Below are 57,149 nucleotides of genomic sequence, written 5' to 3'. Positions count from 1 at the left end.
TAAAGCAACGACCCAAAATCCCCAAAACGAAGTGAAAACCTCGTCGGAATCACCGACGCCGGTTAAAAGCTTAAATAAAAAGTTGCTGTTCAATCATATCAACACGGACCTAAAATCTGCCCTCGATACCTGGGAAGTCCTTACCGAGCAAGTGACAACGAAAGTATCACGCGAGGAAGAGCAACTTCACGAAGTTAAAAAGCTTCTTCAAGATCTAAAAAAGAAACTCTCTGAATTCAGTGAATAAAAAATGACGCACCATCTGGGCGTCATTTTTTATTTAGATTCCTTCTTACTGCCACCTAAACACTGAGGCGAAACAAAGCCTGCTGTGGCCCCCATCGAATCCCACTCAGAAGGAGTCAAAGCCCTTTGAGTTAAAGCATGAAGACCACTTTTTAACTCCTCGGCAGCTGCCGAGTGAACCAACCTTTGCCTATCAACCCTACTTAAACCTTCAAATTTTGCCGAAACAATAAGCACCTTGAAGTGAGTTTCACTTCGTGGTCCCGAATGCATATGGCTTTCGTCTTCGATCACTAGATGAATCGGATCTAAATGATCATTTAAAAGATTTTGAAGCCTTTCGAATCGAGAGTTCATTTTTTTATAATTCCCCGCTTTTTAAGTTCGTGCTCGGCGTACATGATTCCCATCTTAGCCATCGCGAAAACACCTTTTTCCTCGAGCTTCTTTTCAACCTCTTTAGCTGTTTTTAAGCCCTTTGCAACCGCGAACTGAGCCAAAGGGTGCCCAACAGGAAGGCCCTGAAAATCTCCGTCCTTCTTCCACTGATCTACCACTTCGTCGGCTACTTCCATCACCTTGGGGGCCTTTAGGCGAATCAACTCGCTTCCGTAAAACTCTAAATGTGTTTTTTCAGGAGCCGCCTCTTCCTGAACAGGCTCTTCGTAGTTTGAAGAGTCATAAGGGTCAAACTGAGCTGACTGCGAAGCCGATTCTGAAGATGCATTTATAGTTGATTCCGAGTTTGATTCGACCACAGATTCAATGACAGATTCCGTCGCGTCCTCTTGCGGAACCTCGGGTTCTGGAGTCACGTGCTCGGGATCACGTCCCGGCCGACGCTTGGAAGTTGATGCATTTTTATTTTTTTTATAATCCTGAACCTTAGGCATTTATTTCCTCCTGAGGCAACCAGGCCTCTCCTAATAACTCGCGGGCCACAAAGTCATAGTCGGCCTTCACTGGCGACTTACCCGAAAACAAAGTTCTATCGCTGCGAACGGTATTTTTAACTTCAGCAGAATTGCGCACATATCCCTTCATTAAAAAACCTTCAAAGGAATCAATGCACTTTTGCAACAACTCGTGACTTGATTTTTCACGACCATCAAATTTAGTAAATAAAACACGAGGTTCAAATTCTAGATCAAAATCAGCCTTTATCGATTGAAGTTCGTCCAAGTTTTTAACCAATCCAATGTAGGAAAATTTATCTGGATTCACAGGCAATACGATTTCATCCGAGGCCACCGTCGTCGCCGTGTTAATGGCACTTAAAGCCGGAGCCGTATCGATGATCACCAAATCATAACGATGTCGAATCTTGTCTAACGGCGCTTTTACTGCCTGAGCCCAATTGCGACTGCCATTTAGTAACACTCTATCTAAAACCGAGTTGTTTAAGCTTGCGGGAATTAAATCGACATGCGGTTCAATAAATCGCACACATTCTTCAATGCTTTTCTTCTTTTCAACAATATCCACCCAAACAGGCAAAGATTCATCCTCGACCCCAAGAGCATAACTCAGATTTGCTTGTTGATCTAAATCGATAAACAAAACACGAGCCCCGTACATAGCCGCTCGAAGTCCCATGTTCAAAGCAGAGGTTGTCTTCGCGACGCCGCCCTTCAACATCTGAAAAGAGATTACCTTCTGCGGATACTTAAACCCCTTGCTTAATAAAAACTGCCGCGCTTCTTCGGGGGTGACCAAAGAATTTTCTAAATGCTGTGCCCCCATTGCTTTTAGCTGCTTGCGGACAACCGCCGGGGTCTCTGCAACCAGGGAAGCAAGATCACTCAAACTGACACAAAAATCTTGAACACTTTTCTGGGCCATTGGGACTCCTTTAGATATTTTTAGCCTAACATGCTTCTGGCGCTTGTAAACTAGTAGCCTCGAACGTCAAATAGCATTAAAATAAAAGCCTTATGAAGAGTCCTATCCTGTTTGAAAATGAGTCTTTTTTAATCGTCAATAAGCGCGAAGGCCTTAGCGTCCACAACCCCTTGCCCGGCGAGCCTTGCCTTTTGGACGAACTGCCCACGGGCTGTCACCTTGTACATCGCTTAGATAAAGAAACCTCGGGGGTCATTTTAGTTGCTAAAAATAGCTCGATCGCTTCGGAACTCATGGGCATTCTTGAAAACAAGAAGGTTCAAAAAGTCTATTCTGCCGTTTTAAGAGGCAAAATCCCCCCCTCTGACGGCTGGCAACAATGGAAATGGCCACTAACAGACAAAGGTGAAGGGCGCAAAAATCCCCAAGGAATGGCTAAAGATCGCAAAGAGGCTCTTACAATGTGGCAATGCAAGGCCAGCACGGACTATTTGGCTTTGGTCGACGCACAAATCATAACCGGCCGTCAGCACCAAATTCGCAAGCACTCTGCGCTGGCTGGGCATCCTATTGTTGGAGACCCCAGATACAACGATCAAAAGTACAACGCAAAAATGGCTCAAATCTATAAAACGGAGCGCATGTTTCTGCACGCTCGGCTATTAAACTTTGAGTGGAAACAACAAAATTGGAGCTTCACAGCCGATTTACCGGCCGAGTTTTTACAAGCTGTTCCAATGGAACAAAAATTTGTTTAATTGGTGATTTGTAAATTAAAATATGTTTTATAGGGGCATGCTTAAATTTCTACTTTTAGCTGCTGCATTTTTAATTACCAATGCAACCGAAGCAAGAGTTTTGGTCCGAGTTGGCGCCTATGACTTTCCCCCCTATTATAATTCGGAAGCCCGCAATATTCAGGATGCAAGTCTGCTGACCCTTTCTATGTACAGGCTAAATAGGCTTCAAGACCGTTATCTTTTTACCATCGTCCCCACCACGGCACCTCGGCGGGTTACGATGTTTAATGATTCCAAATTTGATATGATGCTGTTCGAAGATCCAAATTGGGGCTGGCAAAGAACCGATTTTCATTTTATTGCGCTTCCGATACAAGATGGAGAACTCATCGTTTTTCCAAAAAATAAAAATGAACAATCACTCAAAGCAATAGAGCAAAAAAAGCTTTTAATCGCTGGAGTGCAAGGCTTCCATTACCAGTTAGGAACCAACAAGAAAAGCAGCTTTCCTTTCGAGAAAAATCACGTTGCAGTGTATGGACCCGAATCCGTTTTACGCATGGTTGCAAGCTCCAGAGTCAGCATGGGGTTAATTCCTAAATCGTACTTTTTTATGCAAAAACAAAGGTCAGATATTTCAATCGAAAAAATATACGTTCAAGATAAACTTGATACCGAATACGATATGGGAATTATCGTAAACAAAAAAGCTCCCATCCCCCTCGGGGAAATGCAGCGCCTGGCAAGGATGCTTATTGAAGATCCTCAATTCAGCAAAACTTTAGAAAGTCTTAACATCATAAAAAAAGGCCATCAGTAATCTGATGGCCTTTTTGATTTTAAATTTTTCGCTCAAACTAGTTATTAAGACGAACGCGGAAACCACCAAAAGTCACCGTGTCAGAGAACTGATAGCCATTAGAAGCTTTTACAGTCTTTTTAGTTCTGATGATCAATTGTAGGTCTTGAGTCTTTTGTTTACTCTTCACGATCTTAAGTGATTGAACTTCTGAATTTGCCTGACCTAGGTAGTCTAATTTCGTCTGAAGTACAACATTGTAAGCATCATCAAGAAGAAGCATTTCAAAGTTTGAGTAACTTACCTCAACATCGATACCATTCAACGAGTACTTCTCTGAAGAAGGATTTGTATCCAACTCCCAAGCACCGTTATCACCACAACGAACCAAAGCAAGCTTTAATACTGGTTCTGCTTGATCAGCAGAGGAAAGATCCTGCTCTAAAGAGATACTAAGGATCTTCGAACCAGCAATACGTTGAGATGTCGTCTCTTTGGTTGCCGAACATGTTGCCACTGACCCATCTAAAATTTTAAATATTTGCACATCAGCCTGAGCCGTCGCAGTCAAAGCCAAACCTAAAACCAATGAACCTAAAGCTAATTTCATACTATCCCTCACTTAAAAAGATGGCCTTTTGTATGCTAATTTATTGTTTATCGCAAGTTCAGTCTCTGCGACCGGGTACGAATTATAGACCAGTCCATCATTTGGACACGCAGCTGCCCTTGCAAATACAAGTCGGTTTGATTGCTATAATAAGGGCTGAATATCACACCCGAATTCCCTGCCGGCAAAACTCCCCATGATTCCAATGGGTTCCCAAAATCCACCACTCTACGGGTAGAGGGGCCAGCGACAACATCAAAGCGCCCCTTACAGAACTTATGGCGTAAAGCATTAGGCACCATAAAAGAGCCCCCAACTTTATAGGGCCCCAAATTAAATAGTTTATCCAAAGGCTTAACCTTACCTAAGGGGTTTTCCAGAGTCCATTGATGCAGATTTCCCCACTGCCATTTACTAGGACCGCCATAGGTGTTTCGCATAAAACGAAGAGTATATTCAAACGCATTCTGCAAAATCTCTCCACGACGACCAGCCCACCATTCTGACTTCTCATCATCCAAAATCTTGTTCACAAAAATCCAGTAAGAATTGGTATCACAAAACTGCTCTAACTGTTTTTCAGACATCTTTTGAAGCAATACTTCCCGAGCGATGGCATCTAACCATTCAAAATAAAAACCAAGTCCGTTGTTTTGTGCACTGGCATCACCATTCCATGCCGAAAGAGTCTTTAAGACCTCCGGATCATTCACTTCGACTTCCTGAAGTAGGTTTTGCATTTTTTGCCGAGCGCCTTCTAACTCTTCGGTCATAAATAGTTTTTTATGTTCTTCAAGGTTCATCTTAGAAATCACGGACAACCTTTTGAATAGAGTTTCGTAACGCTCGCTTGAATCCCAATACCCCTTCACTTTTTTGTCATCAAAAGCCACCGGTGGTCGTTGATTCGCACTAAGGATAAATCCGTTTTTAGGGTTCACAATCCCTGGGTTCTGATCTTTAGGAAGATAGCCCGTATAAGGAGACTGTCCTGCACTTAACTCTATTGCTTGCCAATGATTACCGCTATGAAGCGGGAAGCGTCCAAAAATCTTCCAAGCAATATTCCCCTCTTTGTCAGCCCATGAAATATTCAAACCTGGTGCATTGCCCTTTGCCAAAGCTTTATGAAAATCTTCCAACTTCGAGACATGGTTCAGATCATAAAAACTTTCAACGACAAAATTATCATCCGAGAAAAAAGCCCAATGCAGAATAAAATTACGATCCGCCTTCAACACCTGATTCAAAACTGGCCCCCATTCGGTCACATGCACCGGGAAAGCTACAGTACTGGAGCCTTTTACTTTGATCTCTTCGTTAATTGTTGTGAAGGACTCAATATCTTTTTGTAAAACAAGATCCAAATCGTCGGCATTTGACATCGTCAAAGCCCAAGCCTTTTCTTGATTGTGCCCAATCAATGCAAAAGGAATCACCGGCACGAAATGCCCATACAACTCGAAGCCCGGTGACTTCAAATGCGCTTCATACCAAACCCCCGGATGAGAAAAACCAATATGAGGATCATTTGCCAGCATTGCTTTTCCCGAAGCCGATTTTTCAGGGGCAATCACCCAGCTTTGGCTTCCTTCCATATTTGGCAATAACCCCAAAGGATCGATGTCCTTTAATAGCGGCAAACGAAGCTGCGCCTGCATCGCTGGCGCAATCAAGGGACGATCATCGACCAGCTGACTGATCATCGCCGGGGACAACTTTCCCGAAATATCGGAAGCAATAGCATCTATGTAAAAAGCTTTGGTAAAGGAAAAGGCCATAGCTCCGCTAAATGCAAAAATATCGGCCAGTTCCATTTGTTCAGGTTGGGCTTTTAATAAAACCATTTCGATAGGACGAGGGCATTTTGCAAAACACTCGTTTACACCCGACAACCAGGCTTCCGCATCTGAAAGCAAATCTGGATTTAAAAGCGTCCGGTTCTTTGCCAGCCAAGCATCGGCCCAACGGCGAAAACCAATATTTCTTAAAGTTTTGTCAGTCTCGATCGTTGCCGTCCCAAACCATTCAGACAGCCGGCCAGAGGCCACACGCTTTTGCAGCTGCATTTGAAAAAAGCGATCTTGCGCAACCACATAACCATACGCGCGATAAAGATCTTTGCGATTTTGTGCCTCGATATGAGGAACTCCGTAGGTATCAAAATCCACGGTGACAGGCGCTGTTAGTCCACCTATTTGAAATTCACCCGAATACTGGGGTTTAAAGTGAAAATAAATATAAGCAATTGCAGAAATCGCTAACATTAAAGCAGAAACTAAAAAGACCGAAAGTTTTTTCATGAACCATTACCTAGGCCCCTTTGCAGGGGGGAGTTTCGAGTCCAATCCAGCTAAAAAGCTGGCGACTAAGTTATCCCGATCTTCGCCCACAACGGGACGAGATCCGAGGGGATATTCCTTATACAATTCTTTCGGTATCTCAAGCAGAAAACGACTTGGAACGACTGGTCGCACGACACCATTTTTTTTACGATACTGACATCGAGACATTACAAGCTTTTGTTTGGCCCGAGTCACGCCAACATAAAACAAGCGCCGCTCTTCATCGATATCCGATCCCAGGTTTTTATGAGGCAACAGGTCCTCTTCAAGTCCCGCCAAAATGACCACCGGAAACTCGAGACCTTTCGAAGCATGCAGAGTCATTAACTGAATACGATTTTGATCTTCCTCTTCATCGTTCAAATCATCTCGAAGCATCATGGCATCCACGAAGGATTTAAGAACTTCTCGGCTGTAAGCTCTTTTACCCATATAGGTGTCCAGAATTCTTCCCATGATCTCGACAACCATCCACTTCTTTTCAGCACTTGCGCCATCGGCTGCCGTCGAATAGACATAGTCCTTATAACCTAGGCCTTCAAAGACTTCGACCATCTTCTGACCGGGCCCGGAACCAACTCTAAAATCCAAAATCAAATCCGGAAGCTGCTCTAAAAACTTATTTAAATTATCCAGAGCTTCGCCGGCGGCATCATGCAAACCAGCTTCTCTCCAAATACGGCAGGCATCTAAAAAAGAATAACGTTTTTCTTTAGCAAAATCCGATAGCTTTTCGACAGAGGTGTCCCCGATACCACGATTTGGGACATTAATAATCCTGCGCATCGAAACTTCGTTCGGATTCAGGGCCTGCTTCAAATAAGCCATCAAATCTTTAACTTCCCGACGATCGAAAATCGAAGTGCCCCCCGTGATCGAGTACGGAATATTAGCGCGTCTTAACGAGCCCTCAATCAACCCCCCTTGGGTGTTCGATCGATATAAAACTGCAAAATCTTTGTATTTATAACCTTGTCTTAAGAAATGATTAACTTCAGTAACAACAAAGTCGCACTCATCTTCCTCGCGCTCTAAGACGAACATCTCGGGCACTTCGCCCGTCGTTTGTGCCGCTTCTGCCCGCAGAATTTTACCGTGGCGATTTTTATTTTTAGAAATAGCCGCATTTGCAATCGCCAGAATCTCGCTACTGGAACGATAATTTCGCTCGAGCTTGATAACTTCACAGTTTTTAAAGTCTTTAGGGAAATTTAAAATATTTTTTACTTCAGCACCTCGCCAGCCGTAAATCGACTGGTCGTCATCACCGACCACGGTGACATTTAAATGTCCCCGCACAAGTAGATGAATCAGTCCCATCTGAACTTTGTTGGTGTCTTGAAACTCATCCACCATGACCTGAGTAAACATCCCTTGGACTTTTTCTAAGATATCAGGGTTTTCTTTTAACAACTGGATGGGCTTGATCAGCAATCCCTCAAAGTCTACGACCCCTAGCACATCTAAGCGCTTGGTGAACTTAGGAAGCAGGTACTCTGCCATCTCATGATATTCATCTTGCGCCTCGTGCTTTAAGGCGTCTCCGGTTCGCAAGTCATTTATCATGTTAAGTAGTTTATCGACATCAAACTTATCTTTTGTGGAGTTTCTCACATCCTTTAAAAGATCCTTGATAATACCGTTGCAATCACTTTGATCGACAATTCCGAAATTAGGCGACAGACCTACGTGGCGATGAAACCGTCGCAATATTTGCAGCCCAAAAGAGTGAAAGGTCCCCGCCCAGAGACCTTTTCCTTGCGCACCTAGCTTGGCAGCGACTCGATGTTTGAGCTCTCGAGCCGCTTTATTTGTAAACGTGAGAACACATATTTCCTCAGCTTTTGCGACCCTTTCGGAAATAAGCCGCCCCGTCCGTGCTACTAGCACAGTGGTTTTACCACTACCAGCCCCTGCCAAAATTAGCATAGGGCCGTAATTATGCAAAACGGCTTTCGCTTGCTCGGGGTTAAGCCCCTTTAGCCACTGAGACATTTAAAAAAGTTCAGTTCAATATTAAGGACGATTATGAATCAAAGTGCGAACTTCATCCGAAAACACAACTTCGATTTTATCAGCAACAGCATCACGAACAAAGCCCAAACCAAATTTTGGGTGATTGATCTTAACACTTTTTGGAATCTTCGTTTTCATTGTGTAAGGAATTGTCTCGCAATCATTTTCCATCAACATCGTGTACTCGTTGTTGTGGCTTGAACGACGAGCATTTGCTGAAGCCGTTCTTTTTGCTGCCGCCGCCCCAGTTAAAGCTTTACCTGAAGCAGACTTCGCAGAGCCTTCTTTAGGCAAAGAGTAAGTCTTTTTACTTTTACAAATCTCGCACTCGATCTTCGCCGAAGTCGAAGTCGTGTGTGCAAGAACCACATGGTAGCGATCTGCATCGCACTTTTTGCAGAATGTAAAGATTGATTTTGCTACCGGTGGAAGCGTATGCATCGTCATATAATTTCCTTATGCTCTTTTTTGTTGGTACACGTTTAAAGACTCATCTAAATTTTTTTCCGAGATTTCACTGGCACTCAGATACCAAGGGCCTTCCCCGGACTCGATCTTCTTTTGAAACTCGAACATTGAGTTTTCATTTTTAGGATCAATTTGAAAACCTGCCGGCCCATATTTTTCAAGAAAAGCTAAATCCGGCTCACGAGAGAAAAACTTCTCCCAAACATCAGTGTTCACCTCGCAGCGGTAAGTCACTGTTTTGGCATGAGAGTGAACTGGCGCATAAGCACCGATTATTTCTAAGTGTCCAAAGTGCGAGTGCAGCTTTAAGGCCGCGCCTCCCCACTGAGTCATCCCTGTACACTGATCCACATTGGCATACCAAAGACCAAAGGCCTTCGATAAAAAGCCCAACCCGTAATACTGGTTTTCTTTTGATAACAAGGAATTTACTGAACACAAATTATGGGCAACCCACTCACCCTTGTGCATTGTCGGAATAATAATAAACAAAGATAAGGGGACCCACTCGAGTTCATCGATGGACTTCACAGGTTTTAAAACTGATGAGTTGTGAATCGGAGAAAGACTTGCAGGAAACTTTGCAGGATCTAGAGCCTCGCGAACCTCGGGCGGAAGACTTTGAGGCCTTGCTGCAAAACCCGCAACAAATCCAGGCAATACCGCACAGTCATAAAAAACCCATCGCGGCATCGCCATATTCGAAGGACCAAACGCTCGCTCTTCAATGGAGTAAATACGATCCGCAAACGCAAGTTCTTTAACATCGAGTGGATTTTTAAAAATTGGATCTTGTTGAAACCAATCACAATGGTGACGGCTTCCGGGTAATGAGATTTCGTTTTCAGGGCGAACAAAGACGTAAGGGCGAATATCAGGATTCTGAAGCCATCCGGCCTTGTCGAAAACAATGCTCATCTTCACCCACTTGCTTAGGAAAATTGGACTAAAAACACGAGAGCCCCAGTATAATCACACTTGCAGGGCTTTGTCACTCTTCGTGGGGCTTTATCGACGGAAAACTTGACCCACATGGGCCTGATCGGTGGGATAGATCACCAGCTCTTGAATATTTACGTGCGCCGGCCTTTGGATGCACCACGCAATTGTTTCAGCAACATCCTGAGCAGTCAGAGGGTTCATACCAGCGTAAACTTGATCAGCCTTTTGCTGATCCCCCAATCGAACCAAGGAAAACTCGGTGTTAACCATTCCGGGCTCGATATTGGTGACTCGAATCCCCGTCCCCAAGAGATCCATTCGAAGCCCCTCCGACAGAGCACGAACAGCGAACTTCGTCGCGCAGTAGACCGCCCCTCCTGGATAAGTCCAACGACCAGCCACGCTTCCTAGGTTCACGATGTGTCCCGTTTTTTTAGCGACCATATGACTTAACACGCCGCGAGTCATAGCCAGAAGGCCTTTGATATTCGTATCGATCATTAAATCCCAATCCTGGATCTTCGAATCTTGAACCTTATCGACGCCAGCAGCCAGTCCTGCATTATTAATAAGCACTTCCACTTTCGATAAAAGATCGGTCTCGCGCTTAAAAAACTCGTCAACGTCGTTTTTATTAGTCACATCCAAGGACACTGCAACAAACTCCTGAGGCGCGTATTTTTGACCGAGCTCTAAAGCCATGGCCTCAAGACGCTCTTTGCGCCGAGCCGTTAGAAGCAAAGAATATCCAGCTTCGGCCAAGACCGTCGCCGTCGCGGCTCCAATTCCTGAACTAGCCCCAGTAATTAATGCCCATTTTTGCTTCATAAAGACTCCTTCGCAAAAACACATCCTAACGCCAGTCCTCGAAGCTCGCAAATTCGAAATAGACAAGTTTGTAGGCCTTCAGTATAACGCACTCCATTGAATTCAATCTTAATCTAAGGGAGCCTCCAATGTGGTTGATGAAGTCCGAACCTGATGTCTTTTCGATTGATCAGCTAAAGTCTGATAAAACGACTTGGTGGACTGGAGTTCGAAATTATCAAGCGCGGAACTTTATGATGAATGAAATGAAGGTCGGCGATTTGGTTTTGTTTTATCACTCGAATGCCGAACCACCCGGAGTCGCTGGCATTGCTCGTGTTTCCAAACCCGCAGCTCCTGATACTTTACAGTTTGATAAAAAATCAGAATACTACGATCCCAAAGCCACTCGTGAAAAACCGATCTGGTTTTGTGTCGAAGTAGAGTATGTCGAAAAATTTAAAACCTATATCCCCCTGCAAACTCTGCGCGAAACAGAGTCCTTGGCCGATCTTTTAGTTTTAAAAAAAGGACAGAGACTGTCTATTCAGCCCGTAGACCCAAAACACTTCGCTATCATTAAAAAAATGGGAGCCAAGTAAATCTAATGAAACTTTTTTTGGCCCCGATGGAGGGAGTCACAGACTGGGTGCTTCGCGATCTTACCACTCAAATTGGTGGTATCGATCAGTGCGTGACCGAGTTCTTGCGAGTCACTGATAAACTTCACCCCGAAATTATTTTTTTTCGCAATTGTCCTGAACTGCGTACAGATTCAAAAACACGAGCCGGAACCCCCGTCTTCATTCAGCTTCTTGGTGGTCACGCCGAACCACTCGCCCTGAATGCGGAACGCGCAGTTAAACTTGGAGCCGCAGGTATCGACTTAAATTTCGGCTGCCCCGCAAAAACTGTAAACCGTCACGAAGGTGGCGCAGTCTTACTTAAAAACTGCGATCGCATTTTTGACATAGTAAAAACAGTACGCCAGGCGGTACCCGCACACATTCCCGTCACTGCTAAAATTCGTCTGGGTTTTGACAATCCTCAGTCTTGCATTGAAAACGCCAAAGCTATTGAAGAAGCTGGCGCAACCTGGCTGACTGTTCATTGCCGCACTAAAACTGATGGTTACAAGCCTCCGGCTTATTGGGAGTGGATGCCTAAAATACGCGAAGTCGTAAAACTGCCCTTGATTGCCAACGGCGAAATTTGGAGCGTGAAAGATTTTGTTCGCTGCCAAGAAGTCACGGGCTGCGACCAGTTCATGATGGGCCGAGGAATCATGTCGAATCCATATTTGTTTAAACAAATTAAGTCTCATCTGCACACACAGGACCACGGACAAAGCATCCCTGCCACCTGGAGAGAAAACCGCAAACTGGTTCCCGGCTTTTTCTTAGCGTCCACTGATTTTGTAAACGAATACTTCGCTGTCGCGCGAACCAAGCAATGGCTTAAAATGCTTTCGCTAAAAGATGCCGAAGCCAAAGTCGTTTTTGATGAGCTAAAGATTTTAACTAAACCCCATGACTTTCAAGCCGCGCTTGAACGCACATGCCAGTAATAAGGAGAAACCATGAGTATCGCCAAAGAGTTCAAAGAATTTGCGGTCAAAGGAAATGTCGTTGATCTTGCCGTGGGCCTGATTATCGGTGCGGAGTTCGGAAAAATCGTAAACTCCTTAGTTCAAGATGTGATCATGCCCCCGATCGGCTTATTAATTGGTGGTGTTGACTTTAAAAATTTATTTATCACGTTAAAAGAAGGAAGCACTGTCGGCAGCCCTTATGCCACGCTGGCTGATGCTCAAAAAGCTGGAGCAATCACAATCAATATAGGAAGCTTTTTATCGACCGTGATTTCATTCACTATTGTTGCCTTTGCGGTATTTATGATAGTTCGAGCCTTTAACAAACTACGCAATCAAACTCCGGCTTCGTAGTTAAAAAACAAAAGCCCCTGGCGGGGCTTTGAATTTTTAAACCAGGTCCCCGATATAGCGGGGCCCTAAAAATTTGTCAGACTTTCTAAAGACAATCAGATTTCCTTCGATTGAAATCAAATCCAAACCCCAACGGGCCGCAATCCACTTCATCGTTTTTTCTGAGTAAAATGCCACATGCGTATGGTCTCGACGATACGACCAAGTATCAAAATCTGTTTTAGTCGCCGCTAAATCCGTCATGATTACCAAATGCGACAGCGGCCGCAATAGCTCCACTAATTTTTCCCACGCTTGAGCCGGATTATGAAAATGCTCTACAACTTCGGTACAAGTAATATAATCATAACGATAGCCCAAGAGTTCTTCTTGGGGTTTAAAAAAAGGATCATAGGACTCTAAATAGAACCCCTCTTCTTTCAGCATTTTTTGCAACACCGAAACTTCCGAAGGACCAGAACCAAAATCAAGACCGGTCAGTTCACATCTTAACTGAGGAGCATAGGCTGAATTTAAAAATTTTCGAACAGGATTTAAAAACTGACGATAACCATCGGTTTCTTGATTTTGATGGAACTCGTAACGGGCCTTTTCTTGATTCGGCATGGGATGATCTTTTGAATCCATAAAAATCAAATCACAAACCTGGCAATGCCCATACTGATAAATTGGTTTGCTATGTACTTCTAGGTCAGTCACATCTTGAGCAGAACAAAGGGGGCACTCTAATGACTTATTGTTCAAATTCATATCTTGTTCCATGTCAAATAATAGCCCCTGCGCTTCTTGGTAGTCTAGGGGCAGATCACTATGGTACTCTGATTAACGTAAAAGTAAATTTTTTGCTGCTTAAAAAAGGATTAATTAAATGAAAACTGTTACGATTTATACTAAGGATCCCTGTCCATTCTGCGTTCGCGCTATCAATTTTATGAATGAAAAAGGGATTCAATTTCAAGAAGTCGATTTAACGGATAAACCCGAAGAAATCGACCGCATAAAAAATGAAACCGGCTGGAGAACTGTTCCGATTATTATTGTCGGCGACCAACTGATCGGCGGATACACCGACATGAAGGCTCTTGATGAAGAGGGCAAACTTATGCCCCTGATCACTGGCAACTAAAGCAAGGCTGAACCCGAGCCTGCTGAAACCTCTTTAATAAGCTGTCCAGTCGATCCCCAATCAAAATAGTAATATTTGACAGGATCGATTTGGATGCCTCGGTGAGTATAGGTCTTTTTAGCCACCATCACCGCCCAAACGTTTTCTTCACCGTCTTTGCGCTCTACAAGCGCCTGAGTTAAAAACTGGGCACCGTTTTCTCGGGTATCATCTTCAAATTTCCGAATGACCTTTCTGGCCGCAAGCTGAACCTTGTCCGAGACAACCACTTTTGTACTTAACGGAGAAAATGCCTCGGTCAACTCTAGGGCCTGATAGACTTCAGGGCCTAGGCGCTCGTGGAAGCCAAACTGACGATTTAAAAAATCTGTTTTTCCGGAATTATCCATGGCTAAAAATTGAGATTTTTTAAGGTCTGCCAAGGGACCAAACAAAGACTCGCAACGAGCACCGACCGCTCCCAAGGCGGCCGACGACCACAGAGCACCAACAACCAAAAAAGTTCTGAAATTAAACATAGACACCTCGGGCCCGTAACAAAGCCATTTTTATGCCAGTGCCTATTGCTTTTAATCCGTTAACAAGGACTACTCACTGCCTGCCCCGTTGACAGAAGCCCCGAAAGGTCACCTAAAGGCCCTCTTTTTCCACCAACTCTTTGATCGGGTCGAAGAGATATTCCAACCCATTCACTTTGACTTCGTAAAGCAAACCTAACAACCGTCCCAACTCCCCACTCGGCAACCCCTCGGCAAAAAACCACACCACATAGGGCTCGGGAAGGTCGATCAAGCGGACCCCTTGAAACTTACCAAAAGGCATTCGCGTCTTTACTAACTTCAAAAGATCATCTGTGTTCGAAAAAATATCTTCCATTACTTCTCCAAAAAAACTGGCGGCTACTGTCTAGCACGAAGTGCTTTTCGCCTGGCGGCCTTTTCGCCTGGCGGCTACTGTCTAGCGGTCGCGAGCGACGCGCTTTTCGCCTGGCGGCTACTGCCGGAGTTCGGTTCTTGGGGTCATGGTTTGGGGCATTTCGAAAAAATTTTGGCTCATTGTACGAAGCTCTGCTAAATTTTTTGCTTTCGTTGAAATACTAACCAAGGTGTGACCGAAATGCAGCCACACTGAGGTTGTGCGAACATAAAATCGAATCTTACGCATCGCTAGATCTTCGTTAGCAAACCACTTCTCACACTCGTCTATGAGGCGCATAAACATAACGCCGTACTCACGCCCCTCTTCTTCTTGAGTCCGCGGAGCCCGCAAGCCTTCCTTGCCCGGAGGCGGAGCAAAACCTAACTCTTCACCCAATTGCCACAACATCCAAGGGCGTGCGGCAAGTCCTCGTCCCGACATCGCCATATCACAACCCGTTTCATTCAACATAGCCACAGCATCTTCCACCGTTTGCACATCGCCATTGCCAATGATTGGATAATCCACTGCTGCCTTCAATTGACGAATTTGATCCCAGTCTGCAGATCCTCGGCGTTTTTGCTCTGCCGTGCGCGGATGTAAACAAATCCAACTGGCACCAGAATCACGCAGCCCTTTCACAAAACGATAAAGCTCTTCAAACTCTTTCGAGCTTCCCACTGCACGCAGTTTAACCGATACCGGTATTGTCGAATTCTTTGTCGCCATAGCAACGACGTTGGCAGCATATTCAGGATCACCCATCAACGCCACACCGTAATTGTGTTTCAAAGCCTTTTGAACAGGACAACCCATATTAATATCAATGGCCTCGGCGCCCCATTCGGTTAAAAGCTTTACGCTTTCAGCGATCGGCTTTTCTTCATTGCCAAGAATTTGTGGAACTAAACCCTCTTCATTAAGACCCTTGTAGGTCTCGGCCGTATTACCCACGTCCTCAATCGGAAGTCGACGCGAGTTTAACATCTCGGTCGGCCAAATTGTCTTCGCGTTGGCTGGCAAATAATCACGCAATACCTGGCGTAAAGCCACATGGGTTAAACCCACCATCGGCGCTAAACAGAGGGGGAAGTTCACCTTCCCCCCAAGAATTAAATTAGAATTTTCAACTGAATCTTTGACGATCATGAATTCATCGCAGGGACTTGTTTACGCAAAGTCTCAAAGGCCCCAAACAAAACTGCCGAAAAAAACAAATCACCCATAACTTGGTTTTTCAAAAATGGTAGAGCCAACACATAACAACTTCCAAGACCTTCTAAAGTCATTGGGTACATCGAGCCCTCTGCCCAAACGCCAAAATTTGAAATGGCAAAGAATAACAAACTAGATCCAAACGCCGCCCCTGCAACTCGTGCCACAGAAACTTTTCCCTGAAGCTGAAGTCCTAACAAGGAAATCAAAAACATCGGAGCGTAAACTGACAACAACGCAGGAGAGTAGCCCAAAGCCAAATCGCTGATTAACATCGCTGCTAAAGGGGCCAACACACCGACTCTACGGTCTCCGAAATAAGCAGCACTCATTAATGACAAGGCCCCCAATGCCGTAAAATTCCACGGGTGAGGGATCACGCGACTCATGGCCGCAGCTAAAACCAAGATAAAAAGCGTTATGTTACGTGTATTCATGACGCTCATCCTACTGAATTAAGGCTTTTTGGTCATCAAAAAAAGCTGAAAACCGCTATAAGCGGTTCTTGATCAGCTCTTCTACGCAGGCCGGCTCACTCAGAGTCGTTGTATCCCCCAAGTTGTCCGTCACCCCTTCAGCGATCTTACGAAGAATCCTTCTCATAATCTTACCGGAGCGGGTTTTGGGCAGACGTGGCGCCCACTGGATCTTATCCGGAGTCGCGATCGGACCGATCTCTTTACGCACCCACTGAACGAGCTCGGCTCGCAGCTCATCCGAATAGGCTTCACCGGCCTTCAAAGTCACATAGGCATAGATCCCCTGACCTTTGATATCGTGAGGGAAGCCCACCACGGCGGCCTCCGCCACCTTCTGATGAGACACCAAGGCGCTTTCGATCTCGGCTGTGCCCATGCGATGCCCGCTCACGTTGATGACATCGTCAACCCGACCCGTGATCCAATAATAACCATCTTCGTCACGGCGGCAGCCATCCCCCGTGAAGTACTGACCTTTATAAGTTGAAAAATAGGTCTCTTCAAAGCGTTGATGGTCTCCATACACCGTCGTCATCTGGCCCGGCCAAGAATCATCGATCACCAAAATACCTTCGCAAGCTCCGTGAAGTTCTTGTCCTTCTGGAGTTAATACTTTGGGCTTCACGCCGAAAAATGGCAATGTTGCAGAACCCGGCTTCAGCGCAAAAGCCCCAGGAATCGGCGCAATCAAAATTCCACCGGTCTCGGTCTGCCACCAAGTATCTACCACTGGAGAATGCCCCTTACCCACTTGATGGTAGTACCATAACCACGCTTCGGGATTGATCGGCTCGCCAACGCTGCCAAGCAAACGCAGGGAAGATCTTTGAGTCGTTTTTAAGTACTCATCCCCTTCACGCATCAACGAACGAATCGCCGTGGGCGCCGTATAGAAAATACTGACCTGATGTTTATCAACGACCTCCCAAAAGCGCGCTGGCGTTGGAAAGTTTGGCACTCCTTCAAACATCACTGTGGTCGCACCATTTGCTAAAGGTCCATATACAATGTAGCTATGCCCAGTCACCCACCCTACGTCGGCCGAGCACCAATAGACATCTTTATCTTGATAATCAAAAACATATTGATGAGTGATGCTTGCATAAAGCAAGTATCCACCTGTTGAATGCAAAACACCTTTTGGCTTTCCTGTAGAGCCCGAAGTGTAAAGAATAAACATCGGATCTTCGGACTTCATCGCTAGGGCCTCGCATTGATCCGTCACCTGAGCCGCTTGCTCATGATACCAAAGATCACGTCCCGCTTGCATTGCAATAGCATTTCCGGTGTGCTTAACGACTAAGACATTTTTAACGGTCTTCGTTTTTGGCAACGCCGCATCGACGTTCGTTTTCAAGGCAATAGTTTTTCCACCTCGATAGCCTTCGTCCGCAGTGATAATCCACTCACAGGCCGAATCATTCACTCGATCTGCAATCGAATCCGGAGAAAACCCTCCAAAAATCACCGAGTGAATTGCACCAATTCGCGTGCAGGCTAACATCGCAAAAGCTGTCTCGGGGATCATCGGCATATAAATCGAAACACGATCCCCTTTTTTTACTCCCATTTTCTTTAAGACGTTTGCAAAGCGACCGACTTCCGAAAGAAGTTGCTTATAGGTAATTTTTCGAGCAGCAGTTGCCGGGTTGTCGGGCTCCCAAATAATTGCAATTTTATCTCCCCGAATTTGGGCGTGGCGGTCTACGCAGTTGTAACTTACGTTTAACTCGCCACCCTCAAACCAACGAACCGATACAGGCTTTGTGTATTGTGTATTCTTGACTCGGTCCCACTTTTTAAACCAGTAAAGACGTTCGGCCTGCTCGCCCCAAAATTTTTCTGGATTCTGAATCGACTCATTATAAAGTTTTTTATATTGATCCATATTGAGAAGCGCATTTTTAGAAAACTCAGGCTTCACTGCGATCAATTTATCATGCTCAAATCCCTCGTGCATAAACACCACCTTATATTCTAATTATGGAGTTTTTGCTCGAGGGATGTCTATAGCTATTTATTAACTTGCTGCCACATAATGAAGATTCCCATTACGAGAACAAAATAGCCAAAGGCAGGTTTTAATTTTTGTTCGCTGACCTTTGCATTTAGTCTATTCCCCAACAAAATACCCACGGCGGCAATCGCACTGAATTGAATCAAAAAAGTCCAATCGATCAATTGCCCCGCACCAAGGTCACCAAGAAATCCAAAAAGTGACTTCACGGCTATAATTCCTAACGATGTCCCGACAGCCTCCTTCATTGGAAGGCCTGCTAATACAACTAATGCTGGAATAATTAAGAAGCCACCACCAGCGCCTACGAAACCCGTAACACCACCGACGATCAAACCCTCGGCTGCAATCAAGGCTGTGCGCGCAGCCGCTGACATTTCTTTTTTCTGACTTGGTTTACTTTGTCGAATCATCGAGATCGAGGCCAAAACCATGATGACAGCAAAAACAGCCATCACTAAAATATCTTTAGTGACCAAAAAATCACCAATCATAAAAACGTCTTTGGGAATACTTGGCATCACAAAACGGCGCACCAAAAAGACGCCTACAAAACTTGGAATTGCAAAAGCGATTCCCACTTTAAAATTCACAAGCTGCTTTTTAATGTAGCCAAAAAATCCAATCAATGCCGTCAAGCCAACCACAAACAGCGAATATCCAGAAGCCAAGGTCGGAGCGATCCCGAAAAGATAAACAAAAATAGGCACAGATAAAATCGACCCGCCGCCACCAATCAATCCCAGGGATAATCCCATGATTAAAGCACCAATATAACCTAAGACTTCCATAAAACCCTACGCTTTCTTCTGACTGTATTTACGGTAAAGAACCATTCCTAAAGTCATTGTTACTAAAAACACCAAGGCCTCTTTCTGAAGTGCACCACCGCTGGCTATGGCAGGCCCTGGACAAAATCCGCCAAGCCCCCACCCCAAGCCAAATAATAAGGATCCCATCACTAATGGCTTGTTTATTTCGCGACTAGTAGGTACATGCCATTTGGTATCGAACAAAGGAGAACTCTTCCCCTTAATGAACCGATACACAATAAAGTGAACTGGAATTGCCCCTAACATCACAAACATCAATGACGGATCCCAACCCTCGCCAATTCTTAAAAACGAAATCACTTTTTCAGGCCGAGTCATGCCCGATATTCCAAGTCCCAGCGCGAATATAAAACCAACGATAAAAGCAGCTGCGGTTTGTTTTTGTTTTAGTTGTTTTTCACTCATAATTTACTCCGAATAAATATATCTATTAAAGACCAAAGAGCTGACGCAATAATGTTGCGGTCACAAATCCGGCCCCCATAAAAGCGGCCGTTGCAACTAACGATCTTGGTGAAAGGCGGCTGATTCCGCAGACACCGTGACCACTCGTGCAGCCCGATCCCATAATCGTTCCAAATCCCACAATCAAACCAGCTAAAGCAACCAACCATAAAGGACGACCCGATTCATTTACAAAAAAATCTGGTCTTAATGAGTACAGCACACTGCCACCTAAAAACAGCCCGCCGACAAAGGCAACTCTCCATGCCATATCGCCTTTGGTACGATTTAAAATGCCGTTGTAAATTCCACTAATACCGGTGACTCGCCCATTGAATACCAACATGATCGATGCTGCGATTCCGATAACTGCGCCACCTATGAGTGCATAAATAATATTTTCCAACATATTCAATTTCCTTCTGTGATTTATTCAAACTATATTTCATTACGAACTACGGGTAAATGAACCTCATTCCAACGAATCATTCCACCCACCATGTTAATTACATTTGTAAATCCAAGCTGCTGAGCTGTCGCCGTAGCCTGCCCCGAGCGCGCCCCACTCCGACAAACAAAGACAATCTGCTCGTCTTTATTAGAAAGTGAGTTTAAATACGCCTCAAGCTCTGGGCCCAGCGTTTTTAACTCAGAGCCCTCAATGTGACCATATTCATTATTGTACTCCTCTGGACGACGTACATCGATCAATTTAACCCGACGTTGTACAGCTCGCACTTCCTCGCAAGTCACTTCCGGAATGCCATTACCTTGAGCCGGATTTAAAATTTTATCTGCCAACTTTGACCCGCAAGCCATATTTGCCGGCAAAGCTTCGTGAATTTTTTTAGGGTTCGCCAGTATCAGTTCGCTCATGATGGCCACAAACTGCTCTTTACTTTTTCCCGCGCCTATTCTTGGGTTGTGCCGCTTCTCTTCCCATATGCTCGAACGTGTATGCCCTTTATAATCATGAGCGGGATAAATAATTGTATCTTCGGGCAGATTAAAAAGTTTCATCACGATGCTGTCATAGAGCTTTTCGGACGAACCCTGCTGAAAGTCTGTTCGGCCGGTCCCGCGCACTAGGAGCGCGTCACCAGTAAAAATCATTCCATCTACATAAAAACTAAGACATGAGTCTGTATGCCCTGGAGTGGCATAGACCTTTAAAGTGTTAGCCCCAAATTGAAGTTCCTGCCCTTCGCTAAGGGATATATCAACGCAATCTACTTTAGCGTCTTTTGAAACAGCCGTCTTCGCTCCAGTACGACGGCGAATTTCCCCGGCCCCCGTGATATGATCTGCATGGATGTGAGTATCAAGAACATATTTCAACTCAACACCTAACTCGGTGATCAATTTGATATCCCGCTCGACAGTTTCAAGCACCGGGTCTATCAAAATTGCCTCGCGAGTTTTCGCATCCCAAACAAGATAAGTAAAAGTTGAAGATTCGTGTTCGAACAATTGATGAACTCTAAGATTTGGGTTCACAGTGGCTCCTTTTAATTCACTTCTATTTTTGGTTGTTGGATACTTTTGCTTCCACTCGGAAAGACCGCCCCTCATCACTACCAGATCTTTGATCTTCAAGTCTTCGATCATCCGCCGCGAAGCCTCTTCATGATCGCAGATAAGCACCCACAGCTTCTCGCCTGCGGAGTCGCGTAAAATTTCTGCGATCTGTTCAGCTTTTAGATTTAATGCCCCCGGGATATGCTCGGTCTCAAACTGAGATGCGGGCCTTAAATCAACCAACTGCAAGCTTTCAGATTCCGTCGACCAAAGATCAAATACCTGTTTTGTAGTTAATGTTAACGGCAATATCGTCTTCATGAGACAAATTTACCCGCTTTCTAACATTTTGATTATGCCCACGAACATAAACAATGTCTTTTATTTTATGCGCTAGAACATAAGCCTATCTTTTTAAACTTGTTATTCTAATCAAGAAGTTAAACAAATTTTTGGAGAACACTATGAAAAATCAAATTAAGGCCTTTTTCGACCCCGCGACTTACACACTTACCTATGTAGTATGGGACTCTCAGACTAAAGATGCTGTCATTATTGACCCCGTTTGGGATTACGATCCTGCAGCTTCCAAGCTTTCGACGACATCCCTTGACGCGGTATTAAAGTACATCGCAGAAAACAATCTAAATCCACATTATGTTTTAGAAACTCATGCTCATGCGGATCACCTTTCAAGCTCGCAGCTATTTAAACAACACTTTCCCAACCTTAAGGTAGCGATCGGAGAAAAAATTATCGAAGTCCAAAAGGTATTTAAAAAGCTCTTTAATTTAAAAGACGATTTCCGCGCTGATGGAAATGAATTTGATGTGTTATTGAAAGACGAAAGTATCCTATATGCAGGAAGCCTGAAGATTAAGACAATCTTCACTCCTGGACATACTCCCGCTTGCGCGTCTTACTTAATTGACGATGCCGTCTTCACCGGCGATGCGCTTTTTATGCCTGACTACGGAACCGGTCGCTGTGATTTTCCAGCAGGAAGTTCGGATGCTTTATATGATTCGGTAAAAAAACTTTATGAATTACCCGATAGCACACGTGTCTTTGTAGGCCATGACTACCAACCAAACGGCCGTGGAGTTGAGTTCGAAAGCAGCATCGGTGAAGAAAAGCGCAACAATATCCAACTCAAATCCGACACGGCTCGCCAAGATTTTGTCGACTTCAGAAATCGCCGCGACAAAACATTGGCGGCACCAAAGCTTTTACTTCCAAGTGTGCAAATAAATATTCAGGCAGGTCACCTACCGAAAGCCGAAGAAAATGGGATGCCCTACTTAAAAATCCCCGTTCGTTAGGAGTTATTAAATGCAAAGACCTTGGCCACAAACCAAGGTCTTTTTTTCTTCTGTTTTATCCAATTTAAAGATAACTTTAAAAAATGGAACTTAAAGACCTCTTTCAAAAAGACCTTACAAAGCAAAGACGAGAATTTAAGCGCGGCGATAAAATCTATCGTGCATCAGAAAAGCCATCCGGTCTTTATCTTGTCGAAAAAGGACTAGTGGGTCTTGTTGTTCCAGGGGAGTCAGGACATGATCACTTGGTCAGATTGTTCAAACCCCAACAAATATTTGGCCATCGGTCTTTATTTGCCAACGAGCCCTATCATGCAGCTGCAACGGCCCTAGAAAGCACCTCTGTTTTGTTCGTTCACAAAACAGATATTAAAGATGTGATTAAAGCCAACTGCGAATACGCCGAAAAACTTTTAGAGCTGATGGCGATTGAATTACGGCAAGCCGAACAAAAGCTGATTTCAATGACTGAAAAAGACGTCACCTCTAGAATTGCTGAATCTATTATCTATCTGAAAGAACTTCACCCTAATCACTCGTGGACGCGCCAAGAAATTGCCGACTTCTGCGGTAGCACCGCCGCTACAGTCATTCGAACTTTAGCAAAATTCGAAGAAGATGGCCTGATCACCCAAAACGGCCGAGAGTTCGCGATCTTAAAGCGTGACGGACTTTTAAATCTTTACTCTTGATGAACTCGGTTCTGACAATTCCAGTTCATTTTCAAGCGATTCCCATAAATTTGCATCCCGACTGAAAGCCCCAAGCAATCGCTACGCTTAAAGTTCGAATTGTATTGAATCTTAGACCAACAATTCCAAATCATGTCATCTGCATTTGAAACATCCGAGTTCCCAGCGGCGATCTCGCGACACGCTTCTGCATTTAATTCCCGCGTAAACGACTTTAAACATGTCCAACCAAATCCACTATCACCTTTATTTTCAAACTGATCATAAACAATCAAACATTCATTTAAATTTTTCATTTGCGCTTCGTAGTTATTAATACACCCCCAGCGCATTCCGTCTCGATCTCCCGATCCCACATCACGACGCCCTTGGGCCTGAATTAAGCATGCCTTTAATTCAAAGGACTGAAGCTTGATAACATCATCCCGGGTCCGCGTCGGCAATGAATTCACGATTCCCAAACATTGCTGAATACGATAAAGATAGTTCTGAGTAACGACCCTTTGGTTATCACCTGTATTTGCAAAAAGATCACGAACAGGCACTCCCTGCAGTTTACCGCTTTGGCTGCAAATCTGCTCTGCCTCCTGATAATCCAGGCCTCCCTTTAAAGAGCGCTCAAGCTGCAGCGATAGCGCAGAACGTTTGGCCTCAAGAGTCTGAGTAAAATCATAAAGCACCAAGTTTCTTTTTACGTCGATAATCGATAACCGAAGTCCCAACCGAGAGGGCGACTCTTTGTAAATTTGATTTAACTGATTTTCAAAAATGGCTTTATTATTAAAATCCTGTGCTAACCAATTTCGAAAGTTAACCCTAAAACTTAATTTTTCATTCAATGAATTTATAATTGTCTCGTAGTGTTTACGAAAGAAGACCTCGTCAACCAACTGAGCATAGCCCGAACTTGGCCATTGCTCGGCCTGGCAACTTAATCGGCGATGATCTTTAACATCTGAAGAGGCTTCCAGACCATTTGCAATGACATACGAGTAGGCCGACAATTCCTTTTTCAGTTTTTGAACTGGCGCTCCCTCAGAAATAAATTTCTGAGCAGAGGTTCCCACAAAACTTCTTTTTAGAGCTGGCGCAATCTGCGGTCCTAAAGGCCCCGTACTGCTGTAGCCGTGAATTCGAGAAGTTTTAGGAAAAATACTTTGAAATCTTTCATACATCGAAAGACCCAATTGTTGATACCGCGTGATCGCAACGGACTCTGCCAGCTCGCGATCGAATCCGTCTTGAACCAAGACTTGAACGTACTGCTCAAAAGTGCGATGGTCCCGTTTTTTACCAGCCAAAGTATTACAACCCAATAAAAAGACATCTTTAGGCCGCTCAAAGATCCCCTGACAGTCTTGACGACAAGAGGCACTTTCTAACTGTGGTAAGGATACGCTTAATCCCGAGGTTTCCCCAAAAAAGAGCCCTCCAAAATGTCCTGAAATCAAAAGTACATCACACTGAACTTGGCTTTTGCAGGCATTTTCCAACCATTGATCCTGGCGGGACGACGGAACCAATTCTACAAACTGAACACCTTGGGGTTCGTAGATCTTTCTAAGGACCTCTTTTTCATCCGGCGAACTAAACGTCATCGTACAGACTGTGGCCGCCTGTCCCCAACGGGCTACCAATAGCACGACCAAGAAACTAAAAAGCCATAAGTTATTTCTCATATTGGGACAAAGGCGTTTGTTGTTTTTCATAACAGACAAACTATGCAATCCTCAGTCCCAAATAAAAAGCCCCCAAGCACATCCTATGCTTGAAGGCCGTAAACTTTAAAGACAGTCCGCATTTTTGGTCGTCAATAAAGACCTGTTCCGCTCTGTTCGATTACTTAATGCTGGAACTTTAACTCTTTAAGCTGATTCAAATCACCCGTTGTTGAACGTAATCTCACCGCTAAATATTTCGCAATGGCTCTATATATTTTTACTGCCATCGCCGGCTCTTGATCCATCAACATCAAAAATTTTTCGTAAGGTATTTCTGCCAAAGTACTATTTTCCATAGCAGCAACCGAAGCTGATCTTTTTTCACCATCAAGCATTGGCATTTCACCAAAATGTGATCCCGAACCCAATGTGCGTATTTGAATTTCATCGCCCTGGGAAGAGCCCACCGATAACTTTACACTGCCCATCACGACAACATAAAAGGCCATTGCGACCTGACCAAAAGTGAAGACTTCCTCCCCCGGCATGACATTTTTCATTTCTGCCACATCAGATATTTTCTTTAACTCCACATCACTTAAATCTTTGAACAAATAGATCTGCTTTAAATATCCCAAGTCCATAACACCCTCACTCAACTGCCCTAAGAATAGAAAGCCCAGATCCTTTCGTCAGCATTCACAATGGAAAACTCGACTTTGAATTACTTAGATGTAACTCGAATAAAAAACCCCCACCGTTTAAGGAGGGGGTTTTGTCTAGCACGAAGTGCTTTTCGCCGGACGGCTGTCTAGCACGAAGTGCTTTTCGCCTACCGGCTTTTCGCCTACCGGCTTTTCGCCTGACGACTATCTAGTTTACGTCTTTGTAGTCGGCGTCGATGACGTCGTCATCTTTTTTGTCGGTACCTGCGCCTGCATCTGCTGTTGCTTCTGGACCAGCTTCGCCACCGGCACCTTTGTACATTTGCGAAGTCATGTTGTGAACAATCGTTTGCAATGAATCAAACTGTGCCTTCAAGCTTGCTGTGTCCGCAGTTTTGTTTTCCAAAACTTTCTTAGCATCAGCAATCGCAGTCTCTGCTTTTTTCACTTCAGCAGCATCAATCTTAGAGCCAGACTCTTTGATCAATTTTTCTGCTTGGTAAACCAAGTTGTCTAGGTTGTTACGTTGAGTCGCCGCTTCTGCTTTTTCTTTATCAGCTTCTGCAGCCATCTCAGCTTCATTCACTGCACGCTTGATCTCGTCCTCAGACAAACCTGACTGTGCTGTGATCTTGATTTGTTGAGACTTGCCAGTCGCTTTATCTTGAGCAGAAACACTCAAAATACCGTTGGCATCAATGTCAAAAGTCACTTCAATTTGTGGCACACCACGAGGAGCTGGCGAAATACCAGTCAACTCAAAGCGACCCAATGTTTTGTTGTCCCCAGCCATTTTACGTTCACCTTGAAGAACGTGGATATCAACACCTGGTTGATTGTCCGCAGCTGTTGAGAACACTTGAGCTTTCTTTGTTGGAATAGCTGTGTTGCGCTCGATCAATGTTGTCATCACGCCACCCATTGTTTCGATACCCAATGAAAGTGGGATAACGTCCAACAAAAGAACGTCTTTCACATCACCAGCAAGAACACCACCTTGAACCGCAGCACCCAAAGCAACAACTTCGTCTGGGTTCACTGTTCTGTTTGGCTCTTTACCGAAGAAATCTTTAACAGCTTTTTGGATAGCTGGAATACGAGTCGAACCACCAACAAGTACAACTTCATCAATCTCAGATGCTTTCAAGCCAGCATCTTCCAAAACTTTGCGGCAAGGTTCTAAAGAGCGCTTCACTAAATGCTCTGTCATTTGCTCGAACTTCGCACGAGACAAACGAGTTTGCATGTGCTTAGGACCAGACTGATCAGCTGTGATGAATGGCAAGTTAATTTCAGTGTCTTGCGCTGTTGAAAGTTCGATTTTTGCTTTTTCAGCAGCTTCTTTCAAACGTTGCAAAGCCATTTTGTCGTTGCGCAAGTCAATTGCTTGATCTTTGCGGAACTCTTCAATAAGCCACTCAAGTATCACTGTATCGAAGTTGTCACCACCAAGGTGAGTGTCACCGTTTGTCGCGCGCACTTCAACAACACCGTCCCCGACTTCAAGAACAGAGATATCGAATGTACCACCACCGAAGTCGAAGATCGCAATTTTTTCGTCTTTCTTTTTATCCAAACCGTAAGCAAGCGCCGCTGCTGTTGGTTCGTTGATAATACGTTTAACATCAAGACCCGCAATGCGACCTGCATCTTTAGTAGCCTGTCTTTGCGAATCGTTGAAATAAGCTGGAACAGTCACAACAGCTTCTGTTACCGGCTCACCCAAATAATCTTCAGCTACCTTTTTAAGTTTAGCTAAAACCGCTGCGCCGATTTCTTCCGGAGAAACCTGCTTGTCACCTTGAATTTTGAATGCACAGTCGTTGCCTTTTTTAACAACGTTGTATGGAACTAGTTTTGTTTCATCAGACACTTCTTCAAAACGACGTCCAACGAAACGTTTTGCAGAGTAGATAGTATTTTCAGGGTTTGTTACAGCCTGACGTTTAGCAATTTGACCAACAAGACGATCACCATCTTTTGTGAACGCTACAACCGAAGGAGTCGTACGTGCGCCTTCTTCATTCACAAGAACTTTCGCTTCGCCGCCTTCCATAATAGCAACACATGAGTTTGTCGTACCCAAGTCGATACCGATAATTTTTCCCATTTGGAACTCCTTCTAAAAGTGATTAATTTCATTAATAACAATGGGTTCAAAACAAAGGCCGTCAAGGTGACGGCCGAATTTTTATGTTAAATTTTGACCCAGCCTAGAACCAAGACTTACCCTTAGCCCCGGATTTAGCATTTTTGCCATATAAAGCTGCTATATCCTTAAGCAATTTTTCTTCTTCTTTACTTGGCTTTTCAGGAAATCCCGCTTTGATATTGAAATAGATATCCCCTCGTCGACTGCCGCGCAGCGACGGAAGTCCTTCTCCAGAGACCTTGATCTGATCCCCAGGACGTAGGCCTTTTTCAATTTCCACGGTCTTTTCACCCTTGATCATGGGGGCTTCAACTTCCCCGCCCAACATTAAAGTCACATATGGAACTTCAAGCTCGGCAATAAGATGATCGCCCTGGCGCTCGAAGAAGTCGTGATCCTTGACGCGAATTTCAACATAAAGATCACCTGCTCCGCCTCCGCGATAACCGCCTTCACCTTCACCGCTGACTCGAAGCCGAGTGCCCGTGTCCACTCCGGGCGGAATATTGATTTTAATTTTTCGATGTTGTTTTTGACGTCCCGAACCCCGGCATTGCTTGCACGGATCTTTGATCGTCACACCTTCGCCTCTGCAGCTCGGACAAGTTGATGCCATCGCAAAAAAGCCTTGCTGACGTACCACCTGACCAGAGCCGCCACAAGTGCGACAAGTCTCTGGCTGCGAGCCTTTTTCAGCTCCAGAGCCCTTACACGATTCGCAAGAGCATTCCGTATCAAATTCAACCTCACGCTCGATCCCAGACAACACTTCTGCCAACTGAATTTCTGTGACATAGCGTAAATCTGAACCACGTCGGGCTGCATTTCTATCACGGCGCTGCTGACGACCGCCGCCGCCACCACCAAAAATATCTCCGAAGATGTCCCCAAAGTTAGCAAAGATATCTTCCATATCAGTGAATCCACCGCCACCATAGCCACCGGCGCCACCACCAAAAGCTTGATGACCAAATCGATCATACTTGGCGCGCTTCTGAGGATCACTCAAGACCTCATAAGCCGAAGCCGCCTCTTTAAACTTTTCCTCGGCCTCTTTATCGCCGGGATTGCGGTCCGGATGGTATTGCATTGCCAACTTGCGATACGCCTTTTTAATCGCGTCCGCATCGGCCTCTTTAGATACACCTAAAATTTCATAAAAATCGCGCTGTGACATAGCGCCAATATGAGGCCTTTTCCGCCAGAGTCAAGGCTCCCCCGGGAGGCTCGGAATCTTTTTTTAAAATTTGCTTATTGTTTAAGCTGAAGTCTTTTACGAATACGCTCTTTAATCTCGGGGGGGATGCTTTCGCCATCCTGCAAAATTCGCTCGGCCAACTCTTGTTGACCCGCCTCTGTGTAAAGCCTTGTCGCCAATGAATAAGTCCATGGCGGAGCCCCATTTTTTGCTGCTCGAATCAATAAGCTCGCGGCCTTTTCGTTATTTTTTTCTTCATACAAAGCATGATAGGCCGCTCGATACAAGATGGGCCAATCGTTGGGGAATCGAACCGTGGCCTTATCAAACAGTTTTGTTGCCCCATCAATATCTGAAATAATAATACTTAAAGCCAAAGGCCCCGAAGCCAGCGGAGCTCGAAATTTAGGGGACAGATCCGAGGTCAAATCCAAGGTGCGATAAAGCCATCCTTGCCCTTTGCAAAGATTCGCCGCCAACTGCTGCTCGCAGTAATCAAAATCCTGCACGGCCCGCAACCAAAACGAATCCGCCATAACTTCATTAAATCCAAAATGAAGGTAAACCAAATTTTTAGGCGGCACCGCCAAATTTTTATTTTCAACAAATCGAATCGGAGATCGAATATTCACGATCCACGCACTGAATAGAAAAATCCCAAGCACAAGACTTGGGATTTTGAAAGAGATCATAGAAGCTCTTTGAGTCATAGATAAAATTAGCGGATACCATTCTGAGTGTTTCTCAAAACCTTTAAATCATCAATAGACCAACGATCCTCGAGCGCAAGACCCGACTGAATTTGAGCAGCTGCACCCGCTCTAAATGTTGAAATTGCTGTAGAACAGACACCCGCTGGATGCGCAGAGCCACCTGGAGCAATTATCCCTCCGCAAGCCGCATCAGTCACCGCAGGTACCGCTGCAGAATTAGCTCCTGCAAGCAAAGCGCAACCATTTTGAAAGCCCGTTCCTGTTCCACAATAAGTTCCAGCTCTAGTTGCAAGAACTGCCGGAGCGGTGTTATAACCATTCGCCAAACCAGCAGTGACCCCAGAAACGAAGCCAACATCGTATCTCAATTGACCTTCTGGAGTGTAACCAACAGCCGCAAATCTGTTATCAAAAGTGTTGTATTCTGCATAAAAAGCCTTTTCAGCGGTATAAAGTGAAGAAAGATTTGTCTTCGCTTCTGACTGACGAGCTTTCGCCATGTATTTAGAAACTGATGGGATTGCAATTGCAGCAAGAATACCGATGATGGCAACAACGACCATCAATTCAACAAGCGAGAAACCTTTTTTACCGTAAGCGTGCTTTAACATATTTCCTCCAAAACGAAATGTGTAAAATCAATACCCTCTTATTTTGACGATATTTTGAAACAAGTGGCAAGCACAGTTCTCAAAACAAGACATTTCTGTTAGAATTAATTAAACTGCTACCTAAGCAGAATGGAAACAGAACACGGTTTAATAATTATGCTACAGATATCTCAAGGAATTTTTAGGACTAAAGGATGGAGACTTCTATGAGTAACGACAAAAAAACACCGATCCCAAGAACTCCCGACCTTCCTGAAGGCGATTCGGCGACTGAAACAATCCCTCAAATTACATCCCCGAAAATGTATCGAGTCCTCATTTTGAATGACGACTTCACCCCCATGGATTTTGTGGTCCTGGTCCTGAAGCGATTTTTCAACAAAGAAGAGGAAGATGCGATTAAGATAATGTTAGACGTTCACAAAAAAGGATCCGGCACTGCTGGAGTATTTACTCTTGAAGTGGCCGAAATGAAAGTCATGCAAGTTAATCAGTTTTCAAGGATGAATCAACACCCATTGAAGTCCACAATGGAAGAAGCCTAGGAGGTTCCTCATGATGAGTAAAGAACTCGAACGCCGACTCGCTGAAGCCACTGAAATTGCCAAAAAACATCGTCATGAATTCGTCACCCTAGAGCACATCCTTTTAGCACTCACCGTTTCACCAACTATGGTCGAAATTCTGGAAGCCTGCGCAGTTAATGTTCAAAAACTCAAACAAGACCTTCGTGAATTTATAAAGAATCAGCCCGAGATTTCGGAAGAGCAACTTGAAGACTATGGCGGATATGACTCTTGGCAACCCGAGTTCACACTTGGCTGCCATCGCCTATTTCAGCGGGCAGCCATGCAAGTTAAGGGCTCGGGTCGAAACCAAATCAATGAAGGCACCCTGTTGGTCTCTTTATTTTACGAACAAGATTCCCATGCCGTTTATTATTTATCCCAACAAGGCCTTTCGCAATTCGACGTTATCAACTTTCTGTCTCATGGTATCGAAAAAGACAGCCTCAGTGATATCGATCTTGGCCCGGCAGGCCCCGCTGGAAAAGATGCTTTACGAGACATCGACGGCGAAGCGACAGATGATTCAAAAAAGTCTCCGCTAGAAAGTTTTTGTGTCAACTTAAACGAACGTGCTGCTTCGGGACGCACCGATCCTTTGATCGGCCGCGATGATGTACTTGAAAGAACAATTCAAGTTTTAGCCAGACGAACTAAAAATAACCCCCTTTTAATCGGGGAGCCCGGAGTTGGTAAAACAGCCATCGCCGAAGGCTTAGCCTTAAGAATTCACGAAGGCAAAGTTCCTGAGAAGTTAAAGAACACAGTCATTTATTCTTTAGACCTGGGCTCGCTGTTGGCAGGAACCAAATTTCGAGGAGATTTTGAAGGCCGCTTAAAGGCAGTCGTGAAAGAAGTCATTAAACGTAAAAATGCGGTCTTGTTCATTGATGAAATTCACACCCTGGTTGGCGCTGGTGCTACCAGTGGCGGCAGTATGGATGCCTCAAATTTATTAAAGCCCGCGCTTGCAAACGGAGACATTAGCTGTATCGGCTCTACCACTCACGCAGAATACCGACAGCACTTCGAAAAAGATCGTGCCCTTAGCCGTCGATTTCAACGCATCGATGTTGCTGAACCAGGACAAGCTGATTGCATAGAAATCTTAAAAGGGCTTCGCAATAAATACGAAGAGTTTCACAAAGTCCGCTTTAACGACGAAGCCCTGAAGGCCGCCGTCGAACTTTCTGTAAAACATATTCATGGAAAGCTACTACCAGATAAAGCAATCGACGTGATTGACGAAGCCGGATCATTTTATCGATTGCAAGACAGCCAAACAGAATGGATTGCTATCGGACCAGAACAAATTGAAAAGGTTGTCGCCAAAATGACTGGCCTTCCAGTAGCGGCGGTTTCAACAAACGAGCGCAATCAGCTACGAGATTTAGATAAAAAATTAAAGGCCTTGATCTATGGCCAAGATGAAGCCATCGAAAGATTGGTGGCAGCGATCAAGCTTTCACGGTCCGGCTTAACCCGCGCTGACAAGCCAATTGGCAGCTTCCTATTCACAGGCCCAACGGGCGTCGGTAAAACAGAAGTTTGCAAACAGCTAGCTCAAATTTTAGGAGTCCACTTTCACCGCTTTGACATGAGTGAATACATGGAAAAGCATTCAGTTGCGCGCCTGGTTGGCGCGCCTCCGGGATATGTGGGTTACGAAGAAGGTGGATTGTTGACCGAGGCTGTAAATAAAAATCCCTATTCAGTTTTGCTTTTAGATGAAATCGAAAAAGCCCATTCTGATGTTTACAATGCTTTACTGCAAGTGATGGATGCTGGGCGATTGACAGACAGTCACGGCCGCGTCGCTGACTTTAAAAATGTTATCTTAGTGATGACATCAAATGCTGGTGCCCTTGAAACAAGCCGCGGCAGCATAGGACTGGTTGAAGACTCTCGATCTTCCATTTCTATGGAAGCATTGAAGAAAACATTTGCACCCGAATTTATCAACCGCCTCGATGCCGTCGTTAGCTTCAAAGAGCTTTCAGAAGACATGGTTCTTCAAGTCGTTGGAAAGTTCGTTAATGAACTGAAAATGACTTTGGCTGAAAAACGTGTCGACCTTCAAGTGAGTGCAGACGTCTTAAAGTGGCTGATGAAAAAAGGCTACAACAAGGCTTACGGCGCCCGCCCCCTGGCTCGCACTGTCGATGAACACTTGAAAAAGGCCCTAGTTGACGAATTGCTTTTTGGCAAACTTTCAGACGGTGGACGGGTTCAAGTAGATGTGGAAAAAGACGTTTTAAGGTTTCAGTTTGGCACCACCTCTACGCCTGTGAACACAACGCAGACTCAAAAGAAAACAGTAACTACCTGATTTCTGGAAAATCGACATGGCCTCCTACCGGTTCCCATTGACAATTTTTTTAGAGTTGTCATCTTTATAAGAGTGAACCGTATGGAGGTCTTTTTATGACATGGTTTAAACGTATTGGCTTATTCGTTCTGACGAACATCCTGGTGATGGTGACAGTTGGTATCGCATGGTCGATCATTTCTCATTTCCTAGGACTTAGTGGGCTTAACAGCAACATGGCCTTTCTTATCGCATTCTGCGGTGTTTGGGGTATGGGCGGAGCTTTTGTTTCTTTGCTAATGTCAAAGTGGATGGCAAAGATGTTTCATGGAGTTCAAATAATTGAACCCAACAATGCCAACCCAGAACTTCGTCGCTTAGTAGAGCGTGTTCACCAAATGTCTCGTGCCGCGGGTCTTCCAAAAATGCCTGAAGTTGGTATCTACGAATCTCAGGATTTAAACGCATTTGCTACTGGGCCATCGAAGTCGAACTCTTTAGTTGCTGTTTCAACAGGCCTTTTGAATCGCATGACTGAAAAAGAAGTCGATGGCGTTTTAGCACACGAAGTGGCACATATTGCAAACGGCGACATGGTAACGATGACATTGGTTCAAGGTATTGTGAATGCCTTCGTTATGTTCTTCTCGCGTATTCTTGCAAACTTGATAGCAAGCAATGTGGAGGATAGATACCGTGAGATCGTTCGATTTGCGGTAACAATCGTTGGCGACATCGCTTTTTCAATCTTGGGAAGCATCGTTGTTAACTACTTCTCTCGTCAGCGTGAATTCCGTGCCGATGCAGGAGGCGCCATGTACTCGTCTCGCGAGAACATGATTGCGGCACTTCGTAAGCTGCAAGCAGCTTACGAACTTCCTTACCCTGCCGAAGAAGGAGCGACAGCAACTTTGATGATTTCAAATCGCAGAAAGTCTGGTCTAGCTGGACTTTTCATGACACACCCACCGCTCGAAGATCGCATCGCCGTCCTAGAACGCGGCGGCCGCTAAGCCGCCAGGCGAAAAGCGCCCCACGCTAGACATAAGCCGCCAGGCGAAAAGCGCCCCACGCTAGACATAAGCCGCCAGGCGAAAACAGAAGTGGACCGACTAAAATCAGGTCCACTTTTTTTTGCCCAAAGTAGACAGCTCAAGAGCTACGCCCTAACATAGTTTCATGTCTGAATTCGCCTTTTCCACCAAAAAAATGATCGCTCCATCAAAAAAATCAACTATCACTATTCTTTTGGGTCTTTCGATGACCTTAAACGGTTGCAGTCATTTTTCAGGAAGCTCTGCTAAAGAGCTAGAGAACCCTCAGTATGTTATCAATTATTTAACAGCGATGGATTTACTAAAGATGGGTAAGGCGACTGAAGCCTGCGGACTTTTCAAAGAGTTGTCTGAAGGTCCCAGTACTTTAAAGAATATCGCAAGTCTTCGCCGAGAGCTCAACTGCCCCGATTACAAAGTGGAACTAAAAGAGATTCCCTCTTGGTATTCGAATTTAACTCGTCAGATTGTAAAATTACGAATGCCCGAAAAAGCCGTCGAAAAAAACACAAAGCCGCCAAAAACCTGGCAAGAAAAACTTTCTGCTTTACGCGCTCAGCGCGACTTTAAAGCGGCGATCGAGCTTTTACAAACCAGAATCGCAGCCACTCAAGACGAAGAAGAGCAATACCAGCTCTACAAAATTTTACGCCAAGTTTATAAGACGTCTCAAAACAGGCAAGCCTATCTTGAAACAGGCGATTTTCTTTTAGAGGTCGCAAAAAAATCATTCGATAAAGATCCAAAAAATTCTAGCAATGCTCGTCGCTTGAATGAAGCTTATGCACTTGTTGCCAAAGCCTATTGGACGGACAATTTTATTGAAAAAGCAAAAATGACCCTTGAAGCAGCCGCGAATAAGCTCAAGGACCACTACAGCCTTCAAGAGGTTCTTTACCTTCAAGGCGCGATTGCAAAAGAACAAAAAGAACTTGAAAAGGCGGATACGGCTTTCAAACTTGCACTGGCAGAAAAACAAAATTCTCCGGATATCGAGTTGCGTCTTCTATGGTCCGAAGCTTGGCTCCTGATGAAACTTCAAAAGGATCTAGAAGCGCGTCCTCTTTTTCAGCGCTATGCTCAGCTTCATCCTGATTCACTGGAAAAATTTAGAGGTCAGTTTTGGGCTGCGCGGATGTTAAAAAAATCAGACCCTGCCTTAGAAAAGAAAGAGCTGACAGATATTTCGCAAAAAGATCTTCTCGGATACTATGGATTGATTTCATTACGCGAGCTTGGAAATCCCATCCCCGCGGCAGCTGACACTCGTAAATCTTTGGCCGAAATCGAAAACGAAAAAGATCGTTTACTGATTTCAGAAGCCAGAGATCTACTACGTATCCAAGAAAACTCGGCCGCGGCAAAGCTGATCAATCAGCTGCAGATTCGTATTAATCGCTATACTTTATTTAGCTATGACCCCGAACTTGTTTTCCCAATGCTGTATCCTCAGGAAATAAAAAATTCGGCAATGAAAAGCAAAATTCCCGAAGAGCTTATTTACGCGATCATTCGTCAAGAATCAGCATTTGATCCCGAAGCCCGCAGCATGGCCGATGCCTTAGGACTTATGCAGCTTCTACCGTCAGTGGCGGAAGCTTCCGCGAAAGAAAATAAACTGAAATACTCGACAGCATTTGATCTCTTTGAACCCAGCATCAATATTCCCATTGGCTCTTTCGAGTTAAAAAAACTATTAAAGCAATACAACAACCAGTTCATTTTAGCCGTTGCCCGCTACAATGCCAGCGAAGAGGCAATCCAAGGATGGCTCAAAGTTCGCTACAGTCCTGATCCTTTAGAGTTTATCGAAGATATCGGTTACGATGAAACACGAAACTACGTCAAGCTGGTGATGAGAAACCAAATCAGCTATCAAAGACTTCGCGCCAAGAATGACTTTCCTTTTCCGGAAGAACTTCTAAAGTGGGAACTTAAAAAGACTCCGATTCCTTAAGAGTGTTTCAATTTGAGTCATTCTGAAGCGTAAAGCCCCCCACGCAGCCATTAAGCAGATCCTTAAAATTCCGAAAAGAAGATAAGGTATTATAAGACTTAAGGGGTGGACAATGTCCCAGAAGAAACTTTGGATTTCAGCTTCGTTATTAGGCCTGCTTTTTTTTGCTGGCCTAGGCAGCTATGTTTACTTCTCTGAAAACTCGCACTCGCCCTCTCGTGAAGCCAGCTCGACCAAAAAAGATCAACGTCTGTTAGAACTTTCAAAAGTCGTAACGACAATCAAGCAAGTTCCTGATGAACCCAGTGCATTGTTTAACGACCCCGCGATCAATCAAGCCTGGGGATTAAAAAAAGCCGATGCAGCCCGAGCCTGGTCATTAACCAAAGGCAGTCGTGAAATCGTCGTGGCTGTGATCGACACCGGCATTGATATCAAACATGAAGATCTTAAAGAAAATCTTTGGAAAAATCCTGGCGAAACAGGAGTCGATGCTATGGGCCGGGATAAGGCCTCGAATGGTATAGACGACGATGGAAATGGCTTTGTGGATGATATCTATGGCTGGAATTTTGTTTCAAACAACAACCGCTTGGATGACAACCACGGACACGGCACCCATATTGCCGGCATTATCGGCGCCAGCGCAGGTAACGGAAAAGGCATTATTGGAATTGCACCCGAAGTCAGCATCATGACCTTGAAATACTACGATCCAAAAGTTCCCGGAGCCGACAACTTAAAAAACACTGTGGCTTCCATTAAATATGCCGTAAAAATGGGGGCAAATATCATCAACTATTCAGGTGGTGGTACAGAGTTTTCCCAGGAAGAACATGACGCCATCAAAGAGGCTGAAGCAAAAGGGATTCTTTTTGTTGCTGCCGCTGGAAACGAACGCAGCAACTCGGATCAATTCCACTACTATCCGGCTGACTACGAGCTTTCAAATATTATCTCGGTCACCGCGATTGACCAGTCCACCGAAGTGCTGTCCTCTTCGAACTATGGTACTTTGACTGTTGATATCGCAGCTCCTGGGCAAAATATTCTATCCTGCCTTCCTGGCAGTGCCTATGGATATATGACGGGAACTTCCCAGGCAACGGCCTTCGTCACCGGAGCCGCTGCTTTGGTGATGGCGCACAAACAGTCCTTCAAAGCCGACGATGTTAAAAAGTACGTCATTAACACTGGCGATGCATTCCAACAGCTTTTGGGTAAAACCAAAACAGCTCGGAAGCTCAATTTATTTAAGGCACTAGCGGTTCTCGATCAAGGCGTCGGGCTTAGCGGCGTTGTGGCGGCTAACACCGTGAACATGAAACAGACCTTCGTCAACGATCCGAACATGCGCAAAGACAATTCGGGAAGTCCTGCGGGGGTTTCTGAATTTGGACGATCTCTTTTAGATGCCATGGGAAAAATGAAAGTGAATAAAGTCGGAACGCAACAAGAATCGGATAATGTTCAATAAGAAAAGGCTAAAAAAAAGCCCACTTATGAAGTGGGCTTTTTTTTACTTAAAATCATCGTAAGATATTCGACCCTTGATCATCATAATGAGTCCAGCCGCACAGAAGGCTAAAGCAAAACCGCCACCAATCATATTTCTATGATTTAAATTCAAAGCGCCAATAATAATCATCAACGAAGCGGTCGCAAAAGGTCCAATAAACACGTACTTCATCCACTGCGGCCGACCAGAGGCCTTTTCCTCTTTAGCGACCATCGCGCTTTTGATACCAACAACCAAAAGTGCATCAATACGTGCAAGCATACGCTCACAAGTAGAATCACCACCCAAGACCTGCTTCATCGCTTGATACTTCGACTGAGCAAATCGAAGAGCATCCAATTGACGACAACTCATCAAGAAAGCTTCGTGCTTATCTTCATTGTTAAAATCCTCGGCCACTTCTTTCCATTTGCGGACCAAAGAAGGCTGAGCCCTTAACGATTTGTCTTCCGGAAGTCCTAACAACTTTTCAAATATCACATGGCAAGACACACATTCTTTTGACGCACGATCGTTCATAGCTCCGCATTTTGGGCACGATCGAGCCGCCTTAGAATCCACCTCTGGCACCGTCTTTAAGTGATCAGCACTATTGATGCTGAAATTTTGAGCAATAAAATCAACTGAATGAACTTCTTGTACGGAAGCGTCAATTTTCTCGGCCTGACGGAAAGGCTTCTCGATGTCAACTTGACGGTCCAGCGCAATTGTTTGAATAGACGTAAAGTCCCCCGGGGGGAAATTAAAAAAGAATCTTTGCTGACAAGAAAGACAGTCAAATTCAGGAGTTTCAGAGGTAATATCTGCAGAGGAAACGACGTACAGCTTATTACAAGCCGGACAACGTAAGTGAAACTTATTTGGAGTAATTAATTCTCCCATTTTTTCTCCGCTCGTTGAACATCACGATGCTGACATAGGGTTCGGTTTAGTTTATGAATAACATGATGAAAAAAATCTTTCAATGGCTCAAGTCGAATCCTTTTGCTTTGCTGTCGGGCGTCCTTATCGGAACTTCCTACATTCCTTTTCCGCCCTGGGCACTGCTTTTTTGTTATGCTCCTTTGTGGCTAGCTGTTTTTTCTACGGAAGGAAATTGGAAAACGGCCTTTAAGTCTGCTTGGCTGACTCAATTTGTGCTTTCATTGATCGGATTCCACTGGATCGCCCATACAGCTAAAGAATTTGGTCGCCTACCATGGCCTGCCGCTGTCTTGTGTTTGTTACTATTTGCAGCTTTTATGCACCTGTACATTCCGGCTTCGGTTGCTTTCACTAAGCATTTGCAAAATAAACTGAAGTTATCCACTGGAACTTCACTATTCGTAGCCGCGCTTAGCCTTAGCTTACTTGAAAGAATCTGGCCGGTGATTTTTCAATGGCATCTAGGATACGCTTGGATCGCATCTAAAATTCCATTTTATCAATGGGCAGATCTAATCGGATTTGAAGGTATTTCCACTATCACTCTACTTTTTAACGCCTGGTTTGCTTGGATTTGGTTGCAACAATCTCAAACGAAAAAGCTTCTTCTGCATTGCCTACTTGCGGCCATACTCCTTGCGGGCCTTTCTATTTCGGGATCGTTCAGGGGACAACGATGGTCCCAGAGTGATGATGTGCTAACCGCAAGCCTGATACAGGCCAACATTGGAAATCTTGAAAAAGTTTATGCCGAACAAGGCCGGGCCTACCAAGAAAGCATCACCAGAAAGTTTTTAAGACTGAGCCAAGATGAAGTCATGAAGAATCCAGATACTGAAGTTTTAGTTTGGCCCGAGACGGCCTTTCCCGACTATCTTGGGAATCTTTATTTAGGTCGCAAGCACACTTCGATTCTGGTTGAAGGACTCAATCCCCTAAATAAAAATCTAATCACAGGCGCCTACGCAAAAGATGACAATTCCAATGGCGAAGGCACTTCGACATACAATGCGTTGTTTGCAATCAAGCCCACCGGCGAAGACTGGGCCCCCGCTTATCGCAAAACCCATTTGCTAGCCTTTGGCGAATATCTTCCATTTTCAGAAAAATTCCCGATTCTTCTAAAGTTGCTTCCTTTTATTTCTAACTTTGGCCGCGGACAGGGACCAACCACAATGGGTGTGATGCATAACTCGGCATTGCTTCATTTTGGTGGGCAGATCTGTTACGAATCTTTGTATCCTGCCTTCAGCCGCGGCTTAGCGGAAAAAGGAGCCCAAATCCTAGTCAATGTGACCAATGATTCTTGGTTTGGAAAAACTTTCGAACCACGCCAGCATATGTTTATGACTCTTGCTAGGGCCGTAGAGACACGTCGTCCCTTGATCCGCTCGACAAATACGGGCATCTCGACGGTGATCTTGGCAGACGGAAAAATTCTTGAACACTCCCCCATTGGTCAAGAGTGGACACATACTTATAAAATTCCCTATTTAAAAAATCCCCCTCAGTCCCAATTTGTTGCTTGGGGACATTGGGATTGGATTTTATGGTTGGTTCTTCTTCTTGGACTTTTGTTGAAAGGCTATGTAAATGCAAAATCTCGCAATGCTTGATTGGCTCGACATTTTAGAGCGTATTAAATCACATGCGACCTCTGAGGTCGGTAAAAATGAAATTGCAGACACTCAGCCTTTAAATTCGGCAACCGAAGCCCGTCTGCGATTCAGCGAGATCTTCGATGCCCTTGAGGTTTTGAATCAAGGCCATCGGCCCCATATGACTTCGTTGGATCTTTTTCCGATGTGGATTGGACGTCTTCATAAAAAGGCGGTCTTGAAAATTTTAGAAATTCGCGACGTCCGTACTTTTTGTTTAGAGGCCTTAGCCCTTAAGGAAGCCCTTCTTCCGGTCAACAATACTTGGGCCACCCGAATGAAGTCCCAACTATTTGAAGCAGCGGAGCCCCTTTCAGCCATCGATCAAATCATTTCCCCTGGCGGCGAAATCCGCATGGATGCCTCGGAAAAATTGTACAGCTTAAGCCGGGAAAAAGAGCGTCTTTATAAAGACGTACAAAACTCTTTAGATCGTTTGGTCAAAACACAAAAAATGGAAGGCGTCGTCCAAGATAAGTACGTAACGACTCGCGAAGGCCGTTGGGTTGTTCCGGTACGATCTGGAGCTCAACACTCGGTTCCTGGAGTCATTCACGGATCTTCACAGACTAAACAAACCGTCTTCATCGAACCTGAAACCGTCATTCCAATGAATAATCGATTGCGACAAATCGAAGTTGAAATCGAAGAAGAAATTGAAAGACTTTTGACAGAGCTTTCCTTGTATCTTGCTAGTCAAGCAAGTGATTTTGATCGGGCCCGAGACTTGATGGAAATTTGTGATGTGACTTTTGCTCAGGCCCAATTCACCGACCTGATCGAAGGAAGCAGTATCGAATTCAGCGACGAATCTGTTGAACTTATCGAGGTTCGCCATCCCCTTCTCCAACTATCAGGCAAACCCTTAGTTTCAAATACCGTTTTACTAGATCAAAATAAATCTTTGTTGTTACTAAGCGGTCCGAATGCTGGCGGTAAGACAGTGTTGTTAAAATCCATCGGCCTAGCAGCCCAAATGGCGCGCTGTGGACTACCAATTTGCGCAAGTGAAACTTCTAAATTGCCATTCTTCCAAGATGTGATGGTAGGAATAGGTGATGCCCAAAGCGTTGATGAAGAGCTTTCTACGTTCGCCGCCCATTTGCGAATCTTAAATAAAGCCGGGCAGATGATTGGACCTCATAAGCTTATTTTGATTGATGAAATCTGCGGGTCGACGGACCCAGAAGAAGGAGCCGCTCTGGCCCGCTCGTTTATCGAGCTCTTTTCAAAAAATAAAGTTTTTGGTGTTATAACGTCCCACTTAGGTCCTTTGAAATTGGGATGGGATGCTGAATCTAGAGTCCTCAATGGAAGCCTTGAATACGACGCTAAAACAGGACGCCCGACATATCAATTCATCGCAGGAATTCCCGGAGACTCACTGGCTATTTTAACTGCCAAGCGAGTGGGAGTTGCCCAAACCATTATTGAACGAGCCTTAGAGGTTCTGGCCCCAGCAACTCGGGCCCGTCTAGAGGGACTTGAGCAGATTGAAAAATTAAAATCAGACATTGCCAGCCTTCAAGATCATCTTAAAAAAGAGACTCAAAAAGCTGTTGCGTTGAAGAATAAATACGAGTCCCTTATGGAGCAATTCAATCGGGAAAAAGACGAGTGGTTGGCGCGCACTTTGAAAAAAGCTGAACGCAAAGTCGAAGAAGCCATTCAGTCCGCCAAAGCGGCACAAACGATGGAGCGCCATCGCACATTGCAAGACATCAAGTATCAACTTCCAGAGATCGTTAAAGCCAAACCTTCTTTAGAAAACTCGGTGCAATCGGCAGAAGACTTTGCAAAAAAATTTCCCCCCGGAAGCAAGGTCTTCGTTCCGTCACTAAATTCAGATGCTCTGGTGCAGTCGCCACCAAACTCACGTGGTGAAATTACGGTCTTATCAGGATCCATGCGCCTACAAGTCAAATGGCAGGATCTAAAAACAGCCGGGAAGCCGCAAAATCCCACATCTCAGTTGGTGCGTCAGCGCGGAGGAGTCACGGTTGCCCTTCACACCGACGAGAGAGTCTTAGATCTTCGTGGTCGTACAGTTGAAGAGTCTATCCAAGAACTTGAACTGGCTTTAGATACTGCAGCTCGGGCTCAGGAAGATCGCATAAAGATCATTCATGGCCATGGAACGGAAGCCCTGAAAAAGGCCGTCAGAACTTATCTTTCACGATCTGTTTACGTGAAAAAGTGGAAGGCCGGAACCAATGAAAGCGGCGGTGATGGCGTTACTTGGGCCGAGCTTGGAGAATAAAAAAGGGATGCTATGCATCCCTTTTTTTACTTCGTCTAATTTTGACAGTCTTCAATTCTTTGAAACAATTCTGAAGCGGGAGTTTGAGGTTTTCCTAAGCTAAAGCGTCGGTAGCCATTTCCATCCCAAGTACATATTGAGTTGTTTTTTATTTTTTGAACAGCTGAATGACATTCTGAAAGCTGACCGAAACTAAATTTACCTCGCCCGACCGAAAAATTTCCATCAATCACGTAGGGCTGCAAACCTTCTCCGTTCCAATTACAAACAACTCCGTTATTTGAAGTTTCTAAATAGCGAGCACAGCCTTCGAAACTGCTTGCACCAAAGGCCTCTAAGCCGACGAAGGCTCCTGTTGACATTTTAATCGGCGAATAACCTTTTCCATTCCAGTTGCAAATAAGTCCCGCTCGTGTCGACTTCACCGCCCGCTTACACTCTGAAATAGTGTTAAAGCCAAAATCATCATAACCCATCGATCGAGAGTTTTGAATATTGTAGGGTGCGTACCCCGTCCCCGTCCAACTACAGGCCACTTGAACAACGGCTTCGTTGGTTGCCGAGGCCGCATCCTCACAGACGCTTTTATTAGAAAAGCCATATTGAGGTTTACCAACAAATTTTTTATGATCTAAGGAAAATGCCTGATAATTTTCGCCGTTCCAGCGACACTCTACCAGTTTTTTAGAGAGCTTCGGTAGCGGCAACTCCGCCGCTTCAGTGACTTCAGCCCCGGCCTCAAGATCATTGGGACCTGGAAGATCCCCCGCCTCGTCCGCTTTGGAAGCCGGCGCTATAAAGAAACAAATCACAACAACTGATGCCAACAGTTCTTTAAGCATTGTTCTCTTTGTTTTCATAGACTTTCCTTTTTTAACAGACCAACTCTAAAAATAGTGACCGGTTGCAATCCTGCTATTTCGATACCAGCTCAAATCAATTTAAACGGCCTTGCAGAATAAAAAACTGCCTCAATTTTAGTCAGGTGCCCTCTACGGTGTCTTTCTTTCTTGGCAGTGTGCTGTCAATACGGTATGAAAGAGGTCTTCATTTACAAGGAGCTCCCATGGCTTTACAAGTCGGAATCGTCGGACTACCCAACGTAGGAAAATCGACTCTTTTCAATGCTTTAACTGCGGCCAAAGCAGAAGCTGCAAACTACCCGTTTTGCACGATTGATCCTAACGTCGGCGTCGTCACAGTTCCAGATCCTCGTTTGGATAAGATCACAGCTCACGTGAAGCCACAAAGCATCGTTCCAACGACCATGGAGTTCGTTGATATCGCCGGTATCGTTAAGGGCGCGAGCCAAGGTGAGGGCCTTGGGAACCAATTCCTTTCACATATTCGCCAAACAGATGCAATTGTTCACGTCGTACGTTGCTTCGACGATCCAAACATCATCCACGTTTCAGGTTCGGTGGATCCTCTTCGCGATATCGAAATTATCAATATGGAGTTGATGTTGGCCGACCTAGATTCGGTACAAAAGAAACTTCAGCGAATTGAGAAACAAGCAAAAACGTCACAAGATAAAAAACTTAAGCTTGAAGTCGACGTTTTGAAAAAAGTTGAAGAGGCTTTAGGTAAAGGCTTACCAGCTCGCTCTGTTCAATTAGAAGAAAAAGAAGAAGCTCCTTTAGTACGCGATATGCATTTGCTTTCTTCCAAGCCAGTACTTTACGCAATGAACGTATCAGACACAGACTTCGCAGCTGGGGGCAATGAATGGACAAAGCAAGTTCAGGCTCGTGCCGCTGAAGAAGGCAATAATACCATTATGATTTGCTCGGCGATGGAAGCTGAAATTTCTTTACTACCACCGGAAGAGCGCAAAGAGTTCTTAGAGTCGATGGGTGCTGAAGAGCCTGGCTTAAATCGTTTAATTCGCGAGGCTTATAAACTTTTAGGTCTATTCACTTACTTCACTGCGGGCGAAAAAGAAGTGCGCGCTTGGACAATCAAAAAAGGAATGAAAGCCCCACAAGCCGCCGGTGTTATTCACACTGATTTTGAAAAAGGCTTCATCCGAGCAGAGACCTACCACTGCGAAGATCTTTTCACTCTGGGTTCAGAATCAGCCGTGAAAGAGGCTGGTAAATACCGTCTTGAAGGAAAAGAGTATATCGTTAAAGACGGCGATATCTTATTCTTCCGTTTCAACGTTTAATCTTCTTCACTCCGCGGGAAACAGAGCCAAACTTAGTTCCCCGCGGATAAAGATGTTTGGATAAAGGTCTTACATGAACGAATTTCTTCGCCTTTCAGGTTTAGAACTTGCCGAGCTAATAAAGACAAAAAAAGCTTCGCCTAAAGAAATTCTGGAAGCACATATCCAACGAATTCAAGAAACCCATACAAATTTAAATGCATTATGCGAAGACAACTTCAGTCAGGCCCGCCAGCTGGCAGAAGAGTGCGAAGAAAAAGTTTTAACTTCGGATCCCGCTTCTTTACCAATCTACTTTGGAGTTCCTTTTACAGTGAAAGAAATGCTTTCCCTCAGTGGCTTTCGTCGCACAGGGGGAAGCATTCATCGCAAAAACGAAGTGCAAAGCTACGATGCCACTTGTGTGAATAGACTAAAACAAGCTGGGGCCATTCCCCTTGGTACAACCAATGTTCCCGAGCTGGGATTTTGGTTTGAAACAAATAATCCCATCTATGGCCGGACAAACAACCCCTACGATAAAAGAAGGACTTGTGGCGGAAGCAGTGGAGGCGAAGGGGCCCTGATTGGCGCGGGCGCTTCCCCGTTTGGACTTGGGAGTGATATCGGCGGAAGTATTCGAATGCCAGCGGGTTTCTGTGGCGTCTTTGGCCACAAACCCACCAACAGAATCACTCCTTTAACTGGCCACTTTCCCTTTTCAAAAGAAGATTTTGAAAAAAGACTTTTCGAGGGACGATACCCTTATACCAGCGTCGGACCTATCGCAAAAAAAGCCAAAGATTTGGAAGTACTGACTCAGCTTCTTATTGGACCTGATGGTATCGATCAAATGACACAGGTTCATCAATGGATACCGAATCAGATTGAAATCAAAGACATCAAAGTTCTTGTTCTGGAAGACCCTATTTTTCATGGCGCGAATCGCACCGAAAAAGATCAACGCCAGGCCGTTAAAAATGCCGCGAAACTTTTTGAACAGTTAGGCGCCCAAGTTCAAGAATTTCCGGCCGAGTTCTTTAAACATGGCGTACAGCTGTGGCTTAACGCCCTAAAGTCGACCAAACAAGAAAAGTATTACGAGGCACTGCAGGGCGAACAAGGTTCACTTTCGATAACTTCTGAATTTATAAAATTATTATTAGGCAAGGCCGACTATACTTTACCAAGCCTGGTCGTGAGTCTTGCTGAAATCATCGGGCTCTCTAAAAAACACAGCGACGAACTTCTTCATGAACTGATCGAACTTCGTAGAAAATTTCACAGCTACTTCGATGAAAAAACGATTTTGATTATGCCCCTTCATCCACGAGTGGCTCCGAAGCATCATGCTCCGCTTATGGCCCCTTTTGATTTTATCTACACCGGTATCTTCAACGTACTAGGCAATCCCGCCACCGCAGTTCCCATGGGCCTCAACGATCAAGAGCTGCCTTTATCGCTTCAAATTATTGCCGCTCCTAATCATGACTCGCTCTGCCTTTCGGTGGCCCAGTTCCTGGAATCCACTTTTGGTGGCTGGATACCGCCGGAATATTAAAAAATATACATACTTAGGCGTGGCTAAGGGAAGCTTCCACACTAAAGAAATTTTTTTCTTTATTTAAGACAATATTTTTGTTTGTTAGTGCCTTATGGATATAAGAATGTTTATGCAGGTTCAACTGAGCCGAAGACAAGAACGGAACCCACGATTTTCTTTACGAGCTTTTGCAAAGCTTCTGAAGACGGACCCAAGTTCCCTTTCAAAAATTCTGAACGGCACTCGAATTCCAAGCCTCGAAACGGCTGAAAAATGGATTCCGATTATGCAGTTGTCTGAAGACGAGGCTCAACAGTTTTTGGGATTGGTGACCTCGGGGGATCAATTCAAACAGCTGCCTGAAACTTTTCCGAAGCACCTTATAAACTCCAATGTCCCGATCATCTTGGAAGCCCTGGCCCTTGAAAATTTTCAAGATCGAAAGCCAGAGCTTCTTCAATTCCTAAAGTTAACCGAAGTCGAGTTCGAACAACAAATCGCCGAACTTCACCGTCTTGGGCTTCTAGCTATCGATAAAAAAGGGAATGGCTATCGCCCGGTTAAGGTCATCACCGGAACTTCCCCATTGACGGCAGAAGAGCGGCGACAAATGCTGATTCAGTATGCCGAATGGGCCCTGGAGTCCGTGAAAAATCATGAGCCCGTTAAGCGCGGTCAATCTAATTTAACAATTTCATTAAATGCAGAAGATATTCCTAAAATTCACGAGATCATGCGGGAAGCACTTTTTAAGATTACTAATATAGTAGCTAAAAGTAAGCCTGCGAACAGTCTTTATAATATCACTTACGCTTACTACCCAATCCTTAAGGATCCTGAAGATGGGAATCCAATAGGACATGGATCGACCATATAGTCATAAACAAAAAGAAGGAAGGCGCTAACATCAAATATGGAAAATCGGTCAGCGTCTTCCACCCCTCTTTAATCAATAATCCCCACGACGTACTCGGGCTTGAAACACCAAGCCCCACAAAACTTAAATAAGATTCGTACAAAATCAAACTTGGTATTTGTAGTACCGCCACCGTCAAAAAAGACGGACGCATGTGCGGCCAAATATGTCTTCGTAATATTCGCAACCGGCCGGCCCCCAGCGCCTCGGCAGCCAGCACCCAATCTTTCGATTGGTACTCGACCATAAGAGCTCGAGCAACTCTGAATACCCCCATCCAGTGAGTAAAAACCAATCCAACAACAAGGACCAACCATCCCGACCAGCTAGTGAATTCATTTTGCAAAAACAAACAAAGGACCGCAGACAAAAGAAAGCCAGGCAGTGCCGAAAAAATATCAGCCAATCGACACAAACATCGGTCCATCAATCCCCGATTTAGAACTGCGACTCCGGCAAATATCAAAGCCAAAAAACTTGTACCTAGACAGCCCAATACACCAACTATTAAAGAGGCCGAAGCACCATTCAAAACTTGATGTGCCATCGACCGCCCCAAGCTGTCAGTTCCCAACCAAAAAGTTAAACTTGGGGACTGAAGGATGGCTTCAACTTGCGGTTCTAGAGCGGATGAAGGCACAAAAAAATAAAACCACAAAACAGAAAGCACCAAAAACAATAGCCAGGCTGCCGCAATTCTTCGCATCAGAATCATTTGGCCCCCAGATTTTCTTGATCTTGAAGACGAGGATCAAATAACCCCATCAACCACAGAGACAAATTTGAAAAGAAAATAAACAGCAAACCCGTGGCCAGTACAATACCCGTCACCAAAGTATAATCTCGCTCGGCCAATCCTGAAACAAAGGTGCTTCCTAAGCCAGGAATCGCAAATAAAATTTCCACAATAAAAGAGCCTGACAATAATCCAACAGCGAGCTGAGGCAAATAAGCTAAAGCAGCCACCATCGAGTTTGAAAAAATATGCTTTCGGATAATGACGGAATCAGACAAACCTTTGGCTCGGGCTGTGCGGACATAGTCCATATTCTTCTGCGCATGCAAGCTGCGCATAAACACCCGGGACCACTGCGCAATAGGACGAAGGCTTAACGCAAGCAAAGGAAGCACCCAATGCTTCCAAGAGCTAAAAAAAGCCACCGGCAGAACTTTAAAATAAACTGCAAAGATCCAAATTAATAAAGGCGCTAAAAACAAACTAGGTAACGAGATCAGCATCAAACAAAACTGTTGGATAAACTGATTAAAAGAATTTTTCCTCAAAGAAAGGTAGGACAAAAACGGCGCCACAATGATGACCAGCAACAACGCCAAAAAATTTAGAAAAAATGTCGGCCGCGCTACTTGCACAATCCGATCCAAAACTGTTTGCTCGGAATTTTGCATCGAGACTCCTAAGTCCCCGTGAAGCAAAGCGCGCATATACATAAACCATTGCTGTACAAATGACTGCTCTGTGCCCCATTGCTTCTGAAGCTCGGCCCGAACCAGGGGATTTAGTGCCGCCTCTTCCGAAAACGGCCCTCCGGGCAACAGGCGCAAAAGAACAAAGGTCAAACTGGCCAATACTAGCAAGCTGATCAGTGTCTCTACTAAAACTAGAAGCAGTCCCCTCGCCCCTCGCATTAAATGTCATCCCAGTTTTCTTTGGTCACCATTTCTTTGACCGGCTTCACGGGCATCGCCCCGGCAAGATATGGGAAAAGCTCTTTCTTATCCCCATAGAGCAAAGAGTAGACATAAGCATTCGACATGACTTTCTTCACATAATTACGAGTCTCGATAAACGGAATATGCTCAATAAACTCATCGGTATCACGTTGACCAAAACTATGAAGCCAAGCCTTCACTCGATGAGGTCCAGCATTGTAAGCTGCTGCCGTCAAAGGTATCACTCCATCAAATTTATCCATCAATCGTCTAAGGTATCGACTCCCAATTGTAATGGCCGTTTCGGGTTCTAAAAGTTTCTGCGGCGAAAAACTTTTATCGTTCATAAGCTGAGCCACTTTATATCCAGTAAATGGCATCACTTGCATAAGTCCCAAGGCCCCCACCGGAGAAATAACATCCTGACGATACTGAGATTCAGCTCGCATAATTCCCCAAATTAGCTCTTCAGGTACTTTAAAATTCTTCGAGGATTTTTCAACAAACTGAGAAAAGGCCCGAGGATAAGTGTGTTCCCACAGGTAACGAACTCCAGCTATCCCCTGCTGAGCTCTTTGTCTGCCAAAAGTGGTCTGCCCAATGTAAGAAGAGCGATAGTAATTACCAATATTGGCATATTCGGTCATAAGGGTATTCAAATACTCGCGACTTTTGGTCTTCTTTTCGATTTCAAAAAGATCCCATCGTGCCCACTCATCCTGTCCGACAATCATAAGATCTCGAGCCCGCTCGAAGCGTTTCATCAAAACGGGGCTCGAAAAACTTACGATCTTTTCGCTGTCATCTTTTTCGTCTGACTTTTCGGAGGACTCATCGGCCACTTCACTGGCTCCGGTATCGGGATTAGCGACATCCCCTTCTTCCGATTCGTCAGCACTTTCTTCATCGACTGCGCCAGTGGCAATATTTAAATCTGCATCGCCGGCATCTTCTTCATCTTCATAAAAACTGTCTCCGTTCATAGAAGGAGTTAAAAAATCAGATGAAGAAAAGCGATCAAATATTCGGACACGAATTCGACTGTCATTCACGGCGATCTTGACCGGCTCGATCAAACCAATTTGTTTTACACGCGCCTCTGCTGAAAGCGAATAAAAACCATACAAGGGATCATTCAGTAATGGGCGAAACAAGGCCTTAGCCTTTGCTTTATTGCCTAAACGAAACTGACTCATTGCCATCCAATATTGAAGGCGATCTGATGGTACTTTTTTCCAAGCCCGAGGATTCTTTCGTTTGGCGTTCTCGATATCTTTAAGTTCGGAATAAGAATCTGAAAACTCACCTTTAAGATATTTAATCCAAGCCAGGTTCCAACGAATATCTTGATTGAGGGCCGACCCCTTAAATACTTTTTGATACTCTTTAAATCGCTGTGTCGCCCCATCGTAGTCTTGAAACATATAACTTAAAAATGCCGATTGAAACAATGCTTGCTTACCCAATTTACTGCGAGGACTCAACTGGTAGGCTTTGTAATAGTTTTCGACAGCAATCTTTGACTCTCCGGCTCGCGCAGCTGTATTTGCGTACTGAATTAAAAAATTAAACTGATTCTTTTTTGATTCAAACCAAGGACGCAGAACCTCGAGGGCCTTCCCGACTTCGCCTTCCAAGGCAAAAAACTGTGCTTGAATTTGGTCTCCTAAAAACTTTTCATTTTCACTTAAGCGCGACTTCATAACATTGATCTCGGCTTGAGCTTCTTTATCTTTACCCGCAAAAAGCATATAACGAACACGGCTCTTAAAATCAGAAACAGCCGCCGGGCAATCGGTTGGCGCACCCAAAAACTCGTTCGCGGGTAGATCCATCGTCCAGTGATCGATTTTAGAAAATGCGGGATATTTGACATACAGTTTTTTCAGCCACTGGCACATGGCCTTACGATTTCCCAGACCCTTTTCGGCGATCGCTAGGTCAAAAATAACATCAGGATATTTTTCATTTTGCCGCATTTTTTTTTCAAGGCTGACCAAAAGCTTTTTGGCTTCTTTCGGAGTCTTATTTTCTAAAGCGATCTTGGCCAGATAAGAATTCACCTCGAACTGCATTCGCTGATTTAAATTTAATTTTAAAAGTTCGGCGAAAGAGCTTCGAGCCCCCGTCCAGTCTTTTTGTTGAAATTTTGTTTCGGCCAAATAAAACAGCCCGTACTCTTTAAGATTTCCTTGTCCTGCGGCAACGACTTGAAAATCCGTTGTGGACTTTGCAGCATCACCCAATTTGCGATATATCAAAGCGCGATTGTAAATCGCTAAGGCCTTCTCATCATCGGACTTATCTTTTAACTTATCGTCACTTAATAGCTTAAGTGCTGATTTTAAATCGTTCTGAGACTGAAACTCTTGAACCTTAGCTAAGAACTCTGAATTTGCAAAAGATGTATTGGCAATGAAAACGCCAGAAAAAATCCCTAAAAGACAACCGATTATTTTTATTTTCATTGTGTCACCCCGGCCATACCTTCCTTGAATAGCTTAGACTTTCGTGATACCGAATAAGGCATGGCAAAATCAAAAAACAAAACAGTATACACGTGTCAAAATTGTGGAGCCCAAAGACCAAAATGGGAAGGAAAATGTACAGACTGCGGTGCATGGAACTCTTATGTTGAAGAACTCCAAGTCACCGAGACAAAAACACGTGGCTGGAGTGTTGGATCTGCCACTCAAAATAAAGGTATTGTCGCAAAACCTGTGAGTCTTGACAAAGAAATGGACAGCATCAAGCTTCATCGTTTCGACACAGGTTATGAGGAACTGAATCGTGTTCTGGGCGGTGGACTTGCCGCAGGAAGTTTCGCCTTACTTGGTGGGTCACCAGGTATCGGCAAATCAACGCTTTTACTGCAGATGGCGGGTGGACTTGCCAAAAACAATCACAAAGTACTTTATATATCGGGTGAAGAAAGTGTTTCGCAAACAGGCTCTCGCGCACACCGCTTGGGAATTCGTTCTGCGCATATTGAAATTGCTGCTGAATCCAACCTTCACACCATTATCGAGTTAGCTCGCTCGCGGAAACCCGATGTCGTGGTCGTTGACTCTATCCAAACTGTTTATATGCCTGATCTTGAGGCGGCCCCTGGCTCGGTCTCTCAGGTTCGCGAATGTGCGGGACATCTTATGGGATTAGCCAAGCAAGACGGAATCACCATCATCTTAATTGGTCACGTCACCAAAGATGGCAATATTGCAGGTCCAAAAGTTCTAGAGCATATGGTCGACTGCGTTCTTTCTTTTGATGGCGATGCTTCTTACAGTTATCGCCTTTTACGAGCCCTCAAAAATCGTTTCGGAGCTGCGCAAGAACTGGGTGTCTTCCAAATGGCCGCTAAGGGCCTTGAGGAAGTCACAAACCCATCAGAACTTTTCCTTGAAGAGCGAGGCAACGAACTGATTGGCTCGGCGGTTTTTGCATCGATGGAAGGGACTCGTCCACTGCTTTGCGAGGTTCAAGCCTTAACCATCAACACTCCGATGGCCATGCCGCGCAGAACAGCGCTTGGGATTGACGTCAATCGCCTGCATTTACTGTCGGCGGTATTAGATCGACACCTAGACATTCGCCTAGCCCACTCGGACGTATTCATCAACGTTGTCGGAGGTTTGAAACTGATCGAACCGGCGGCTGATCTTGCCGTTGCCGCGGCCATTTTATCAACTGAAGGCAGGAAGGAACTCGACTCAAAAACTGTTTTCTTCGGTGAAATCGGCCTGACCGGAGAAGTCCGAGGTGTTTCGTTCGTCGAAACACGTTTAAAAGAAGCTGATAAATTGGGCTTCAAGCACTTCGTTATTCCTTTTTCTAATAAACGCCACCTGGGCGATTATAAACTTCCAAAAGAAAAGAAAATTTCTTTTGTTAAAAGTGTGCATGAACTGGCAAAATTAATTTAAGGAGTCTTTCATGTCTGAAGAAGTCATTAATAGTGCCATTGTTAAAGAAACCTATGCGGCGGGTGATTTCATATTTTTCGAAGGAGACCTCGAGCACCATTTTTATATCATTGAGTCCGGCAGCGTACAAATTTTCACCAAGAACAAACAAGGAGCTCGCCTCAATATTTGCACCATTACCGATGGTGAATCCTTCGGAGAGTTCGCACTGTTAGACAACAAGCCTCGCTCAGCTTCAGCTCAAGCCATTACGGACGTCACTTTAGTGCGCGTCTCCGAAGAGGGGTATCATCAACTTTTAAATGAGCTGCCTGTTTGGGCCAACTGTATGCTAAAATCTTTTATGGATCGCTTAAAGAACATGACTCAACTCATGAAACAAAGTGATCAGTTTCTACAAAAATAAAGGCAGCCTTCGCTGCCTTTATTTTTTATAATTCAAGACATCTTGCTGTAGCGAGGTGACCATCGTCATCAGGCGCCCTTCTAGCATCTTATCGATATTCTGAAACTCAACCCCCGTCACAACCTTGGAAGCCTCTTGAATAATGCGCTCGCCGACAAAACGGACTTCAGCCTCTAAATTTAGGGGGCTTTTCGCCGACATTTTCAATGTCCCCTTGATAACATCTCCGACTTTGACACTAATAGGATCTCGAGTTTCTAAAAGGCGCATGCCACCGGCACTAAAATCCTCGACCTTCATTTCAATAAAGGCCGGTCTGTCATTGATAGCAATGATATTAAATTGGCTTGGATAATCAGCCGGCAAATCAACTCGGGTATTTGCACGCCTTTGAAGAACAAACAGATCCTGATCACAACGAACTCCAATCCGGTTCTTCTCTGAAACAAATTGAGAGGTCATAAAATATCGGTCTTCTTTAAGGTTAAAATTCAAAACTGCCTCGTCAGCAATTTGAGCTCCCGACGACTGTTCCGTGTAATCCAACCACAAAATTTTATCATCAGAATTATCTTTGGCCACAAAAATATACAGTTTGTCGTTGTACTTTACATACATCGATATCTGGTGCTGAGGAAGCTCACGAAAGATGTTTTTTCTTTCCGAGACCGCCACTTTTTTAAATACGTTTTGGGGTAGACTCTGAACGCTCATATTGGTTTATTTATTCTGCCTTCTTTATCGCCTTCTGCCAACGCTGGATTCGCTCCTTGCGTTCCACCGTCCCAATCTGAGACTTAAATTGCTTTTCTTTTTTCCAAATTTTTTGCAGTTCCTGCTGAGAACGCCAAAGCCCCACACCTAAGCCCGCAAGGTAAGCAGCTCCCATTGCAGTTGTTTCCAACATGCGAGGTCGCACCACCTCTGCCCCAAGATAATCCGCCTGCAATTGCATCAACAAATTATTGGCCGAAGCACCACCATCCACTTTTACTGACTTCAGTTTTTTCCCAAGATCCCCTTGCATCGCAAATAAAATTTCGGCATTTTGCAACGCCATGGCCTCTAAGGTTGCTCGCGCGACATGCGCCTTGGTTGTACCTCGAGTCAGACCACAGATGACTCCACGAGCCTCGGGCTTCCAATGAGGCGCACCCAATCCAGTCAATGCTGGCACAAATTCGACGCCTTCAGAAGACGCCACCGTTTTAGCCAATGCCTCGACATCTGATGATTTCTCGATCAGTCCCAATCCATCACGCAACCACTGAACCGCAGCGCCACAAACAAAAGCGCCGCCTTCAAGAGCATAAACCATTTTTTGATCTTTAAGCTGCCATGCAACAGTTGTTAAAAGATTAGATCGGCTACGTACAATTTTACTTCCCGAGTTCATCAACAGAAAGCTTCCAGTTCCAAATGTGCATTTGGCCTCGCCCGCCGAAAAACAAATCTGCCCGAAGAGCGCCGCCTGTTGATCACCAGCAATTCCACTAATCGGAATACCATCTGGTAAAAATCCCAAGCCCTTTGTTCTTCCGAATTCACCTGATGACGGAGCAATCTCGGCCAAAAGCTTCGGGTCCACTTCAAATAGCTCTAAAAGCTCGGCATCCCATTGCCCCGTTTGCAAGTTCATCAACATTGTGCGCGAAGCATTGCTGACATCCGTCTTGTGAGTCGTCCCCGACGTTAATCTCCATAACAAGAAGGTATCAATGGTTCCCACCGCCAACTCGCCTTTACGAGCTTTCGCCTTAGCCCCTTTGACATTTTTTAAGAGCCATTGAATTTTACTCGCAGAAAAATACGGATCTAAAACAAGACCGGTCTTCTTCTTGATGACCGCCTCTTTCTTCTTACGGCGCAGCTCTTGACAAAGAGCCTGTGTCCGACGGCACTGCCATACAATCGCATTGTGAATGGGCTTTCCGGTTTTGCGATCCCAGACGCCCACCGTCTCACGCTGATTGGTAATGCCAATACCGACCAACTGATGCCCTTCGATTTTGGCTTTTTTAAATGCATCCTTCATCGTTGCTGTGGTTGAAAACCAAATATCTTCAAGATCATGCTCGACCCAACCTGGTTTTGGAAATATTTGACGATAAGCTTGCTGTGACTCGGCGACGAGACCTCCGGCTTGATCAATAATGATCACTCGAGTACTCGTTGTTCCCTGATCGATGGACATGATATATTTTTTCATACTAATATCATGATCAATTTCTTCGGCAAACCCAACGAAAAAATCTTTAATTTAAAGTCCTTAGACAAAGAGACTTTAATCTACCGCGTATTGCCGAAAATGCTTCTTGAAATCATGCGAAAGTATTTTCGCCTTGAAGTCACTGGCACTGAAAACATCCCCCCAAAAGGGCGAGTCCTCATTGCACCAAATCACTCGGGCTATTCGGGATTCGATGCCCTTTTACTGGCACATGTTATAAACCAAGAGACTCGTCGCCTTCCGCGAGTTCTAACACATCATTTCTGGTTTTTAACAAAGACGACAGCCATCCCCGCACAAAAAATGGGCTTCACTGAGGCAACCTACGAAAATGGAGTTAATGCCATTCGCAAAAACAACGCGATCATTCTTTTTCCCGAAGGCGAGCACGGTAACTTTAAACCCACAACTCAAATGTACCAACTTCAAGAGTTCAAACGTGGCTTCGTACGAATGGCGTTGGAAACTCAGTGCCCTATCGTCCCAGCTATTATCATCGGCGCCGAAGAAACCCATATAAACTTAACGCAGCTTAAATTTAGTCGTTTTTTAAAGGGCACCGTGCTGCCTCTGCCACTGAATGTATTACCACTTCCCGTAAAATGGAGAATTCGTTTCTTAGAGCCCATCCACCTTCCCTATCCCCCCGAGAAGGTCAATGATAAAGAGCTGGTCCATGACATCTGCGAAGAGATTCGGGATAAAATGCAAAAAGCTCTTCAAGAAGAGCTTCAAAAACGCGGTGGCATATTCTTTTAACTATTTTTTAGGATCATCCGATATATCATCACCAATGACCTTGAGCATAGCCTGCCACTTCAAAACCAAAGCCCCTTCGTTACCGCTTTCTCGACTAACCAACTGTTTCGTCAATAAGGCCGCCAATGATACGGCGATCACCAACAACAAAACATACTCTATAATCACTTGCCCCGATTCTGAACCAGGGCGGCGCCGAGACTTCATATCAATAAGATATCACAGAGTGATTTGCGCAGAAGCATTATTTTCAAAAAGTGGCTTCCATTGAGAAATCTGCTGCTGAATCAATGCAATAAGCTCAGGAACTTTATCTTCCGCAAGAGGCCCATTTAAGCCAATCACTACGTCGTCTTCCCAAGACTCCATAATCATACCTTGCCCAATGTGCTCCTCTTCAAAAGACAAAATAAAACTGTCCTGAGTTGGGTACATCATGACTAAAATATTTTTGCCCTGAGCCTTACAGTATTCTTTTAAAAACGGAAGATCCTCGACCAAGCTTTGCTGTAACATCAGATAAACTTTTAACGCCGTGGATTCGTGGAACTGAGCAAAATAGATACGAAACGGTCCATCAAAAATCGCGCTGTTAAACGCTGGACTAAAATACTTAGACTGCATCAATGCTGTGTATGATGACCTCATTCGATTTCCCCCCAGCCTTGAGCCTAGAAAGAAACTGGGTAGTTTTTCAAAACATTTTTTAAGAATCTTAAATTTTAATGCAAGGCGTTTATTTTTTATTGTAAATCCTGCGACCTTCCCTATAGACAGAACGAATTGAACGCTCTCCAACATTATAAAACAATTGCCGCCAGTCCAAATCACTGCACACAAAATCAGCATTTTTTCCAACACACAAGGACCCTACGGAGTTCTGCATATTTAAGGCGTAAGAAGCACCTACAGTGTAAGCAGCAATTACTTCGGGCAAGGACATTTTCATCTGTAGGCGCGCCAAAAGTCCCACTAAATTTA

Annotated in this window: 57 protein-coding genes and 1 other annotated feature (2 of these 58 cut by a window edge); of the genes, 22 read left to right on the top strand and 35 right to left on the bottom strand. The window is 44.7% G+C overall.

The annotated features are described in order from the left end of the window. Nucleotides 1–247 carry the 3' portion of a hypothetical protein gene (locus AC04MN_RS10900; RefSeq protein WP_475383240.1) on the top strand. 14 nt of this gene lie to the left of the window's left edge, so 247 of the gene's 261 nt are visible here — the last part of the coding sequence; its start codon lies beyond the left edge, outside the window; it ends in the stop codon at nt 245–247. A 29-nt stretch (nt 248–276) separates the two neighbouring features. On the opposite strand, the gene AC04MN_RS10895 is transcribed toward AC04MN_RS10900, so the two are convergent. The 3 genes from AC04MN_RS10895 to AC04MN_RS10885 are packed head-to-tail and all read right to left on the bottom strand — an operon-like array spanning nt 277 to nt 2,088. Beyond that, nucleotides 277–603, bottom strand: coding sequence for a BolA family protein (locus AC04MN_RS10895; protein WP_475383239.1), 327 nt, complete (start codon nt 601–603; stop codon nt 277–279). Further along, nucleotides 600–1,139 carry a hypothetical protein gene (locus tag AC04MN_RS10890; RefSeq protein WP_475383238.1) on the bottom strand — a complete coding sequence of 180 codons (540 nt, stop codon included), beginning with the start codon at nt 1,137–1,139 and terminating at the stop codon, nt 600–602. Before AC04MN_RS10890 ends, AC04MN_RS10895 begins: the two co-directional genes overlap by 4 nt. Continuing rightward, nucleotides 1,132–2,088 carry a ParA family protein gene (locus tag AC04MN_RS10885; RefSeq protein ID WP_475383237.1) on the bottom strand — a complete coding sequence of 319 codons (957 nt, stop codon included), beginning with the start codon at nt 2,086–2,088 and terminating at the stop codon, nt 1,132–1,134. Before AC04MN_RS10885 ends, AC04MN_RS10890 begins: the two co-directional genes overlap by 8 nt. Before the next feature lie 92 nt (nt 2,089–2,180). On the opposite strand from AC04MN_RS10885, the gene AC04MN_RS10880 reads away from it, so the two are divergent. After that, complete coding sequence (locus AC04MN_RS10880; RefSeq protein WP_475383236.1) at nt 2,181–2,846, top strand: RluA family pseudouridine synthase; 666 nt, start codon at nt 2,181–2,183, stop codon at nt 2,844–2,846. A 37-nt stretch (nt 2,847–2,883) separates the two neighbouring features. Further along, complete coding sequence (locus tag AC04MN_RS10875; RefSeq protein WP_475383235.1) at nt 2,884–3,648, top strand: hypothetical protein; 765 nt, start codon at nt 2,884–2,886, stop codon at nt 3,646–3,648. Between the two features lie 37 nt (nt 3,649–3,685). On the opposite strand, the gene AC04MN_RS10870 is transcribed toward AC04MN_RS10875, so the two are convergent. The 6 genes from AC04MN_RS10870 to AC04MN_RS10845 form a co-directional block, all read right to left on the bottom strand. Next, nucleotides 3,686–4,237 (bottom strand): hypothetical protein, encoded by a 552-nt coding sequence (locus AC04MN_RS10870; RefSeq protein WP_475383234.1) that lies wholly within the window; start codon nt 4,235–4,237, stop codon nt 3,686–3,688. 47 nt (nt 4,238–4,284) lie between these two features. Continuing rightward, nucleotides 4,285–6,540: a penicillin acylase family protein gene (locus tag AC04MN_RS10865; protein ID WP_475383233.1), complete on the bottom strand. Its 2,256-nt coding sequence runs from the start codon at nt 6,538–6,540 to the stop codon at nt 4,285–4,287. A 6-nt stretch (nt 6,541–6,546) separates the two neighbouring features. After that, nucleotides 6,547–8,577, bottom strand: coding sequence for an ATP-dependent helicase (locus AC04MN_RS10860; RefSeq protein WP_475383232.1), 2,031 nt, complete (start codon nt 8,575–8,577; stop codon nt 6,547–6,549). A 21-nt stretch (nt 8,578–8,598) separates the two neighbouring features. Then, nucleotides 8,599–9,045, bottom strand: coding sequence for a hypothetical protein (locus tag AC04MN_RS10855; RefSeq protein ID WP_475383231.1), 447 nt, complete (start codon nt 9,043–9,045; stop codon nt 8,599–8,601). Between the two features lie 9 nt (nt 9,046–9,054). Next, nucleotides 9,055–9,984 carry a hypothetical protein gene (locus AC04MN_RS10850; RefSeq protein ID WP_475383230.1) on the bottom strand — a complete coding sequence of 310 codons (930 nt, stop codon included), beginning with the start codon at nt 9,982–9,984 and terminating at the stop codon, nt 9,055–9,057. Nucleotides 9,985–10,074: 90 nt separating this feature from the next. Continuing rightward, nucleotides 10,075–10,836 (bottom strand): SDR family NAD(P)-dependent oxidoreductase, encoded by a 762-nt coding sequence (locus tag AC04MN_RS10845; RefSeq protein ID WP_475383229.1) that lies wholly within the window; start codon nt 10,834–10,836, stop codon nt 10,075–10,077. Nucleotides 10,837–10,964: 128 nt separating this feature from the next. Between AC04MN_RS10845 and AC04MN_RS10840 the strand changes: the two genes are divergently transcribed. The 3 genes from AC04MN_RS10840 to mscL are packed head-to-tail and all read left to right on the top strand — an operon-like array spanning nt 10,965 to nt 12,760. Then, the gene (locus AC04MN_RS10840) at nt 10,965–11,417 is read left to right on the top strand and encodes an EVE domain-containing protein (RefSeq protein WP_475383228.1); all 453 of its coding nucleotides are present in this window, start codon (nt 10,965–10,967) and stop codon (nt 11,415–11,417) included. Between the two features lie 5 nt (nt 11,418–11,422). Then, nucleotides 11,423–12,382 carry a tRNA dihydrouridine synthase gene (locus AC04MN_RS10835; RefSeq protein ID WP_475383227.1) on the top strand — a complete coding sequence of 320 codons (960 nt, stop codon included), beginning with the start codon at nt 11,423–11,425 and terminating at the stop codon, nt 12,380–12,382. A gap of 12 nt (nt 12,383–12,394) precedes the next feature. Further along, entirely contained in the window at nt 12,395–12,760 is a 366-nt protein-coding gene (gene mscL / locus AC04MN_RS10830; RefSeq protein WP_475383226.1) for a large-conductance mechanosensitive channel protein MscL, read from the top strand. A 36-nt stretch (nt 12,761–12,796) separates the two neighbouring features. On the opposite strand, the gene AC04MN_RS10825 is transcribed toward mscL, so the two are convergent. Continuing rightward, a complete protein-coding gene (locus AC04MN_RS10825) occupies nt 12,797–13,510 on the bottom strand; it encodes a class I SAM-dependent methyltransferase (protein ID WP_475383225.1) in 714 nt (237 codons plus the stop codon). A 118-nt stretch (nt 13,511–13,628) separates the two neighbouring features. Here AC04MN_RS10825 and AC04MN_RS10820 point away from each other — a divergent pair, with 118 nt between their 5' ends. Beyond that, nucleotides 13,629–13,886 (top strand): glutaredoxin domain-containing protein, encoded by a 258-nt coding sequence (locus AC04MN_RS10820; protein WP_475383224.1) that lies wholly within the window; start codon nt 13,629–13,631, stop codon nt 13,884–13,886. Here the strand turns inward: AC04MN_RS10820 and AC04MN_RS10815 are convergent. The 9 genes from AC04MN_RS10815 to AC04MN_RS10775 form a co-directional block, all read right to left on the bottom strand. Next, nucleotides 13,883–14,404, bottom strand: a complete 522-nt coding sequence (locus AC04MN_RS10815; protein ID WP_475383223.1) for a hypothetical protein — start codon at nt 14,402–14,404, stop codon at nt 13,883–13,885. The genes AC04MN_RS10820 and AC04MN_RS10815 overlap by 4 nt on opposite strands. A 112-nt stretch (nt 14,405–14,516) precedes the next feature. Further along, entirely contained in the window at nt 14,517–14,762 is a 246-nt protein-coding gene (locus tag AC04MN_RS10810; protein WP_475383222.1) for a DUF3820 family protein, read from the bottom strand. A gap of 117 nt (nt 14,763–14,879) precedes the next feature. After that, nucleotides 14,880–15,953: a tRNA-dihydrouridine synthase family protein gene (locus tag AC04MN_RS10805; RefSeq protein ID WP_475383221.1), complete on the bottom strand. Its 1,074-nt coding sequence runs from the start codon at nt 15,951–15,953 to the stop codon at nt 14,880–14,882. Next, a complete protein-coding gene (locus AC04MN_RS10800) occupies nt 15,950–16,456 on the bottom strand; it encodes a DUF6580 family putative transport protein (protein WP_475383220.1) in 507 nt (168 codons plus the stop codon). Before AC04MN_RS10800 ends, AC04MN_RS10805 begins: the two co-directional genes overlap by 4 nt. Before the next feature lie 55 nt (nt 16,457–16,511). Next, the gene (gene acs, locus AC04MN_RS10795) at nt 16,512–18,458 is read right to left on the bottom strand and encodes an acetate--CoA ligase (RefSeq protein WP_475383219.1); all 1,947 of its coding nucleotides are present in this window, start codon (nt 18,456–18,458) and stop codon (nt 16,512–16,514) included. 53 nt (nt 18,459–18,511) lie between these two features. Further along, nucleotides 18,512–19,306 carry a sulfite exporter TauE/SafE family protein gene (locus AC04MN_RS10790; RefSeq protein ID WP_475383218.1) on the bottom strand — a complete coding sequence of 265 codons (795 nt, stop codon included), beginning with the start codon at nt 19,304–19,306 and terminating at the stop codon, nt 18,512–18,514. 6 nt (nt 19,307–19,312) lie between these two features. After that, nucleotides 19,313–19,753 carry a DUF6691 family protein gene (locus tag AC04MN_RS10785; protein WP_475383217.1) on the bottom strand — a complete coding sequence of 147 codons (441 nt, stop codon included), beginning with the start codon at nt 19,751–19,753 and terminating at the stop codon, nt 19,313–19,315. Nucleotides 19,754–19,778: 25 nt separating this feature from the next. Further along, on the bottom strand, nt 19,779–20,201 hold the full coding sequence (locus AC04MN_RS10780; RefSeq protein WP_475383216.1) for a YeeE/YedE family protein: 423 nt from the start codon (nt 20,199–20,201) through the stop codon (nt 19,779–19,781). A 29-nt stretch (nt 20,202–20,230) separates the two neighbouring features. Then, a complete protein-coding gene (locus tag AC04MN_RS10775; RefSeq protein WP_475383215.1) occupies nt 20,231–21,631 on the bottom strand; it encodes a rhodanese-like domain-containing protein in 1,401 nt (466 codons plus the stop codon). Nucleotides 21,632–21,774: 143 nt separating this feature from the next. On the opposite strand from AC04MN_RS10775, the gene AC04MN_RS10770 reads away from it, so the two are divergent. Together AC04MN_RS10770 and AC04MN_RS10765 are read left to right on the top strand one after the other, a co-directional pair. Next, nucleotides 21,775–22,632: an MBL fold metallo-hydrolase gene (locus AC04MN_RS10770; protein WP_475383214.1), complete on the top strand. Its 858-nt coding sequence runs from the start codon at nt 21,775–21,777 to the stop codon at nt 22,630–22,632. Nucleotides 22,633–22,715: 83 nt separating this feature from the next. Continuing rightward, on the top strand, nt 22,716–23,324 hold the full coding sequence (locus AC04MN_RS10765) for a Crp/Fnr family transcriptional regulator (protein ID WP_475383213.1): 609 nt from the start codon (nt 22,716–22,718) through the stop codon (nt 23,322–23,324). On the opposite strand, the gene AC04MN_RS10760 is transcribed toward AC04MN_RS10765, so the two are convergent. The 6 genes from AC04MN_RS10760 to AC04MN_RS10735 all read right to left on the bottom strand — a co-directional run bounded on the left by AC04MN_RS10760 (nt 23,315) and on the right by AC04MN_RS10735 (nt 30,324). Beyond that, nucleotides 23,315–25,033, bottom strand: a complete 1,719-nt coding sequence (locus AC04MN_RS10760) for a hypothetical protein (protein ID WP_475383212.1) — start codon at nt 25,031–25,033, stop codon at nt 23,315–23,317. The genes AC04MN_RS10765 and AC04MN_RS10760 overlap by 10 nt on opposite strands. 134 nt (nt 25,034–25,167) lie before the next feature. Continuing rightward, entirely contained in the window at nt 25,168–25,629 is a 462-nt protein-coding gene (locus AC04MN_RS10755) for a Crp/Fnr family transcriptional regulator (RefSeq protein WP_475383211.1), read from the bottom strand. A gap of 229 nt (nt 25,630–25,858) precedes the next feature. Further along, a complete protein-coding gene (gene dnaK / locus AC04MN_RS10750) occupies nt 25,859–27,760 on the bottom strand; it encodes a molecular chaperone DnaK (protein WP_475383210.1) in 1,902 nt (633 codons plus the stop codon). A gap of 103 nt (nt 27,761–27,863) precedes the next feature. After that, nucleotides 27,864–28,979, bottom strand: a complete 1,116-nt coding sequence (gene dnaJ, locus AC04MN_RS10745; protein WP_475383209.1) for a molecular chaperone DnaJ — start codon at nt 28,977–28,979, stop codon at nt 27,864–27,866. Nucleotides 28,980–29,053: 74 nt separating this feature from the next. Beyond that, nucleotides 29,054–29,692: a tetratricopeptide repeat protein gene (locus tag AC04MN_RS10740; protein WP_475383208.1), complete on the bottom strand. Its 639-nt coding sequence runs from the start codon at nt 29,690–29,692 to the stop codon at nt 29,054–29,056. Between the two features lie 26 nt (nt 29,693–29,718). Further along, entirely contained in the window at nt 29,719–30,324 is a 606-nt protein-coding gene (locus AC04MN_RS10735; RefSeq protein WP_475383207.1) for a type IV pilin protein, read from the bottom strand. Between the two features lie 206 nt (nt 30,325–30,530). Between AC04MN_RS10735 and clpS the strand changes: the two genes are divergently transcribed. From clpS to AC04MN_RS10710, 5 genes are all read left to right on the top strand, one after another. Continuing rightward, nucleotides 30,531–30,869 (top strand): ATP-dependent Clp protease adapter ClpS, encoded by a 339-nt coding sequence (gene clpS, locus AC04MN_RS10730; protein ID WP_475383206.1) that lies wholly within the window; start codon nt 30,531–30,533, stop codon nt 30,867–30,869. Between the two features lie 10 nt (nt 30,870–30,879). Further along, a complete protein-coding gene (gene clpA, locus AC04MN_RS10725; RefSeq protein ID WP_475383205.1) occupies nt 30,880–33,219 on the top strand; it encodes an ATP-dependent Clp protease ATP-binding subunit ClpA in 2,340 nt (779 codons plus the stop codon). A 95-nt stretch (nt 33,220–33,314) separates the two neighbouring features. Next, on the top strand, nt 33,315–34,211 hold the full coding sequence (gene htpX / locus AC04MN_RS10720; protein WP_475383204.1) for a protease HtpX: 897 nt from the start codon (nt 33,315–33,317) through the stop codon (nt 34,209–34,211). A gap of 166 nt (nt 34,212–34,377) precedes the next feature. Then, the gene (locus AC04MN_RS10715) at nt 34,378–36,210 is read left to right on the top strand and encodes a transglycosylase SLT domain-containing protein (RefSeq protein WP_475383203.1); all 1,833 of its coding nucleotides are present in this window, start codon (nt 34,378–34,380) and stop codon (nt 36,208–36,210) included. A 112-nt stretch (nt 36,211–36,322) separates the two neighbouring features. Further along, nucleotides 36,323–37,687, top strand: a complete 1,365-nt coding sequence (locus AC04MN_RS10710) for a S8 family peptidase (protein WP_475383202.1) — start codon at nt 36,323–36,325, stop codon at nt 37,685–37,687. 9 nt (nt 37,688–37,696) lie between these two features. Continuing rightward, nucleotides 37,697–37,820: a sequence feature (Trp leader region), on the bottom strand. Here the strand turns inward: AC04MN_RS10710 and AC04MN_RS10705 are convergent. Beyond that, a complete protein-coding gene (locus tag AC04MN_RS10705; RefSeq protein WP_475383201.1) occupies nt 37,730–38,611 on the bottom strand; it encodes a hypothetical protein in 882 nt (293 codons plus the stop codon). (Overlaps the previous feature by 91 nt.) Before the next feature lie 65 nt (nt 38,612–38,676). Between AC04MN_RS10705 and lnt the strand changes: the two genes are divergently transcribed. Both lnt and AC04MN_RS10695 read left to right on the top strand, forming a co-directional pair. Beyond that, the gene (gene lnt / locus AC04MN_RS10700) at nt 38,677–40,269 is read left to right on the top strand and encodes an apolipoprotein N-acyltransferase (RefSeq protein ID WP_475383200.1); all 1,593 of its coding nucleotides are present in this window, start codon (nt 38,677–38,679) and stop codon (nt 40,267–40,269) included. Then, nucleotides 40,247–42,571, top strand: coding sequence for an endonuclease MutS2 (locus AC04MN_RS10695; RefSeq protein ID WP_475383199.1), 2,325 nt, complete (start codon nt 40,247–40,249; stop codon nt 42,569–42,571). Before lnt ends, AC04MN_RS10695 begins: the two co-directional genes overlap by 23 nt. Before the next feature lie 35 nt (nt 42,572–42,606). Here the strand turns inward: AC04MN_RS10695 and AC04MN_RS10690 are convergent, their stop codons facing one another. Further along, the gene (locus AC04MN_RS10690; protein ID WP_475383198.1) at nt 42,607–43,431 is read right to left on the bottom strand and encodes a hypothetical protein; all 825 of its coding nucleotides are present in this window, start codon (nt 43,429–43,431) and stop codon (nt 42,607–42,609) included. A 206-nt stretch (nt 43,432–43,637) separates the two neighbouring features. Here AC04MN_RS10690 and ychF point away from each other — a divergent pair, with 206 nt between their 5' ends. The 3 genes from ychF (at nt 43,638) to AC04MN_RS10675 (ending at nt 47,140) form a co-directional block, all read left to right on the top strand. Beyond that, on the top strand, nt 43,638–44,741 hold the full coding sequence (gene ychF / locus AC04MN_RS10685) for a redox-regulated ATPase YchF (protein ID WP_475383197.1): 1,104 nt from the start codon (nt 43,638–43,640) through the stop codon (nt 44,739–44,741). Between the two features lie 73 nt (nt 44,742–44,814). Continuing rightward, nucleotides 44,815–46,281: an amidase gene (locus AC04MN_RS10680; protein ID WP_475383196.1), complete on the top strand. Its 1,467-nt coding sequence runs from the start codon at nt 44,815–44,817 to the stop codon at nt 46,279–46,281. Between the two features lie 112 nt (nt 46,282–46,393). Then, on the top strand, nt 46,394–47,140 hold the full coding sequence (locus AC04MN_RS10675; RefSeq protein ID WP_475383195.1) for a DUF4423 domain-containing protein: 747 nt from the start codon (nt 46,394–46,396) through the stop codon (nt 47,138–47,140). Here the strand turns inward: AC04MN_RS10675 and AC04MN_RS10670 are convergent. From AC04MN_RS10670 to AC04MN_RS10660, 3 genes are read right to left on the bottom strand one after another with little or no spacing between them, the layout of a single operon-like run. Continuing rightward, nucleotides 47,091–47,894, bottom strand: coding sequence for an ABC transporter permease (locus AC04MN_RS10670; RefSeq protein WP_475383194.1), 804 nt, complete (start codon nt 47,892–47,894; stop codon nt 47,091–47,093). The two genes, AC04MN_RS10675 and AC04MN_RS10670, sit on opposite strands and share 50 nt — an antisense overlap. Beyond that, nucleotides 47,891–48,826, bottom strand: coding sequence for an ABC transporter permease (locus AC04MN_RS10665; RefSeq protein WP_475383193.1), 936 nt, complete (start codon nt 48,824–48,826; stop codon nt 47,891–47,893). Before AC04MN_RS10665 ends, AC04MN_RS10670 begins: the two co-directional genes overlap by 4 nt. After that, nucleotides 48,826–51,318 (bottom strand): lytic transglycosylase domain-containing protein, encoded by a 2,493-nt coding sequence (locus AC04MN_RS10660; protein WP_475383192.1) that lies wholly within the window; start codon nt 51,316–51,318, stop codon nt 48,826–48,828. Before AC04MN_RS10660 ends, AC04MN_RS10665 begins: the two co-directional genes overlap by 1 nt. Nucleotides 51,319–51,378: 60 nt before the next feature. Here AC04MN_RS10660 and radA point away from each other — a divergent pair, with 60 nt between their 5' ends. Together radA and AC04MN_RS10650 are read left to right on the top strand one after the other, a co-directional pair. Further along, the gene (gene radA / locus AC04MN_RS10655; protein WP_475383191.1) at nt 51,379–52,773 is read left to right on the top strand and encodes a DNA repair protein RadA; all 1,395 of its coding nucleotides are present in this window, start codon (nt 51,379–51,381) and stop codon (nt 52,771–52,773) included. 10 nt (nt 52,774–52,783) lie between these two features. Next, nucleotides 52,784–53,179, top strand: a complete 396-nt coding sequence (locus AC04MN_RS10650) for a Crp/Fnr family transcriptional regulator (protein ID WP_475383190.1) — start codon at nt 52,784–52,786, stop codon at nt 53,177–53,179. 18 nt (nt 53,180–53,197) lie between these two features. Here the strand turns inward: AC04MN_RS10650 and AC04MN_RS10645 are convergent, their stop codons facing one another. Continuing rightward, nucleotides 53,198–53,893 (bottom strand): PilZ domain-containing protein, encoded by a 696-nt coding sequence (locus AC04MN_RS10645; protein ID WP_475383189.1) that lies wholly within the window; start codon nt 53,891–53,893, stop codon nt 53,198–53,200. A 10-nt stretch (nt 53,894–53,903) separates the two neighbouring features. Continuing rightward, nucleotides 53,904–55,388: a glycerol kinase GlpK gene (gene glpK, locus AC04MN_RS10640; protein ID WP_475383188.1), complete on the bottom strand. Its 1,485-nt coding sequence runs from the start codon at nt 55,386–55,388 to the stop codon at nt 53,904–53,906. Nucleotides 55,389–55,397: 9 nt separating this feature from the next. Here glpK and AC04MN_RS10635 point away from each other — a divergent pair, with 9 nt between their 5' ends. Further along, complete coding sequence (locus AC04MN_RS10635; RefSeq protein ID WP_475383187.1) at nt 55,398–56,168, top strand: lysophospholipid acyltransferase family protein; 771 nt, start codon at nt 55,398–55,400, stop codon at nt 56,166–56,168. Here AC04MN_RS10635 and AC04MN_RS10630 read toward each other — a convergent pair whose 3' ends face one another. The 3 genes from AC04MN_RS10630 to hutI form a co-directional block, all read right to left on the bottom strand. Beyond that, entirely contained in the window at nt 56,169–56,375 is a 207-nt protein-coding gene (locus AC04MN_RS10630; RefSeq protein ID WP_475383186.1) for a hypothetical protein, read from the bottom strand. 12 nt (nt 56,376–56,387) lie between these two features. Beyond that, the gene (locus AC04MN_RS10625; protein WP_475383185.1) at nt 56,388–56,816 is read right to left on the bottom strand and encodes a hypothetical protein; all 429 of its coding nucleotides are present in this window, start codon (nt 56,814–56,816) and stop codon (nt 56,388–56,390) included. A gap of 88 nt (nt 56,817–56,904) precedes the next feature. Continuing rightward, nucleotides 56,905–57,149, bottom strand: partial view of an imidazolonepropionase gene (hutI, locus tag AC04MN_RS10620; RefSeq protein ID WP_475383184.1) — the end only. Its footprint extends 1,009 nt past the window's final position; 245 of the gene's 1,254 nt are visible here — the last part of the coding sequence; its start codon lies off the right edge, out of view; its stop codon occupies nt 56,905–56,907.

The organism is Bdellovibrio sp. ZFWA1, from assembly GCF_056175665.1.
Note: the sequence above shows the minus strand (reverse complement) of the source record. Positions and strands in the feature narration are given on the sequence as shown.

Bases quoted from the DNA above. Each gene is read 5' to 3' on its own strand.
- AC04MN_RS10895 (WP_475383239.1), bottom strand. From the start codon at position 603: ATGAACTCTCGATTCGAAAGGCTTCAAAATCTTTTAAATGATCATTTA.
- AC04MN_RS10890 (WP_475383238.1), bottom strand. From the start codon at position 1,139: ATGCCTAAGGTTCAGGATTATAAAAAAAATAAAAATGCATCAACTTCC.
- AC04MN_RS10885 (WP_475383237.1), bottom strand. From the start codon at position 2,088: ATGGCCCAGAAAAGTGTTCAAGATTTTTGTGTCAGTTTGAGTGATCTT.
- AC04MN_RS10880 (WP_475383236.1), top strand. From the start codon at position 2,181: ATGAAGAGTCCTATCCTGTTTGAAAATGAGTCTTTTTTAATCGTCAAT.
- AC04MN_RS10875 (WP_475383235.1), top strand. From the start codon at position 2,884: ATGCTTAAATTTCTACTTTTAGCTGCTGCATTTTTAATTACCAATGCA.
- AC04MN_RS10870 (WP_475383234.1), bottom strand. From the start codon at position 4,237: ATGAAATTAGCTTTAGGTTCATTGGTTTTAGGTTTGGCTTTGACTGCG.
- AC04MN_RS10865 (WP_475383233.1), bottom strand. From the start codon at position 6,540: ATGAAAAAACTTTCGGTCTTTTTAGTTTCTGCTTTAATGTTAGCGATT.
- AC04MN_RS10860 (WP_475383232.1), bottom strand. From the start codon at position 8,577: ATGTCTCAGTGGCTAAAGGGGCTTAACCCCGAGCAAGCGAAAGCCGTT.
- AC04MN_RS10855 (WP_475383231.1), bottom strand. From the start codon at position 9,045: ATGACGATGCATACGCTTCCACCGGTAGCAAAATCAATCTTTACATTC.
- AC04MN_RS10850 (WP_475383230.1), bottom strand. From the start codon at position 9,984: ATGAGCATTGTTTTCGACAAGGCCGGATGGCTTCAGAATCCTGATATT.
- AC04MN_RS10845 (WP_475383229.1), bottom strand. From the start codon at position 10,836: ATGAAGCAAAAATGGGCATTAATTACTGGGGCTAGTTCAGGAATTGGA.
- AC04MN_RS10840 (WP_475383228.1), top strand. From the start codon at position 10,965: ATGTGGTTGATGAAGTCCGAACCTGATGTCTTTTCGATTGATCAGCTA.
- AC04MN_RS10835 (WP_475383227.1), top strand. From the start codon at position 11,423: ATGAAACTTTTTTTGGCCCCGATGGAGGGAGTCACAGACTGGGTGCTT.
- mscL (WP_475383226.1), top strand. From the start codon at position 12,395: ATGAGTATCGCCAAAGAGTTCAAAGAATTTGCGGTCAAAGGAAATGTC.
- AC04MN_RS10825 (WP_475383225.1), bottom strand. From the start codon at position 13,510: ATGAATTTGAACAATAAGTCATTAGAGTGCCCCCTTTGTTCTGCTCAA.
- AC04MN_RS10820 (WP_475383224.1), top strand. From the start codon at position 13,629: ATGAAAACTGTTACGATTTATACTAAGGATCCCTGTCCATTCTGCGTT.
- AC04MN_RS10815 (WP_475383223.1), bottom strand. From the start codon at position 14,404: ATGTTTAATTTCAGAACTTTTTTGGTTGTTGGTGCTCTGTGGTCGTCG.
- AC04MN_RS10810 (WP_475383222.1), bottom strand. From the start codon at position 14,762: ATGGAAGATATTTTTTCGAACACAGATGATCTTTTGAAGTTAGTAAAG.
- AC04MN_RS10805 (WP_475383221.1), bottom strand. From the start codon at position 15,953: ATGATCGTCAAAGATTCAGTTGAAAATTCTAATTTAATTCTTGGGGGG.
- AC04MN_RS10800 (WP_475383220.1), bottom strand. From the start codon at position 16,456: ATGAATACACGTAACATAACGCTTTTTATCTTGGTTTTAGCTGCGGCC.
- acs (WP_475383219.1), bottom strand. From the start codon at position 18,458: ATGCACGAGGGATTTGAGCATGATAAATTGATCGCAGTGAAGCCTGAG.
- AC04MN_RS10790 (WP_475383218.1), bottom strand. From the start codon at position 19,306: ATGGAAGTCTTAGGTTATATTGGTGCTTTAATCATGGGATTATCCCTG.
- AC04MN_RS10785 (WP_475383217.1), bottom strand. From the start codon at position 19,753: ATGAGTGAAAAACAACTAAAACAAAAACAAACCGCAGCTGCTTTTATC.
- AC04MN_RS10780 (WP_475383216.1), bottom strand. From the start codon at position 20,201: ATGTTGGAAAATATTATTTATGCACTCATAGGTGGCGCAGTTATCGGA.
- AC04MN_RS10775 (WP_475383215.1), bottom strand. From the start codon at position 21,631: ATGAAGACGATATTGCCGTTAACATTAACTACAAAACAGGTATTTGAT.
- AC04MN_RS10770 (WP_475383214.1), top strand. From the start codon at position 21,775: ATGAAAAATCAAATTAAGGCCTTTTTCGACCCCGCGACTTACACACTT.
- AC04MN_RS10765 (WP_475383213.1), top strand. From the start codon at position 22,716: ATGGAACTTAAAGACCTCTTTCAAAAAGACCTTACAAAGCAAAGACGA.
- AC04MN_RS10760 (WP_475383212.1), bottom strand. From the start codon at position 25,033: ATGAAAAACAACAAACGCCTTTGTCCCAATATGAGAAATAACTTATGG.
- AC04MN_RS10755 (WP_475383211.1), bottom strand. From the start codon at position 25,629: ATGGACTTGGGATATTTAAAGCAGATCTATTTGTTCAAAGATTTAAGT.
- dnaK (WP_475383210.1), bottom strand. From the start codon at position 27,760: ATGGGAAAAATTATCGGTATCGACTTGGGTACGACAAACTCATGTGTT.
- dnaJ (WP_475383209.1), bottom strand. From the start codon at position 28,979: ATGTCACAGCGCGATTTTTATGAAATTTTAGGTGTATCTAAAGAGGCC.
- AC04MN_RS10740 (WP_475383208.1), bottom strand. From the start codon at position 29,692: ATGATCTCTTTCAAAATCCCAAGTCTTGTGCTTGGGATTTTTCTATTC.
- AC04MN_RS10735 (WP_475383207.1), bottom strand. From the start codon at position 30,324: ATGTTAAAGCACGCTTACGGTAAAAAAGGTTTCTCGCTTGTTGAATTG.
- clpS (WP_475383206.1), top strand. From the start codon at position 30,531: ATGAGTAACGACAAAAAAACACCGATCCCAAGAACTCCCGACCTTCCT.
- clpA (WP_475383205.1), top strand. From the start codon at position 30,880: ATGATGAGTAAAGAACTCGAACGCCGACTCGCTGAAGCCACTGAAATT.
- htpX (WP_475383204.1), top strand. From the start codon at position 33,315: ATGACATGGTTTAAACGTATTGGCTTATTCGTTCTGACGAACATCCTG.
- AC04MN_RS10715 (WP_475383203.1), top strand. From the start codon at position 34,378: ATGTCTGAATTCGCCTTTTCCACCAAAAAAATGATCGCTCCATCAAAA.
- AC04MN_RS10710 (WP_475383202.1), top strand. From the start codon at position 36,323: ATGTCCCAGAAGAAACTTTGGATTTCAGCTTCGTTATTAGGCCTGCTT.
- AC04MN_RS10705 (WP_475383201.1), bottom strand. From the start codon at position 38,611: ATGGGAGAATTAATTACTCCAAATAAGTTTCACTTACGTTGTCCGGCT.
- lnt (WP_475383200.1), top strand. From the start codon at position 38,677: ATGAAAAAAATCTTTCAATGGCTCAAGTCGAATCCTTTTGCTTTGCTG.
- AC04MN_RS10695 (WP_475383199.1), top strand. From the start codon at position 40,247: ATGCAAAATCTCGCAATGCTTGATTGGCTCGACATTTTAGAGCGTATT.
- AC04MN_RS10690 (WP_475383198.1), bottom strand. From the start codon at position 43,431: ATGAAAACAAAGAGAACAATGCTTAAAGAACTGTTGGCATCAGTTGTT.
- ychF (WP_475383197.1), top strand. From the start codon at position 43,638: ATGGCTTTACAAGTCGGAATCGTCGGACTACCCAACGTAGGAAAATCG.
- AC04MN_RS10680 (WP_475383196.1), top strand. From the start codon at position 44,815: ATGAACGAATTTCTTCGCCTTTCAGGTTTAGAACTTGCCGAGCTAATA.
- AC04MN_RS10675 (WP_475383195.1), top strand. From the start codon at position 46,394: ATGCAGGTTCAACTGAGCCGAAGACAAGAACGGAACCCACGATTTTCT.
- AC04MN_RS10670 (WP_475383194.1), bottom strand. From the start codon at position 47,894: ATGATTCTGATGCGAAGAATTGCGGCAGCCTGGCTATTGTTTTTGGTG.
- AC04MN_RS10665 (WP_475383193.1), bottom strand. From the start codon at position 48,826: ATGCGAGGGGCGAGGGGACTGCTTCTAGTTTTAGTAGAGACACTGATC.
- AC04MN_RS10660 (WP_475383192.1), bottom strand. From the start codon at position 51,318: ATGAAAATAAAAATAATCGGTTGTCTTTTAGGGATTTTTTCTGGCGTT.
- radA (WP_475383191.1), top strand. From the start codon at position 51,379: ATGGCAAAATCAAAAAACAAAACAGTATACACGTGTCAAAATTGTGGA.
- AC04MN_RS10650 (WP_475383190.1), top strand. From the start codon at position 52,784: ATGTCTGAAGAAGTCATTAATAGTGCCATTGTTAAAGAAACCTATGCG.
- AC04MN_RS10645 (WP_475383189.1), bottom strand. From the start codon at position 53,893: ATGAGCGTTCAGAGTCTACCCCAAAACGTATTTAAAAAAGTGGCGGTC.
- glpK (WP_475383188.1), bottom strand. From the start codon at position 55,388: ATGAAAAAATATATCATGTCCATCGATCAGGGAACAACGAGTACTCGA.
- AC04MN_RS10635 (WP_475383187.1), top strand. From the start codon at position 55,398: ATGATCAATTTCTTCGGCAAACCCAACGAAAAAATCTTTAATTTAAAG.
- AC04MN_RS10630 (WP_475383186.1), bottom strand. From the start codon at position 56,375: ATGAAGTCTCGGCGCCGCCCTGGTTCAGAATCGGGGCAAGTGATTATA.
- AC04MN_RS10625 (WP_475383185.1), bottom strand. From the start codon at position 56,816: ATGAGGTCATCATACACAGCATTGATGCAGTCTAAGTATTTTAGTCCA.